Origin of the sequence: Actinophytocola sp. (genome assembly GCF_036378875.1) — a bacterium.
Lineage (GTDB): Bacteria > Actinomycetota > Actinomycetes > Mycobacteriales > Pseudonocardiaceae > Actinophytocola.
Genome location: NZ_DASUVO010000171.1, coordinates 1 through 56,089 on the forward strand (window position 1 = coordinate 1; position 56,089 = coordinate 56,089).

The 56,089-nt window shown below is 69.9% G+C and carries 55 protein-coding genes (1 of these 55 cut by a window edge); 27 read left to right on the forward strand and 28 right to left on the reverse strand.

The genetic code is table 11. The features are described 5' to 3' along the window. Window positions 1-89 precede the first annotated feature (89 nt). The 8 genes from VF106_RS47825 (at window position 90) to VF106_RS47860 (ending at window position 9,162) form a co-directional block, all read left to right on the forward strand. A complete protein-coding gene (locus VF106_RS47825) occupies window positions 90-1,046 on the forward strand; it encodes a hypothetical protein (RefSeq protein ID WP_330846775.1) in 957 nt (318 codons plus the stop codon). A 17-nt stretch (window positions 1,047-1,063) separates the two neighbouring features. Further along, window positions 1,064-2,194: a hypothetical protein gene (locus tag VF106_RS47830; RefSeq protein ID WP_330846776.1), complete on the forward strand. Its 1,131-nt coding sequence runs from the start codon at window positions 1,064-1,066 to the stop codon at window positions 2,192-2,194. Between the two features lie 4 nt (window positions 2,195-2,198). Further along, window positions 2,199-2,855: an ABC transporter ATP-binding protein gene (locus tag VF106_RS47835; protein ID WP_330846777.1), complete on the forward strand. Its 657-nt coding sequence runs from the start codon at window positions 2,199-2,201 to the stop codon at window positions 2,853-2,855. After that, window positions 2,845-4,023 carry an ABC transporter permease gene (locus tag VF106_RS47840; RefSeq protein WP_330846778.1) on the forward strand — a complete coding sequence of 393 codons (1,179 nt, stop codon included), beginning with the start codon at window positions 2,845-2,847 and terminating at the stop codon, window positions 4,021-4,023. Before VF106_RS47835 ends, VF106_RS47840 begins: the two co-directional genes overlap by 11 nt. Before the next feature lie 78 nt (window positions 4,024-4,101). Further along, window positions 4,102-4,257 (forward strand): hypothetical protein, encoded by a 156-nt coding sequence (locus VF106_RS47845; RefSeq protein WP_330846779.1) that lies wholly within the window; start codon window positions 4,102-4,104, stop codon window positions 4,255-4,257. 59 nt (window positions 4,258-4,316) lie between these two features. Next, window positions 4,317-7,508 carry an NACHT domain-containing protein gene (locus VF106_RS47850; RefSeq protein WP_330846780.1) on the forward strand — a complete coding sequence of 1,064 codons (3,192 nt, stop codon included), beginning with the start codon at window positions 4,317-4,319 and terminating at the stop codon, window positions 7,506-7,508. 16 nt (window positions 7,509-7,524) lie between these two features. Further along, the gene (locus VF106_RS47855; protein ID WP_330846781.1) at window positions 7,525-8,001 is read left to right on the forward strand and encodes a DinB family protein; all 477 of its coding nucleotides are present in this window, start codon (window positions 7,525-7,527) and stop codon (window positions 7,999-8,001) included. 9 nt (window positions 8,002-8,010) lie between these two features. Further along, a complete protein-coding gene (locus VF106_RS47860) occupies window positions 8,011-9,162 on the forward strand; it encodes an acyl-CoA dehydrogenase family protein (protein WP_330846782.1) in 1,152 nt (383 codons plus the stop codon). 346 nt (window positions 9,163-9,508) lie between these two features. Here VF106_RS47860 and VF106_RS47865 read toward each other — a convergent pair whose 3' ends face one another. Next, the gene (locus VF106_RS47865) at window positions 9,509-10,204 is read right to left on the reverse strand and encodes a Crp/Fnr family transcriptional regulator (RefSeq protein WP_330846783.1); all 696 of its coding nucleotides are present in this window, start codon (window positions 10,202-10,204) and stop codon (window positions 9,509-9,511) included. Then, window positions 10,201-11,133, reverse strand: a complete 933-nt coding sequence (locus VF106_RS47870; protein WP_330846784.1) for a hypothetical protein — start codon at window positions 11,131-11,133, stop codon at window positions 10,201-10,203. The genes VF106_RS47865 and VF106_RS47870 overlap by 4 nt, the downstream gene beginning before the upstream one ends. A 171-nt stretch (window positions 11,134-11,304) precedes the next feature. On the opposite strand from VF106_RS47870, the gene VF106_RS47875 reads away from it, so the two are divergent. Both VF106_RS47875 and VF106_RS47880 read left to right on the forward strand, forming a co-directional pair. Further along, window positions 11,305-12,870, forward strand: coding sequence for an AbeC-like domain-containing protein (locus VF106_RS47875; protein ID WP_330846785.1), 1,566 nt, complete (start codon window positions 11,305-11,307; stop codon window positions 12,868-12,870). Then, window positions 12,867-13,472, forward strand: coding sequence for a hypothetical protein (locus VF106_RS47880; protein WP_330846786.1), 606 nt, complete (start codon window positions 12,867-12,869; stop codon window positions 13,470-13,472). Before VF106_RS47875 ends, VF106_RS47880 begins: the two co-directional genes overlap by 4 nt. On the opposite strand, the gene VF106_RS47885 is transcribed toward VF106_RS47880, so the two are convergent. Both VF106_RS47885 and VF106_RS47890 read right to left on the reverse strand, forming a co-directional pair. Beyond that, complete coding sequence (locus VF106_RS47885) at window positions 13,460-13,843, reverse strand: VOC family protein (RefSeq protein ID WP_330846787.1); 384 nt, start codon at window positions 13,841-13,843, stop codon at window positions 13,460-13,462. The genes VF106_RS47880 and VF106_RS47885 overlap by 13 nt on opposite strands. A 10-nt stretch (window positions 13,844-13,853) precedes the next feature. Next, window positions 13,854-14,570: a helix-turn-helix domain-containing protein gene (locus tag VF106_RS47890; RefSeq protein ID WP_330846788.1), complete on the reverse strand. Its 717-nt coding sequence runs from the start codon at window positions 14,568-14,570 to the stop codon at window positions 13,854-13,856. Between the two features lie 73 nt (window positions 14,571-14,643). Between VF106_RS47890 and VF106_RS47895 the strand changes: the two genes are divergently transcribed. From VF106_RS47895 to VF106_RS47920, 6 genes are all read left to right on the forward strand, one after another. Next, window positions 14,644-15,333, forward strand: a complete 690-nt coding sequence (locus VF106_RS47895; RefSeq protein ID WP_330846789.1) for an energy-coupling factor ABC transporter permease — start codon at window positions 14,644-14,646, stop codon at window positions 15,331-15,333. After that, window positions 15,330-15,695 (forward strand): PDGLE domain-containing protein, encoded by a 366-nt coding sequence (locus tag VF106_RS47900; protein WP_330846790.1) that lies wholly within the window; start codon window positions 15,330-15,332, stop codon window positions 15,693-15,695. The genes VF106_RS47895 and VF106_RS47900 overlap by 4 nt, the downstream gene beginning before the upstream one ends. Then, window positions 15,692-16,420 carry a cobalt ECF transporter T component CbiQ gene (cbiQ, locus tag VF106_RS47905; RefSeq protein ID WP_330846791.1) on the forward strand — a complete coding sequence of 243 codons (729 nt, stop codon included), beginning with the start codon at window positions 15,692-15,694 and terminating at the stop codon, window positions 16,418-16,420. The genes VF106_RS47900 and cbiQ overlap by 4 nt, the downstream gene beginning before the upstream one ends. Continuing rightward, the gene (locus VF106_RS47910; RefSeq protein WP_330846792.1) at window positions 16,417-17,148 is read left to right on the forward strand and encodes an energy-coupling factor ABC transporter ATP-binding protein; all 732 of its coding nucleotides are present in this window, start codon (window positions 16,417-16,419) and stop codon (window positions 17,146-17,148) included. The genes cbiQ and VF106_RS47910 overlap by 4 nt, the downstream gene beginning before the upstream one ends. A 66-nt stretch (window positions 17,149-17,214) precedes the next feature. Next, window positions 17,215-17,703, forward strand: a complete 489-nt coding sequence (locus tag VF106_RS47915; RefSeq protein ID WP_330846793.1) for a SigE family RNA polymerase sigma factor — start codon at window positions 17,215-17,217, stop codon at window positions 17,701-17,703. A gap of 16 nt (window positions 17,704-17,719) precedes the next feature. Next, window positions 17,720-18,622: a hypothetical protein gene (locus tag VF106_RS47920; RefSeq protein WP_330846794.1), complete on the forward strand. Its 903-nt coding sequence runs from the start codon at window positions 17,720-17,722 to the stop codon at window positions 18,620-18,622. 1 nt (window position 18,623) lies between these two features. On the opposite strand, the gene VF106_RS47925 is transcribed toward VF106_RS47920, so the two are convergent. Beyond that, window positions 18,624-18,800, reverse strand: a complete 177-nt coding sequence (locus VF106_RS47925) for a DUF6186 family protein (RefSeq protein WP_330846795.1) — start codon at window positions 18,798-18,800, stop codon at window positions 18,624-18,626. Next, entirely contained in the window at window positions 18,797-19,168 is a 372-nt protein-coding gene (locus VF106_RS47930) for a hypothetical protein (protein ID WP_330846796.1), read from the reverse strand. The genes VF106_RS47925 and VF106_RS47930 overlap by 4 nt, the downstream gene beginning before the upstream one ends. Before the next feature lie 46 nt (window positions 19,169-19,214). Here VF106_RS47930 and gcvT point away from each other — a divergent pair, with 46 nt between their 5' ends. Further along, the gene (gcvT, locus tag VF106_RS47935) at window positions 19,215-20,309 is read left to right on the forward strand and encodes a glycine cleavage system aminomethyltransferase GcvT (RefSeq protein ID WP_330846797.1); all 1,095 of its coding nucleotides are present in this window, start codon (window positions 19,215-19,217) and stop codon (window positions 20,307-20,309) included. A gap of 40 nt (window positions 20,310-20,349) precedes the next feature. Here the strand turns inward: gcvT and ku are convergent, their stop codons facing one another. Next, the gene (gene ku, locus VF106_RS47940) at window positions 20,350-21,288 is read right to left on the reverse strand and encodes a non-homologous end joining protein Ku (protein ID WP_330846798.1); all 939 of its coding nucleotides are present in this window, start codon (window positions 21,286-21,288) and stop codon (window positions 20,350-20,352) included. Between the two features lie 154 nt (window positions 21,289-21,442). On the opposite strand from ku, the gene VF106_RS47945 reads away from it, so the two are divergent. Then, a complete protein-coding gene (locus tag VF106_RS47945; protein ID WP_330846799.1) occupies window positions 21,443-21,763 on the forward strand; it encodes a WhiB family transcriptional regulator in 321 nt (106 codons plus the stop codon). On the opposite strand, the gene VF106_RS47950 is transcribed toward VF106_RS47945, so the two are convergent. From VF106_RS47950 to VF106_RS47960, 3 genes are read right to left on the reverse strand one after another with little or no spacing between them, the layout of a single operon-like run. Then, window positions 21,756-22,562 carry an alpha/beta hydrolase gene (locus tag VF106_RS47950; RefSeq protein WP_330846800.1) on the reverse strand — a complete coding sequence of 269 codons (807 nt, stop codon included), beginning with the start codon at window positions 22,560-22,562 and terminating at the stop codon, window positions 21,756-21,758. The genes VF106_RS47945 and VF106_RS47950 overlap by 8 nt on opposite strands. Before the next feature lie 20 nt (window positions 22,563-22,582). Beyond that, window positions 22,583-23,776, reverse strand: a complete 1,194-nt coding sequence (locus VF106_RS47955) for a trypsin-like peptidase domain-containing protein (protein WP_330846801.1) — start codon at window positions 23,774-23,776, stop codon at window positions 22,583-22,585. Beyond that, window positions 23,773-24,405 carry a lipocalin-like domain-containing protein gene (locus VF106_RS47960; protein ID WP_330846802.1) on the reverse strand — a complete coding sequence of 211 codons (633 nt, stop codon included), beginning with the start codon at window positions 24,403-24,405 and terminating at the stop codon, window positions 23,773-23,775. Before VF106_RS47960 ends, VF106_RS47955 begins: the two co-directional genes overlap by 4 nt. A gap of 78 nt (window positions 24,406-24,483) precedes the next feature. On the opposite strand from VF106_RS47960, the gene VF106_RS47965 reads away from it, so the two are divergent. Beyond that, window positions 24,484-27,471 carry a glycine--tRNA ligase gene (locus tag VF106_RS47965; protein ID WP_330846910.1) on the forward strand — a complete coding sequence of 996 codons (2,988 nt, stop codon included), beginning with the start codon at window positions 24,484-24,486 and terminating at the stop codon, window positions 27,469-27,471. A gap of 55 nt (window positions 27,472-27,526) precedes the next feature. Here the strand turns inward: VF106_RS47965 and VF106_RS47970 are convergent, their stop codons facing one another. The 3 genes from VF106_RS47970 to VF106_RS47980 all read right to left on the reverse strand — a co-directional run bounded on the left by VF106_RS47970 (window position 27,527) and on the right by VF106_RS47980 (window position 29,943). Further along, window positions 27,527-28,216, reverse strand: a complete 690-nt coding sequence (locus VF106_RS47970) for a DUF4328 domain-containing protein (protein WP_330846803.1) — start codon at window positions 28,214-28,216, stop codon at window positions 27,527-27,529. A 1,170-nt stretch (window positions 28,217-29,386) separates the two neighbouring features. Next, window positions 29,387-29,791, reverse strand: coding sequence for a hypothetical protein (locus tag VF106_RS47975; RefSeq protein ID WP_330846804.1), 405 nt, complete (start codon window positions 29,789-29,791; stop codon window positions 29,387-29,389). Further along, window positions 29,788-29,943, reverse strand: a complete 156-nt coding sequence (locus tag VF106_RS47980) for a hypothetical protein (protein WP_330846805.1) — start codon at window positions 29,941-29,943, stop codon at window positions 29,788-29,790. Before VF106_RS47980 ends, VF106_RS47975 begins: the two co-directional genes overlap by 4 nt. Before the next feature lie 173 nt (window positions 29,944-30,116). On the opposite strand from VF106_RS47980, the gene VF106_RS47985 reads away from it, so the two are divergent. Further along, the gene (locus VF106_RS47985) at window positions 30,117-30,374 is read left to right on the forward strand and encodes a hypothetical protein (protein ID WP_330846806.1); all 258 of its coding nucleotides are present in this window, start codon (window positions 30,117-30,119) and stop codon (window positions 30,372-30,374) included. A 633-nt stretch (window positions 30,375-31,007) separates the two neighbouring features. Here VF106_RS47985 and VF106_RS47990 read toward each other — a convergent pair. From VF106_RS47990 to VF106_RS48005, 4 genes are all read right to left on the reverse strand, one after another. Further along, a complete protein-coding gene (locus VF106_RS47990) occupies window positions 31,008-33,371 on the reverse strand; it encodes a glycoside hydrolase family 65 protein (protein WP_330846807.1) in 2,364 nt (787 codons plus the stop codon). A 49-nt stretch (window positions 33,372-33,420) separates the two neighbouring features. Further along, window positions 33,421-34,134, reverse strand: coding sequence for an HAD family hydrolase (locus VF106_RS47995; RefSeq protein ID WP_330846808.1), 714 nt, complete (start codon window positions 34,132-34,134; stop codon window positions 33,421-33,423). Between the two features lie 26 nt (window positions 34,135-34,160). Further along, on the reverse strand, window positions 34,161-34,619 hold the full coding sequence (locus VF106_RS48000; protein WP_330846809.1) for a GNAT family N-acetyltransferase: 459 nt from the start codon (window positions 34,617-34,619) through the stop codon (window positions 34,161-34,163). Window positions 34,620-34,858: 239 nt separating this feature from the next. Next, window positions 34,859-35,590, reverse strand: coding sequence for a PaaX family transcriptional regulator C-terminal domain-containing protein (locus VF106_RS48005; protein ID WP_330846810.1), 732 nt, complete (start codon window positions 35,588-35,590; stop codon window positions 34,859-34,861). A gap of 53 nt (window positions 35,591-35,643) precedes the next feature. Here VF106_RS48005 and VF106_RS48010 point away from each other — a divergent pair, with 53 nt between their 5' ends. After that, window positions 35,644-37,263, forward strand: a complete 1,620-nt coding sequence (locus VF106_RS48010) for an acyl-CoA dehydrogenase family protein (RefSeq protein ID WP_330846811.1) — start codon at window positions 35,644-35,646, stop codon at window positions 37,261-37,263. Here VF106_RS48010 and VF106_RS48015 read toward each other — a convergent pair. Both VF106_RS48015 and VF106_RS48020 read right to left on the reverse strand, forming a co-directional pair. Then, window positions 37,256-37,639: a VOC family protein gene (locus tag VF106_RS48015; protein WP_330846812.1), complete on the reverse strand. Its 384-nt coding sequence runs from the start codon at window positions 37,637-37,639 to the stop codon at window positions 37,256-37,258. The two genes, VF106_RS48010 and VF106_RS48015, sit on opposite strands and share 8 nt — an antisense overlap. Further along, window positions 37,636-38,199: a hypothetical protein gene (locus VF106_RS48020; protein ID WP_330846813.1), complete on the reverse strand. Its 564-nt coding sequence runs from the start codon at window positions 38,197-38,199 to the stop codon at window positions 37,636-37,638. Before VF106_RS48020 ends, VF106_RS48015 begins: the two co-directional genes overlap by 4 nt. 54 nt (window positions 38,200-38,253) lie before the next feature. Between VF106_RS48020 and VF106_RS48025 the strand changes: the two genes are divergently transcribed. Beyond that, window positions 38,254-39,237, forward strand: a complete 984-nt coding sequence (locus VF106_RS48025) for a zinc-binding alcohol dehydrogenase family protein (RefSeq protein ID WP_330846814.1) — start codon at window positions 38,254-38,256, stop codon at window positions 39,235-39,237. Between the two features lie 101 nt (window positions 39,238-39,338). Continuing rightward, window positions 39,339-40,718 carry a dihydrolipoyl dehydrogenase family protein gene (locus VF106_RS48030; RefSeq protein WP_330846815.1) on the forward strand — a complete coding sequence of 460 codons (1,380 nt, stop codon included), beginning with the start codon at window positions 39,339-39,341 and terminating at the stop codon, window positions 40,716-40,718. A 57-nt stretch (window positions 40,719-40,775) separates the two neighbouring features. Here the strand turns inward: VF106_RS48030 and VF106_RS48035 are convergent, their stop codons facing one another. Beyond that, window positions 40,776-41,336, reverse strand: a complete 561-nt coding sequence (locus VF106_RS48035; protein ID WP_330846816.1) for a TetR/AcrR family transcriptional regulator — start codon at window positions 41,334-41,336, stop codon at window positions 40,776-40,778. A gap of 74 nt (window positions 41,337-41,410) precedes the next feature. Between VF106_RS48035 and VF106_RS48040 the strand changes: the two genes are divergently transcribed. Continuing rightward, window positions 41,411-43,144, forward strand: a complete 1,734-nt coding sequence (locus VF106_RS48040) for an ABC transporter ATP-binding protein (RefSeq protein ID WP_330846817.1) — start codon at window positions 41,411-41,413, stop codon at window positions 43,142-43,144. Between the two features lie 151 nt (window positions 43,145-43,295). Here VF106_RS48040 and VF106_RS48045 read toward each other — a convergent pair whose 3' ends face one another. From VF106_RS48045 to VF106_RS48055, 3 genes are all read right to left on the reverse strand, one after another. Next, entirely contained in the window at window positions 43,296-44,354 is a 1,059-nt protein-coding gene (locus VF106_RS48045; RefSeq protein WP_330846818.1) for a Gfo/Idh/MocA family protein, read from the reverse strand. Then, a complete protein-coding gene (locus tag VF106_RS48050; RefSeq protein ID WP_330846819.1) occupies window positions 44,339-44,992 on the reverse strand; it encodes a ThuA domain-containing protein in 654 nt (217 codons plus the stop codon). The genes VF106_RS48045 and VF106_RS48050 overlap by 16 nt, the downstream gene beginning before the upstream one ends. 173 nt (window positions 44,993-45,165) lie before the next feature. Further along, entirely contained in the window at window positions 45,166-45,948 is a 783-nt protein-coding gene (locus tag VF106_RS48055) for a metal-dependent hydrolase (RefSeq protein ID WP_330846820.1), read from the reverse strand. A 112-nt stretch (window positions 45,949-46,060) separates the two neighbouring features. Between VF106_RS48055 and VF106_RS48060 the strand changes: the two genes are divergently transcribed. Further along, window positions 46,061-47,308, forward strand: coding sequence for a pyroglutamyl-peptidase I (locus VF106_RS48060; RefSeq protein ID WP_330846821.1), 1,248 nt, complete (start codon window positions 46,061-46,063; stop codon window positions 47,306-47,308). Here the strand turns inward: VF106_RS48060 and VF106_RS48065 are convergent. The 5 genes from VF106_RS48065 to VF106_RS48085 all read right to left on the reverse strand — a co-directional run bounded on the left by VF106_RS48065 (window position 47,297) and on the right by VF106_RS48085 (window position 51,438). After that, window positions 47,297-47,824, reverse strand: coding sequence for a hypothetical protein (locus tag VF106_RS48065; RefSeq protein ID WP_330846822.1), 528 nt, complete (start codon window positions 47,822-47,824; stop codon window positions 47,297-47,299). The two genes, VF106_RS48060 and VF106_RS48065, sit on opposite strands and share 12 nt — an antisense overlap. Window positions 47,825-47,831: 7 nt before the next feature. Continuing rightward, entirely contained in the window at window positions 47,832-48,737 is a 906-nt protein-coding gene (locus VF106_RS48070; protein WP_330846823.1) for an LLM class F420-dependent oxidoreductase, read from the reverse strand. 16 nt (window positions 48,738-48,753) lie between these two features. Beyond that, the gene (locus tag VF106_RS48075) at window positions 48,754-49,014 is read right to left on the reverse strand and encodes a DUF3040 domain-containing protein (RefSeq protein ID WP_330846824.1); all 261 of its coding nucleotides are present in this window, start codon (window positions 49,012-49,014) and stop codon (window positions 48,754-48,756) included. Between the two features lie 81 nt (window positions 49,015-49,095). After that, window positions 49,096-49,440, reverse strand: coding sequence for an STAS domain-containing protein (locus VF106_RS48080; protein ID WP_330846825.1), 345 nt, complete (start codon window positions 49,438-49,440; stop codon window positions 49,096-49,098). A gap of 9 nt (window positions 49,441-49,449) precedes the next feature. After that, window positions 49,450-51,438 carry a SpoIIE family protein phosphatase gene (locus VF106_RS48085; protein WP_330846826.1) on the reverse strand — a complete coding sequence of 663 codons (1,989 nt, stop codon included), beginning with the start codon at window positions 51,436-51,438 and terminating at the stop codon, window positions 49,450-49,452. A 130-nt stretch (window positions 51,439-51,568) separates the two neighbouring features. Here VF106_RS48085 and VF106_RS48090 point away from each other — a divergent pair, with 130 nt between their 5' ends. Both VF106_RS48090 and VF106_RS48095 read left to right on the forward strand, forming a co-directional pair. Next, on the forward strand, window positions 51,569-55,894 hold the full coding sequence (locus VF106_RS48090; protein WP_330846827.1) for a HAMP domain-containing protein: 4,326 nt from the start codon (window positions 51,569-51,571) through the stop codon (window positions 55,892-55,894). Then, on the forward strand, window positions 55,891-56,089 hold the 5' end (the start) of the coding sequence (locus VF106_RS48095) for a response regulator (protein WP_330846828.1). The gene runs 332 nt beyond the window's last position; the window shows 199 of its 531 coding nt (coding positions 1-199); it begins with the start codon at window positions 55,891-55,893; its stop codon lies beyond the right edge, outside the window. The genes VF106_RS48090 and VF106_RS48095 overlap by 4 nt, the downstream gene beginning before the upstream one ends.

A 56,089-nucleotide genomic window follows, 5' to 3' on the forward strand; every position in this document is an offset into this window, starting at 1 on the left:
CCGCGTAGTTCCATGAGATCACGTTGTGGGCCGCCGATCCGCGCGGCCCACAACTCCTGGGGGGTTGAGTTGTTATGGGACGATTGTGTTTGGCGGTCACGGTTGTGCTCGCCCTGGTCGCTGGCTGCACCCCGGTTGCCGCCGACGATCCCGCGTCGACACCGGCGAACGACGAGTCGAGGGCCTCCCTGAACGCGGCGGCCGGGGTCTACGTGCGGCTGGTCGACGTGCTGAACCGGCTCTACGACAAGTGCATGGCGGGTAAGGGTTTCACGGTTCACCCCCGGCACGAGCCGGTGGACCCGGCGTCCTTCACCGCCAAGGAACCGCCGCTCGATCGGCCGGAGAACCTCGACGACGCGCGAAAGTACGGCTACCGCATCTCCGCCGCGCCGGAGGTGGCGCCCACCGAGAAGGTCGTCGAACCCGACCCGTTCGACGCCCAGCCCGAGGAGGTTCGGCGTCAGTACGCCGAAGGGCTGACCGGTCCTGGCAACCCCAACCGCGGCGAGCGGACCCGGCCGGGCGACAAGGAACGCGACGTGTTCGTGATGCCCGACGGTAACAAGCAGTTCGTCTACAAGCAGGGCTGCCAGCCCGAGACGGACCGTGCGGTGCTCGGTGACGTGAAGCGCTTCGTGGAGCTGCGTTACGCCGCCACGAGCGGGTTGGATCACGCGGTGCACAACGCGGCGGCCGCCGACCCGGGGGCGAGTGCGGCGCGGGCCGCGTGGATCTCGTGCATGTCCGGTCGCGGCTACCCCGGCGTCACCGATTCCGTCGACGCGGCGCGGAAAGCCGAGTCCTACTACGAGAACGTCGACCAGGCCAACGCCGACGCCGTGCGGCAGGCCAGGGACTCCGAGATCGAGCAGGCGGTGGCGCACGCCCAGTGCGCGGAACAGACCCGCGTCAACGAGGCACTCCAGGCCGCGTGGAACCGTGAGCTGGCCACGTATCTGGCCACGCACGAAGCGGATCTGGTGGCCTGGCAGGAGTTCAGCGAGGCATCGCTGACCAGGGCCCAGCAGATGCTTGCCAGCTGAGGGAATCGAGGACGGCAGTGCGTCGAAGGATCCTCACGGTGCTCGGTCTCGTCGTGGTCGTCGGCGGCACCGCGCTCGCGTGGTACGTGGCGGCCGGGGCACGCACCCCCGGCCAGCGCGCCGCCGCGGCCGCCCCGCCACCGCCGTCGGTGATCACCGCGGAGGTGACCGGCGGCGAGCTGGTCGACAGCCTCACGTTGCCGGGGGTGTTCGCCCGCGCCAACACGGTCCCGGTCCTCGGCCCGGCCGCGGTGGCCACCGGAAAGGCGGTGGTGACCGCGTTGCCGGTGGCCGCTGGGGCGCAGGTGGGCAACGGCACGCTGGTCGCCGAGGTGTCCGGCCGGCCGCTCATCCTGCTCACCGGCAGCTTCCCGGCCTACCGCGATCTCGCGGAGGGGGACGCGGGCCCGGACGTCACCCAGCTGCAGACCGCGCTGAAGGCCGAGTTCCGCACACCGGTCACCGGTGTCTTCGACAAGCGCACCGCCGCCGACGTCCGCAAGCTCTACGCACGGGTCAAGCACGCGCCGGTGGTCAACCCGGCCACGCCGCCGGACATCCCGGAAACGGTGCGACTGCCGGCCGCGGAGGTGGCGTTCGTGCCGGAGCTGCCCGCCACCGTCGGCACGCTCGGCGTGCGGGTCGGCGACGACGCCAACGCGGCACTGCTCACGCTCGTGTCGGGGCCGTGGCAGGTGGTCGCCGCCGTGCCGGCCGGACTCGAGCAGACCTTCACCGGCGCCGGCCTGGTGTGCGGAGCCGGTGCCGCGCAAGGGAAAGCGGTCACGTTGAAAGCCGTGCGGCCAGGGACGGAGGACCGGGCACCGGCCAGCGGCGCGGCGGCTCCCACCACCGCGCAGGACACCCAACCGGACCCGGAGGCGGTGTTCGAGCTGGAGGGCGACGTGCCGGGCGCGGCGGCAGGCCAGGCACAGGAGATCGTGGTGGAGCGCAGGCGAAGCCCGCCCGGCTCGCTGATCGTGCCGGCCTCGGCGCTGGTCACTCGTGCCGACGGGACGGTGGAGGTGACGGTGGTGTCGGGTGGTGCTCGGCGTGTGGTGCCGGTTGAGGTGGTGATGTCCCACCAGGGGCAGGTCGCGGTGACCGGTGGGCTCGCCGTGGGCGACAAGGTCGTGGTCGGGGGGTGACGCGGTGATCCGCCTGGTCGACGTGGTCCGGACCTACCCGGGCCCGCCCGAGGTGGCCGCGGTGCGCGGGGTCAGCTTCGAGATCGGCGCCGGCGAGCTGGTGGCGATCATGGGGCCGTCCGGGTCGGGCAAGTCAACGCTGCTCAACGTGCTCGGGCTGCTCGACATCGCCAGCTCCGGCACCTACGAGCTGTGCGGTGTCGACGTCGCGGGCCTCGCCGAGCGGGACCGCACGCGGCTGCGAGCCACCACGCTCGGCTTCGTTTTCCAGGCCTCGCACATGATCCCGTACCTGGACTGCGTGCAGAACGTGTGCGTGCCGCTGATCCACCGGCGGTTCGCCCGACGGGAGCGGCGGGAACTGGCCGAGGCCGCGCTGCGGTCCGTCGGGCTGGAGCACCGGTTGACCGCCAGGGCGACGACGCTGTCCGGCGGTGAGCGGCAGCGGGTGGCGATCGCACGTGCGGTCGTCGGCGAACCGGCCGTGCTGCTGTGTGACGAGCCGACCGGCAACCTCGACACGTCGAACAGCATGGGCGTGCTGGACATCCTGCGTGGGCTCGCGGGGGAGTCGCGTGCCGTGGTCGTCGTGACCCACGACCAGGACGTGGCCGCCCGCTGCGACCGGGTGATCAGGATCGTGGACGGCCATGTCGGATAGGCCGCGCACCGCGCTTCTGGACGTGATCGGCCAGGCACTGCACGCGGTCCGTGGCCGCAAGGCCCGCTCGGCGCTGACCGTGCTGGGCATCGCGTTGGGCATCGCGATGGCCGCCGCCACCGTGGGGATCAGCGGCAGCGCGGCGGAGGCCGTCTCCTCGCGGTTCGACGCGCTGGAGGCCACGCAGGTCGGTGTCCGTTACCCCACGGGCCAACCGGCACCCACGCTCGACGACGCCGCGCGGCTGCGCTCGCTGCACGGGGTGCTCGGGGCCGGCCTGCTCTGCTCGCGGCCCGGCGAGCTGCGGGTGGCGGCATCCCGTTACGCGACAGGGGTTCCGTTGGGCGTGCACGCCGCGGAGACCGACGCGTTGACCGCGTTGGGCGCCGAGTTGGTGTCCGGCCGGTGGTTCGACGCCGGCCATCTGGCCCGGGGTGACGCCGTCGTCGTCGTGGACACCGTCACCGCCCGCGTCCTCGGCATCGACGTGGGTCACGTGATCTTCGTCGACGGCCGTGGCTACCTCGTCACCGGCGTCTTCCAGGCGCCCGCCGGCGAGCCCCGCCTCACCCGCGCCGTCGTCGTGGGGTACTCGGAATGTCTTGCCGCGCCGGTCGAAGGCACCTACAACCCGCCAGAGGCCGCGATCCGCACCCAGTTCGGCGCCACCGACCAGGTCGGCGCGGAGGCGCCCTACGCGCTCAACCCGCGCAACCCCAAGGCCCTCGCCGTCGCCGTCCCACCCGACCTGGCCTCGTTCCGCGTCGGGGTGGAGGGCGAGACCCGCGTGCTGTTCCTGGGGCTCGCCGCCGTCTCCCTCCTCATCGGCGCCATCGGCATCGCCAACACCAGCTACATCGCGGTCATCGAACGTCGAGGCGAGATCGGCCTGCGCCGCTCGGTCGGAGCGAGTCGCCGCGCCATCGGCGGCCAGTTCCTCGTGGAGAGCGGCCTTCTCGGCTTCGTCGGCGGCGTACTCGGCACTGTTCTCGGCATCGACATCACCGCCGCCACCAGCCTGGTGAAGGACTGGGTGGTCGTGCTCGACCCACGTCTCGTGGCCGCCGGCCCCCTGCTGGGGCTCGTCACCGGCATGCTCGCCGGTCTCTACCCAGCCGTGGTCGCGGCACGCCTGCGCCCGGCCGAGGCGCTACACCTCGGCCAGTGAGCTTTCTCCAAGCCGCGCATAGGCGTCCCGCGACGGGGTAGGCCTTTTGGGGAATCAGACGACACGTTGGGAGCAGACATGCCTTGGGTTCAACGACATCGCCGCCGCGTGCCGTACGGGTGGTTCCGCACCACCACCGTGCGCAGCCATTACCGCAGGTCACCCGGCCATGTTTCACTTGCCGCCGTCATCGTGGCCGTCATCGTGATCCTGGTCCTCATCGCGCTGTTCTAGTCACGTTCGCGGCATCTGCGACGATTTCGTGCCGGGGACGGTACGAGAGGCGGGTGCCGATGAGTCTGGACGAGGCGGCGCTGAACATTGGCCGGCAGCTGGTCAGGCATGTGGTCACGGCGTGGCTGGACGTCCGTCAGGAACAGGCGCGGCGCGGCCGTGATCTGGTCGACCTGCTGGGGGTCGCGGTCGTGGACCGCTTTCACCGCAGGGATCTGGCGCGGCAGTTCGAGAAGATCGGCGACGACGCGGCCCGCCGGCTGCAACCGCTGTACTCGGTGGAGTTCGGTGAGCTGCCGGAGAACGAGCGCGCGGCGGCGCTTGCCGCGGTGCTGGACGCGTTGACCGAGGCCGATCTGTCCGACCGGAGCCTGTTCGCCGCCGACGTGGACGCGATGAAGTTGGCCGGGCGTGTGCGCGACCAGGTGCCGGACATGGCTCGCCGGGCCGGGTTGAGCGAAGGTGCCGCCGCGCTGTACCGGGAAGTGCTCGGCCAGAGCTGTATCGCGCTGGTCAGCGTCGTGCGCCGACTGCCTGAGTTCCAGTCCAGGGCGCTGAGCGAGTTGCTCAGCCGCACGACGTCTCTTGCCGACGACATCGGTCTGGTGCTGGAACGGTTGCCTCGCACGTCGCTGGACGCTCCGCAGGGCAGCCAGCACGACAACGAGTTCCGCCGCCGGTACCTGTCCCTGGTCAGCTCCGAGCTCGACAAGCTTGACCTGTTCGGCGTCGACACCCACCACTACCGGCCACGCACCAGGGTGAGCGTGGGCTACTTCAGCCTCACGGTCACCGGTAGCACCCGAGGCGCCCGACAGGACTGGCGTGACGAGGACTGGTTCGCGAACCGCCGGGACACCAGCGGAGTGCGGGTGGAGGACGCCCTCGCCACCGCGTCACGGACGTTGCTGCGTGGCGACGCCGGTTCCGGCAAGACGACGCTCCTCCAGTGGGTGGCGGTGAACTGTGCGCGTGGTGGTTTCACCGGGCAGCTCGCCGGGTGGAACGGCCGGGTCCCGTTCTTCGTGCGGCTGCGCAGCTACGGCGACCGGCAGCCGCCGCGCCCGGAGGAGTTCCCCTCGGGCGTCGCGGACCCCATCCTGGGCCTGATGCCGGACGGGTGGGTGCACCGCCAGCTGCCCAGGAACGCGGTGCTGCTCGTCGACGGCGTCGACGAGCTGGTGCCCGCGCAACGTGCTCGCGTTCGCGAGTGGTTGGGGCGCCTGGCCGTCGCCTATCCGGACCTGCCGGTCGTGGTGACCTCGCGTCCGGCCGCCGCGGGCCAGTCATGGCTGGTCGACCAGGGTTTCACGTCGTTGCTGCTGGAACCGATGAGCCCCGGCGACATCGCGGAGTTCTGCCGGCGTTGGCACGAGGCGATCCGCTCGACGAACGCACTGCCGTGCCCCGTCGAGGAGCTGGACGAGTACGAGTCGGCGCTGCTGCGAAACCTCGACGCCCGCCGGGCACTGCGGACGTTGGCGACAAACCCGTTGCTGTGCGCCATGTTGTGCGCGCTCAACCTCGACCGCCACCGACAGCTCCCGCCGGACCGGATGGCGTTGTACGGGGCGTCGCTGGATCTGCTGCTGGAGCGCCGGGACGCGGATCGCGGTGTCATGCAGGCGGTTCGGCTCGACAAGAGAGCCAAGCTGACCATCCTGCAGCACCTGGCGTGGCGGCTGACCGAGGCCGGCCGGGTCGAGCTGTCGTTCGACGACTGCGTGCACCACGTGGAACGCGCGCTCGTGCGGCTGCCCGAGGTGTCGGTGGACGCCGAGGAGACACTGCGGTACCTGCTGGAACGCAGTGGTGTCATTCGAGATCCGGTGATGGGTCGGGTGGACTTCGTGCACCGGACGTTCCAGGAGTACCTGGCCGCGAAGGAGGCGGCCGAGGACCACCTGATGGACGTGCTGATCCGCGAGGCCGCGTCGGACCGCTGGCGCGAGACCATCATCATGGCCGCCGGACACGCCACTGCCCGCAACCGCAAGGAGATCCTCACCGGCATCCTCGACCGCGCCGACCGGGAACCGACGTCGGCGCGGCGGTTGCGGCTCCTCGCCAGCGCATGTCTGGAGACGTCCACCACCGTCGAGCCGGACCTCATGGCGCGGATCGACGCGTCCCTGGACACGGTCATCCCACCGAGGGCGAGCCGCGAGAGCCGGACACTCTCGCTGGCCGGTGACCGGGTCCTGCGGCGGCTCCCAACCTCGTTGGACGAGGTCTCCGAGGCTGTCGGGGCCGCCTGCGTGCGGACTGCCGCCTTGGTGAACGGCCCAGCGGCACTGCGCCTGCTCGCCGGTTACGCCTCGGACCCTCGGGACCGCATCCAGAACGAACTTGCCGAGGTATGGCACTACTTCGACGCCGAAGAATATGCGAAGACAGTACTCGCTGACGCGCCCCTGCGAGCGGGGCGCATTGGTGTCGAGCGACGCGAACACATCCACCTGGCGAAACATCTGGCGAACCTGACAGCTCTCCGCGTGTTCGACAGCCGAAGCGCCAGAGACATCGAATGGATTCGCGGTGCGCCTCGTCTCGAACACTTCAACGTGGTTGCCGGCGATCCCATCGGTGACCTCACCCCACTCCTGGAACACCAGGGACTCGCCGATGTATATGTCCAGGGGCATGGGTTGGCGGACGGGTTCGAGGTGTTCAGCGAACTGCCGAACGTCAACAACCTCCTGCTTCGACTCCCGGCAGGTGTTTCGTCCATCGACTTCCTGAGGGCTTTGCCCGGGTTGACGACCCTCTGGTTGCCTGAAATGAAGTCGGTCGTCGACCTTGACGTGATCTTGGCGCTGCCCAACTTGGTGGATCTTGAAATTGGTGAGTGTGGTGTCGACCCTGCTCCGGTGATAACACAATGCGCGAGGTTGACCAGGCTGGGAGTCTGGTCGGAGTTTTTGCCAGCCGGACTGGATTCCATCGAGCCGGTCCTGCCGCAGCTGGAGTCGTTCAGACTGTTCGGTTTGCCGTTTGTCGACGACGCGACTCCGCTCGGCAAACTCGGTAAAGCTCGTTCGGTAGGGCTTCGTGGCGCCCGGGACCTCGATCTCGCCCCACTGGCGAGACTCCCGAAGCTGGAAAGCGTCAATCTCTGGTTCTCCGAGCCAGGGCTGGACATCAGCCCACTTGCCGCATCATCACAGCGGGTGAAGATCCGGCTTCAGCGTCAGCAAGTGGTGCGCGGTCTCGAAGCGGTCCGTGGCAGACACCGGATCGTCCGCGGCTGACCTATTGTTTTGCGGCGTGGACGAGAAGACGATGTTGCTCACGTTCCTCGATGCGCAGCGGGCCGCTGCGGTGGCGATCCTCGACGGCCTCGACGACGAGACCCTGACCAGGGCGGTTCTGCCGTCGAAGTGGACGCCGCTCGGCATGGTCGAGCACCTCGGGTACGCCGAGCGGCACTGGTTCCAGGAGGTCGTCACCGGCAGCGCCCCGCCGCTGGACTGGCTGGCCGACCACGCGCCGCTGACCACCCTGCGGCCACGGGAGACGGTCTTCGCGTTCTACCGGGATCAGTGCGAGCGGGCCAACGCGATCATCGCCGCGACCTCGCTGGACGCACCGCTGGTGGGCAGCCACACGGACCCGCCGATCGATGTGGGTGACGACCTGCGGTGGGTCATGCTGCACATGATCGAGGAGACGGCCCGTCACGCCGGGCACCTCGACGTCGTGCGTGAGCTTCTTGACGGTACGACCGGCCTCGCGCCCCGCTAGCCTGCTGGTATGGATCTGTCGCTCGACGAGGAGCAGGCCGCGCTGCGGGAGCTCGCGCGGGACTTCATCGACCGCGAGGTCGTGCCGCACGTGCGGGACTGGGACCGGGCCGAGCAGGTCGACCGGGGGATCGTCGGCAAGCTCGCCGAGGTCGGGTTCCTCGGGATGACGATCCCCGAGGAGTACGGGGGCTCCGGCGGCGACCACCTGTCCTACTGCCTCATGATGGAGGAGCTGGGCCGGGGCGACTCCGCGATCCGCGGCATCGTGTCCGTGTCGCTCGGGCTGGTCGGCAAGACGATCCTCAGCTACGGCACCGACGAGCAGAAGCAGCGCTGGCTCCCGCGCCTGTGCTCCGGTGAGTCGCTCGCCTGCTTCGGGCTCACCGAGCCGGACACCGGCTCCGACGCGGGCAACCTCGCCACGAAGGCCGTCCGCGACGGGGACGAGTGGGTCCTCAGTGGCTCGAAGATGTTCATCACCAACGGCACCTGGGCCGACCTCGCGCTCGTGTTCGCCCGCACCGGGGAGGCCGGGCCGCGCGGGGTGACCGCGTTCCTCGTGCCGACCGGCACGCCCGGGTTCACCCACCGGGAGATCAAGGGCAAGCTCGGCCTTCGCGGCCAGTCGACCGGTGAGCTGGTCCTGGAGGGCGTGCGGGTCGGCGACGACGCGGTGCTCGGCGCCATCGGCCAGGGGTTCAAGGTCGCGATGGCGGCGCTGGACAAGGGGCGCATGTCCGTCGCCGCGGGGTGTGTCGGGCTGGCGCGGGCGGCGCTCGAGGCCTCGGTGAAGTACGCGGGGGAGCGGCATCAGTTCGGCAGGCCGATCGCCGGTTTCCAGCTGGTGCAGCAGATGCTCGCCGACATGGCCGTCGGCACCGACGCGGCGCGGCTGCTGGTGTGGCGGGTCGCCGATCTCGTCGACCGCCGCCAGCCGTTCTCCACCGACGCATCGATGGCCAAGCTGTACGCGAGCGAGAACGCCGTCACCGCGGCCAACCTGGCGATCCAGGTCTTCGGCGGCTACGGCTACCTCGACGAGTACCCGGTGGCGAAGATCCTTCGCGACGCCCGGGTGATGACCTTGTACGAGGGCACCAGCCAGGTCCAGAAACTGCTCATCGGACGCAAGCTCACCGGGCTCAACGCGTTCACCTGACCGTGCGCGAACGGCGCCGCCGGATCCCCCAGAATCCGGCGGCGCCGCCTGTCCTCACCCTTAGTCGAGCAGCAGGACAAGCACCAGCAAATAGTGACTTTCCATGTCTCGCCTCCTCGGTCCGGTTTTGCAGGGCTGCCCGAAGTCCTCTTCGGAATCAGGCCTGGAGACCGAGAACGAGGCCGAGTACCATGCCGATCGCGAACAACCAGAATCCCACGCGTACGGCGGCGGAAACCGTAACGATGTACCTCATGTCCGTCCCCATCCCACTTCGAGGTTTCTCCCCGGGCACCATTAGCGTCGGGGAAATGGGAATTCGGGACGATGAACGGTGGCTCACCCGCTATGTGCCATCTGGCACAGTACGGGCCAGCCGGCGCAGCACGTCCGGCGCGGACACCACGACCGTCCGACGGCCGGTGACGAGCAACCCGCGGTCGCGGAACGTCTTGAGCGCCCGGGCCACGGCACGCCTCGACCCACCAATGCTGTCCGCGATGTCCTGTTGTGTCAACGGCATGTCCACTACCACGCCCTCCGGTGACGGGCTGCCGTGCGCCTCGGCGAGCCGCACCAGGAACGCCGCCACCCGCTGCGCGACGTCCATGGTCGCGTAGTCCAGCCGCGCCGCCTCCGAGTCCCGCAGCCGCACCGCCAGCTGGCGCAGCAGCGCGATGCTGACCGCCGCCCGGTCCCGCAGGCACGCGAGGAACCCCTCGTGGGTGAACTGGGCGAACTCGGTGTCCTGCAACGTGGCCACGGTGACCGTGCGTGGCCAGCCCTGCAGCGCGGCGAGATCACCGATGACGTCGCCGGGGCCACGCAACGCGAACAGCACCACCTGTCCGTCCCTTGTGTTCTTGTAGACCCGCACCCAGCCGGACAGCAGCACGAGCACGTGGTCGGTCGGGTCGCCCTCGTTCATGAGCGACGTCCCGGCCGGCAACCGGCGCAGCACCGCGCGGTCGAGCAGGAAGTCGCGGTCCGCCTGCGCCAGATAGCTCATCAGCGAGCCGGAGACGATCCCGTTGTCCGTCATGGTGTCGACCATCGCATGCCGTAGCTCAGTCCCTGGTGCAGTCGCAGGAACTCGAGCGACACCTCGCCGAGCCGGTCGGGTGTGAGCAGCTCGCCCTCCGGCTCGAAGTCGTCGATGGCACGCGGCGGGAGGCCGTCCAGCCGCCAGATCCGCTCGGGCACCTCCGGGCCGAACCGCACCCGCACGGTGAACCGCTCACACGGCTGCAGCGGGGTGAGCACGTAGTAGGGCGGCATGAGCTTGCGGGGGAACGCCGTGAAGCGCACGCCGAGCTCGTGCCGCTCGCCGGCGGCGAGGGGTTCCGGCAGCCGCACCGCGAACTTGCGGTGGCTCGGGGTGACGCGCTCGGCGTGCGTGATCTCCCCGCCGTACAGGACGGCCGCGGTGATCGGGCTGTCCGCCGACGGTTCGCTGGCCGGCGCCGACAGGCGCATCTCGATCTCGCTGAGGTTGTCGACCGACGCCACGATCGCCCGGTCCTCCACCAGTTGCGGCGGGTCGACATCCATCCGCAGCAACGCCCGCAGCGAGTACACGTGCCAGCCCTGCTGCATCGCCGGGTCGTCGACAAGGTCGTCGAGCTGCTCGGCCAGGATCCGGAAGCCGGTCTTCATCCGCCGCACCGCGGCACGCGGGTGGTCGCGGTTGATCTGCCGCGCCGCCCACCCCATCCGGTCCTGCATGAACTGGTGGTTGGCCAACGGGTGCAGCGCGAGCGCCGCCAGCACCGAAACCCGCAGGTCGGTGGGCAGCCGATCGCACAGCTCGATGAGGCGGTGGGCCACCTTGCGCCGCACGCTCGCCGGCGTGTCCGACGCCGTCACCCCGCACGCGATCCGCAGCCCGGGACCGATCCGGTCGGCGATGTCCCCCGCCAGCATGCCGCGCCCGCGCGGAATTTCCAGCAGTTCGTCGAACGTGCTCGCCATCCGAACATCGTTACAGACAATCGATTGTCAAGTCCACCGACGAACTGTCCAATAATTGTCGCTGGCCCGAACGTGGGACATATCAATGACAAATACGCACAACGGCCCCCGATAAAAACGCGGACGGCTACCGTCGAATACGACGGGTTCGGCCAAACGTGGGGCGTGGGCATGTCGACGGAGCGCGACGACACGACGCGGTACCTCTGTGCCGCGGCGCACCTCGACGATCGGTTCGCGGACCGGGTGATCGATGAGTTCCTCACCGAACCGACCCGTGCCGTGCCGCCCGTCGCAGGGGTGCGGGCCGGCGTCGTGCTTGCCGAAGCCGTCGCCGCCCGCGCCCGTCGCAAGATCCGCGACACAGTGCTGGTCGCCCTGTTCTGCTGCGTGCTCGTCACGCTGTCGATCAGCCTCGTGGCGGCGTGGCTGATCATCGGCGTGACCGTGCTCGTCAGCGCCGGCGTCGTCGTGGGAAACACGCTCGACCGGACGTATGTCCTGCGGTGGCTGGGCGGTGTTCTGGTGGCGGCCGCGCTGCTGGTCGTCCTGTTCGCCACCGGGGGCGCCTCGACCGGTCACGGCAGTCCGGCCGCGGCACTCGCGGTCCTGCTGCTCGTTCTGCTGCTTGCCGTGCTGCTCGTCGACGAGTTCGTGGTGTGGCGCCATGTCGTGGACCGGTTCCGGCGCGACTGCGTGCTCCCCGACCCGCACCCGGACATCCTGTCGCCACAGGCACGGCGTGTGTACCTGTTCGGGTCGCGGCACTTTCTCACCCAGCTCCGCCGCCACCTCAACCCGCGGCCCAGGATGCGTCCACCCACCAGCGGCGAACTGCTGGCGGCCAACGGCGAGAAGCCCGTCCCCGCCCCGGTGACCGTCGCGAGAGGACACCGCGTGTTCGTCGGCGCGGGCGAACCGTACGGGCAGTGGACGCTCGCCCTGCCGCTGCGCCAGTGCCCGGCGCTCAAGCGGGTGACACCGCTGAGCGCGGCCGGGTTGTACGCACGCGTCGAGCAGGAGATGGACGCGCTGCGAAACGCCGCGCACCTGAGTCCCGGCGGGCGGTTCGCCGAACTGCGCGTCACCGCGCAGGTCGTGGTCGCCGCGGACGAGCTGATCGACAACCTCGGGCAGGCGAAGGACTTCCTCGCCGAGCCGACGGTCGCCCCGTACCCGTTGCTAAGGGGGCAACGGGTACGGGAGCTCCGGGACAGGCCCCTCGAATGGGCCAGGTACTACCTGCGGGTCCAGGTCGAGACGTGGCACCGGGACTTCGTGGTGTCCGTGTTCCTGCACCTCGCGGTCAGCGACACCACGCTGTACGTCGAGTGGACGCCGTGCGTGCTCCTGCCGGTCCGCAAGGAGTACCGAGCCATCGACTCGATGCCCGACTCACCGCTGCTCCCCGTCGTGCGGGCGGTACTGCGGTTCTTCGCGCTGCCCTTGACCATGCCCGCCCGGCTGCGCACGGCCTGCTCGGTGATCCGGCCGAAGAGGCGGTCGCCCGGAGTGCTGACCCCCGACATGTACGGCGTGGCGCACAGCCTGCGTGAGCTGGCGGCCGACACCGACGTGCAGAACTACTTCCAGCTGGTCGACCGGGACCGCTACCTGAAGGTGCTGGAGAGCCGGCTCAGGCCCGCGCTCGTGACGGCACTGGCGGAGGCCGGCTACGAGGTCGCCGACCGGGGGACCGCGGCCGGCCTGGTCACCACCACAGGAGCCCTGTCGTGAGCTACGACGTCTACACGCACACCGCGCCCGCGCGGGCGAAGCGGTTGGGGTTCGTGGTCGACGTGGTGAGCTACGGGCAACGCACGGAGACGCAGCAGGAAGGCGTCGAGGTCCGGCTGCAGGCCCTGCTCCGCGCGGTGGTCGCCGACGTGGGGGACGACTTCGACCAGGTGGACCGCGACAGCGGGTGGGGTGACGGCATGGTGGTGTTCCTGCCGACCGGCCGGGACCCCGCCGAGCTGCTGCCACCGCTTCTGCGCTCGGTCGCGACCCGGCTGGCGGCCGACAACGCCGCCTGCCAGGACCGGATCCGGCTGCGGATGTCGGTCGGCACGGGGTTGGTCGCGCGGGGCGACAACGGGTTCGCCGGCCCGCTGGTCGTCAACATCAGCCGCCTGGTGGACAGCGAACCGCTGCGGCGCGCCGCGGCCGCCAACCCCGAGGCCGACCTGGTGGTGCTGGTGCTCGACGTGCCGCACCAGGAGGTCGTCGTGCCGGGTTACGTGCCGCTCGTGGCGGACCGCGTCGCGCTGGTCGACGCGGCGATGAAGGAGTTCGTCGACCGGGCCTGGCTCTGGGTCAGCGCACCTCAGGGCTGGTAGGTGCCGAATGACCACAGGTTGCCCGCGACGTCGCGGGCCGAGTACTCGTGCGAGCCGTAGTCCATGTGCTGGAGATCGAGGACGACCGTCGCGCCCTCGGCGACCGCCCGGTCGTGGTGGGCGACGGGGTCGTCCACCACGACGTAAAGGCTGATCGGCGATGCCAGGGGCGTGGCGGCCGCGCCGCCGAGCCAGCCGGCCTCGCGGGGGCCGCTGACCATGATCTTGCCGGTGCCGATGGAGAGCACGGCGTGCTGGACGACGCCGTCGTCGTCGTGGAAGACCTGGTCCGCGGTGAAGCCGAACGCCTTGCACAGCCAGTCGACGGCGGCGTTCGGGTCGTCGTAGCGGATGGCGGGGTAGATGCTCATGATGGCCAACCTAGGTCGCCGGGACCCATGGGTATTGGACGGATGGGAACCGCGCGAGGTACTCGCTGGGTGTGGTCCCGGCGAACTCGCGGAAGTCGCGGTTCATGTGGGCCTGGTCGTAGTAGCCGCAGGCCGCCGCCACCTCCGCGAACCGCTGTGCGCCGGTCAGGCGGCGCAGCAGCTCCTCGAACCGCATGATCCGCGCGACGGTCTTCGGGGGCAAGCCCACCTGTGCGTGGAACCGGTTCACCAGGTGCCGCCTGCTCCAGCCGACCTCGGCCGCCAGGTCGTTGACCAGCGCGTTGCCGTTGGTGGCGGCGAGCCGCTGCCACGCCCATGCCACCTCGCGAGCCGGCTCAGGGCCCTGGTCGGCGAGCTTGCGCAGGTCGTCGTCGAGGCTTTCCGGGCGTAGCCGCGCGACGTCGGCGAGGTCGACCACCCGGTTGGTCAGCTCGTTCATCGGCACCCCGAACAGCCGGTACGCGCCGAGCGGTGTCAGCTTCAGGTCGAGGCAGTCGATCTCCCCGCGCTGGTCGACGACGTCGCCGTGGTCGGTGAGCCCCGCGACGAACGCCCTCGGCAGGCCGCCGAACGCCGCACCCAGGTTGATGATCACGGTGACCGACGTCGACGGCATGGCGAGCCACGTCATACCCTCGTTCGCCGGCTGGCGGAACTGCACGTAGTCCCTGGTCAGGAGAGGACGCAGCGCGCCGGCGACGGGCATGTACACAGCCTAGGCGCAAATCGTTGTTGCAAGTGCCTGGTGATTGCCGATGTTTGGTATCTAGGCTGATGGCGTGTCCACCTACGTAGCCATGCACATGAGCGACGGGCTGATCAACGCGCGGACGTCGATCATCTTCGGCGGCATCGCCGTGGTCGGCATGGCGGCCGCCATGGTCGGGGCGCGCCGCGATCTCGACGACCGGACGGCGCCGATGGCGGGACTGGTCGCCGCGTTCGTGTTCGCCACGCAGATGCTGAACTTCCCGATCCTGCCGGGCGTGAGCGGTCACCTGCTGGGCGGCGCGCTGGCCGCGATCCTGGTCGGGCCGTGGGTGGGTGCGCTGTGCGTCGGCATCGTGCTTGCCGTGCAGGCCCTCGTGTTCGCCGACGGCGGGCTCACCGCGCTCGGCGCCAACATCACGAACATGGCGCTGATCGGGACCGCGGTCGGCTACCTCGTCGCGGTGGCCCTGCGCCCGCTGGCGGTGCGGAGCCGGGCCGGCCTGTTCACGACCGCGTTCGTCGCCGCGTTCTGCAACACGGTGCTCGCCTCGCTCGGCTTCGTGCTGGAGTTCGCGATCGGCGGCGACGCGGCGTTCTCACTCGCCGGCGTCACCGGGACGATCGTCGGCCTGCACGCGTTGATCGGCATCGGCGAGGGTGTGATCACCGCGCTGACCGTCACCGCGGTGGCGTCCGCTCGCCCGGACCTCGTGCACCTGCTGCGCGGGACGGCCAAGCCGCTGGAGGTGCGGACATGAAGCTGCCATGGAAGTTCTTCGCCGGATTCGCCCTCGTGGCGTTGGTGTGCGCTGGGGTGTTCTCGTACTTCGCCGACTCCGACCCGGACGGCCTGGACAGCGCGACGCTCGAGGGCTGCCAGGTGGTCAACGAGCAGCTGACGGGGAACTGCATAGCCCAGCTGGCCGGCGAGCACCACCTGTCGGACAGCCCGCTCGCGGACTACGCCGTGGACGGCGACGACCGCTTCACCGGCGTGGCGGGGGTACTGGGGGTGCTCGCCACGGCAGCGGTCGCCGGCGGACTGTTCTGGTTCCTCCGCAAGCGTCCTGCCACCGAGCGTCCTGACGGTGCCCCTCAGGACACCGGCAGAGCGCCATGAGCGGCGGCCACGGCCACCACCTCCTCCACCATCCCGGCACCTCGCCGGTGCACCGGATGCCCGCCCAGGTCAAGATCGTCGCGGCTCTGCTCAGCGTGCTCTGCGTGGTGGCCACCCCTCGGGAGGAGTTCTGGGCGTTCGGGCTCTACCTCGTGCTCATCAGCACCGTGTGGGCGATCGCCCGGGTGCCGGTGGGGCACTTCGCGAAGCGGGCCGTCATCGAGGTGCCGTTCGTGGTGGTCGCGCTGCTCATGCCGGTCTTCGGCGGCGCGGAGGGTGCGCTCGCCGGGTGGAACATCCTCGCCAAGGGCACCCTCGGCGTGCTCACCTCGCTCACCCTCGCCGCGACGACCACCCCGCGTGACCTGATCGTCGGCCTGCAGCGCCTCCACACCCCGGCGGTGCTCACCACGATCGCCACGCTGATGCTCCGGTATCTGGAGGTCATCGCGGCCGAGGCACGGCGGATGCGGCTCGCCAGGATCTCCCGCGGCCACGATCCCCGGTTCCTCTGGCAGGTCGGCGCGACCGCACGGGGTATCGGCGCACTGTTCATCCGCAGCTACGAACGTGGTGAACGGGTGCACCTCGCGATGCTCTCCCGAGGCTGGAGCGGCGCCCTGCCCGACCGCGGCGCCACCGCTCGCCCCGTCACGTGGCTCGCGGGGCTCACCCCCGTACTCGCCACCGGCCTGGTACTGGCCGTCGCGATACTGATCCCGTGACCCCGGCGCTCGAGGTGAAGGGCCTTGCCTTCGCCTACCCCGACGGACACCAGGCGCTGTACGGCATCGACCTGCTGGTCGAATCCGGTGAGCGGGTCGCGGTGCTGGGGCCCAACGGCGCCGGAAAGACCACGCTCGTCCTGCACCTCAACGGCGTGCACACCGCCGGGGCCGGGCATATCGAGGTCGCCGGGCTGCCCGTGACCAAGCCCAACCTGCGGGAGATCCGCCGCCGCGTTGGCATCGTCTTCCAGGATCCCGACGACCAGCTGTTCATGCAGACCGTCCGCGAGGACGTGGCGTTCGGGCCGGCCAACTTCGGGCTGCGCGGCGAGGAACTGGACCAGCGGGTCCACGAGGCACTCGCCGCGGTCGGCATGACCGAACACGCCGACCGGTCCCCACTGCACCTGTCCGGTGGGCAGCGCCGCCGCGTCGCGCTCGCCACGGTCCTCGCGTGCGACCCGGAGATCCTCGTGCTCGACGAGCCCTCGGCGAACCTGGAACCAGTCGCCCGCCGCGAGCTGGCAGAGGTGATGCTGTCGCTCGACCGCACCATGCTGATGGTCACCCACGACCTGCTCTACGCGTTGCAGCTGTGCCCACGCAGTGTCCTGATCGACGACGGAGTCGTGGTCGCCGACGGACCCACCAGGGAACTCCTCGCCGACACCGAGCTGCTCGCCGCGCACCGCCTCGAACTTCCTTGGGGATTTTTCTTGGACTGAGCAACCCCGCCTTTCGTTGGGTGCGTTCCAGCCCGTGTAAGAGGCACGACACACGGGAGGCCATGGGTGAAACGGTCCGAGGAAGACACGTACCGGGAGTACGTGACGGCACGGATGGAGGTCATGCGGCGTACCGCTTATCTCCTGTGCAGGGACTGGCACACCGCCGATGACCTGGTGTCGATCACTATCAGCAAGCTGTACCGGCACTGGCCGCGGGTCAGCCAGCAGACGAGCATCGACGCCTACGTCCGCAAGATCCTGCTGCGCACGTGGTTGGACGAGAAGCGCCGGCCGTGGCGCCGTGAGCAGCCGACCGAGGAACTGCCCGAGCTGCCGTCCCCGGCGGAGTTCGCCGTGGTCAGCCGCGCGCAGCTGCTCGACCTGCTGGACGGGCTCCCGCCACGGCGCCGGGCCGCGGTGGTGTTGCGCCTCTATCTCGATCTCTCGGTGGAGGAGACCGCCGAGATCCTCGGCTGCTCGGTGGGCACCGTGAAAAGCCAGACCGCGCGGGGGCTCGACACGTTGCGCGCTCGAGCAGCCGAGACCGACTGACGGAGAGGTGCGGGGAATGAACAAGAACATCTTCGACGACGCGATCGGGGAGGTGCCGCCGTCCTCGATCGACCTGGACGCGGTCATCACCCGCGGTCGCCGCGCGGCCCGGATTCGCCGGGTGGCGAACCCGGTGGTCGCGGCCGGCATCGCGGTCGTGGTGGCGAGCGGCGCCGTCGCGTTCACCATGACGCAGGGCGACGGCAGCGAGGCGACACGGGTGGGCGGCCAGCCCACCACGACGGCGACGACGACGGCACCGCCGGGGTCGTCGAAGACGATGCCGCCGAAGACGTCGCCGTCGCCGGAAGGGTCGGCCACGAATGTTCCGGAGGCGAAGGCCCCGGAGGGATGCGCAAGCCCCGACCTGGAGACGGCCGCCCAGGCGAGCAACCGGCTCACCCAGACAGCGACCGTGGTGGTCCAGGCGCAGCGGCCGGACCTGCGGCTCTCGACCAACTCGCAGAGCCTGGGGGGCGCGCCGCTCCAGTTCCACCAGGAGCAGACGAAGGACGGCGAGGACCGGCCTCTGTGTGACAGGTTCGGCGGCATGGTCGCGATGGCGACCACCGAAGGGCCCGAGGGCAAAGGCAACATCATCATCTCCATGGGGCCTGCCTTCTATCCCATGGCGGAGAACTGCCGGGACTTCGTGGAGGTGAGCAACGAGCCGTACTGCGAGGAGGTGACCGGCCCGAACGGCGAGGTCATCATCAAGCACACGGCGGTGCAGGAGAACGGCGTCACCACCAAGCTGGTGGACATGCTGCGCCCGGACGGCACCAAGCTCTACCTCAGGGCCGAGAACGTCGCCACCTCGGTCAAGACTGGCGACGACCCGACTTCGGCCCTCACCCCGCTGACCCACGAGCAGATGATCGCGATCGGCACCGACGCGGGAATGACGCTGTTCCCGTAGGTCATCGGGCGAGGAAGTGCCACCCGAGCCAGCCCCAGACGAGAACCGTCAGGATCCGGCCGGCTCGGGTGGCCACCAGCGTTTCCAGCAACTCCTTCGCTTTGGTCGGCGCTACGAGTTGCACAATGAGACCGATGACGCCGAGCGCCACGAACCCGATACCGAAGATCAGACTCATCGGCTCTCGCGCAAGCTCGCTCGCGGCCGAACGACCAGCCAGCCGGCCCAGAGCCACAGCACCCAGCCCGCCACCCGCAGCGGGTAGATCACGAGGACCGGGTCCATCAGGAGGCTGATCGTGAGATCGTTCCGGACGAACGCGACCAGCTCCCACACACCGAACGCGACCAGCCAGACCAGCCACGGCAGGTGTGTGCGATCGAGCCTGGTGACCGTGCCCCGAGGCCGCCTGAGCACGAGGACCGCGACCAGCGCCACCGTCGCTGGGACCAGCACCGCGACCAGCGCACCCGTGGTGTGGCTCGCGAAGCTCGCACCGAACGCGGCGTAGGCGAGACCGGCGGCGAGAAGCACGGCGCGTCGCATACCCCCGTTGTACCGGGCGGGCCTGTCAGCGGGCAGGATCGTGGCCATGTCAACACAGTCTCCGTTGCACGAGGTGCATTCCAAGCTTGGTGCGTCGTTCACCGACTTCGCGGGCTGGTCGATGCCGCTCCGTTACGGCAGCGAGTTGGCCGAGCACAAGGCGGTGCGGGAGGCCGCGGGCATCTTCGACCTGTCCCACATGGGGGAGATCGAGCTGACCGGCCCGGAGGCGGGGCGGGCGCTGGACTACGCACTGGTCGGCAAGCTGTCCGCGGTGAAGCCGGGCCGCGCCAGGTACACGATGATCTGCGACGTCGAGGGTGGGGTACTCGACGACCTCGTGGTCTACCGGATCGGCGAGGACCACTACATGGTGGTGGCGAACGCGGCCAACGCGGCGGTGGTGTCCGACGAGCTGCACGCACGCGCCGAGGGCTTCGCCGTCGAGGTGGCCGACCAGTCGACGGCCTGCGCACTGATCGCGGTGCAGGGCCCGCGCGCGGTGGACATCATCGGCGCGGTGTGCGACGCGGACCTGCCGTCGCTGCCCTACTACGGCTGCGTCCCGACCATCATCGGCGGCGACGACGTGCTGCTTGCCCGCACCGGCTACACCGGCGAGGACGGCTTCGAGGTCTACGCGGAGTCCCCCCACGCGACGGACGTGTGGACGACCCTGTCCACGGCCGGCGAACCGTTCCTGCTCCCAGCGGGCCTGGCCTGCCGCGACACGCTACGGCTGGAAGCCGGCATGCCCCTGTACGGCAACGAGCTGACCTCGGACATGACCCCGTTCGACGCAGGACTGGGCCGAGTGGTGAAGTTCGACAAGACCGCCGACTTCGTCGGCCGCGCGGCACTGGAACGCCGCCGCGACCAGGGCGACGCGGTGGAGCAGGTGCTGGTCGGCCTGATCGGCGAAGGCCGCCGCGCGGCCCGCCACGGCTACGCGGTCCTCGACGGTGACAAGCAGGTGGGCACGGTCACGAGCGGCGCCCTGTCCCCGACCCTGGGCCATCCGATCGCCATGGCGTACGTCCCACCGGCGCTGACCGAGCCAGGCACGAAGCTCACGGTCGACATCCGCGGCAAGTCCATGCCAGTGACGGTGGTGAAGCTCCCGTTCTACAAGCGGGCCTGACTCACGCGGCCTGGCGCACCCCGTGCCGGGCCACCGTGCCTTATGAGGCGGCCGCCGTCTTCTGGGCGTCGGCCACTGCCTTTGCCAGCTCGTCGCGGGTCATCTTCGAGCGGCCCTTGACGTGCAGTTCCTTGGCGAGCTTGTCCAGGTCGGCCTTGCTCAGGTCGTCCAGTGCCGGGGACGGTTCCGGTGTGCGGCCCTTCTTGCGGCTCTCCACGCTGCGCGACAGGGCCTCGAACAGGTCGACGACCTTCGTCGGCTCCGACGGTTCCGCCTCGGCGACGATCTCGCGACCCTCGCGCTTGGTGTCGATGAGCTTCTCGACCTCCTGCGTGTAGGTGTCGTGGTAGTCCTCCGGGCGCCACTCGTCGCTCATGGACTCGACCAGGCTCACCGCCATGTCGAGCTCCTTGCCTCGCGCGGTGGTGATCTCCGGGACCGACTTGAGCTCCTTCGCCGGGTCGCGGATGTCCTCCGGGAACAGCAGGGTGTTCAGCACGAGCATCCCGTCACCCGCGCGTACCGCGGTCAGGTACTCCTTGCCGCGCATCACGAACGACGCGATCCCGGCCCGGTTCGTCTTCTCCATGGCCTGTAACAGGAGGCTGTAGGACTTGCCGTACTCCTCCTTGGCCGGCGCCAGCCAGTACGTCTTCTGGAAGTGGATCGGGTCGATCTCGTCCAGCTCGACGAACGAGTTGATGTCGATGGTCCGGGACCTGCCGGGCGCGATGGCGTCCAGCTCCTCCGGCTCGATGATCACGTACTCGCCCCCGCCCAGGTCAGCGCCCTTGACGATGTCGGAGTACGCCACCTCCTTGCCCGTGCGTTCGTTGACCCTCTTGTACCGGATCCTGTCCGAGGTGCCCCGCTCGAACTGCCGGAAGCTGATCGTGTGATCCTCCGTCGCGCTGTACAGCTCGACGGGAATGGTCACCAGACCGAAGTTGATCGCTCCGCTCCAGATCGGTCGCGCCATCGCTACTGCCCTCCCCACGTGTCAGTGGTCATCATGGCCCCTTCCTGCGACAACGCACCACCCCGTCATTGCTCGGGCGAGGTGTTTGCATCCTGAACGACCCGGGTACCACCACGGCGAAGAGGCAAAGCGTGAGTGATGGAGGAGCCCTGCCATGGTGGACGTATCCCGGCTGCCCGGTCCGATCTCCGAGAGTTGGGACTGGCAGCGGCTGGCCTCGTGCCGAGGCCGCAACAGCGACATGTTCTTCCACCCTCGTGCCGAGCGCGGGCAGGCACGGGAGCAGCGGGTCGCGCGCGCCAAGGAGATCTGCCGCGGTTGCCCGGTGATCGTGGAGTGCCGTCACCACGCGCTCACCGTCTACGAGCCCTACGGCATCTGGGGCGGCCTGGACGAGGGCGAGCGCCGCGCCGCGTATGCCCACCGCAAGAAACTGGTCGACTCGAGCTTGCACAGCGAGCTCGAAGTCAGCTGACCAGGCTCACCACCGCGCCGACCACCCGCGACCCGGCCAACAGGACCGGGTCGTTGTGGTCGGCGCCCCGTACCTCCACGCGCGTGACCGGGCCGGCGACGGCGTCCGCGACGGCCCGGCTCTGCGTCGACGGCACGACCGAGTCGACCGTGCCGTACACGACCGCGGTCGGCACCCGGATCCGCCGCACGTGCTCGACCACCGGGAACCGGTCCTTCAGCAGCAGGCGGACCGGCAGGAACGGGTAGTGCTCTGCCGCGGTGTCGGCCAGCTCGGTGAACGGGGAGCGCAGCAGCAGCGCCGCCGGGGGACGTTCGACCGCCAGCTCGCTGAGCACCGCACCGCCGAGGCTGTCCCCGAAGTAGATCAGCTTGTCCTGGCGTATCCGCAGGTCGTCGACCAGGTACGTGTACGCGGCCCGCGCGTCCAGCGCCAGCCCTTCCTCGGTCGGGTCGCCCGGGTTGCCGCCGTACCCCCGGTAGTCGAACAACAGCACGTCGAAGCCCTCGGCACGCAGTGCCGCCGCCAGCTCGGCCCGATGCGTGCGGTTGCCGCCGTTGCCGTTGGCCACCAGGACCGTGTAGCCGAGGTCCCGGCCGACCGCCGGTGCGAACCAGGCACCGAGGGTGAGCCCGTCGGACGTGGTCAACCGCACGTCCCGAGCGCCGGGCAGCACCCGATCGGCGCTGGGCACGGGCCCGCCGGTCGGCAGGTAGATGAGCCGCCGCTGGAACACGTAGGCGAGCGTGATCACCAGGAGGACGGCCACGACCAGCCCGACGAGCACCTTCACCAGCACTCTGCGAGTGTGGCCCACAATCACACTCGCGGGATCGGGATGCCGTAGGGCGGGGTCGGCGCGGCCATGAACGCTCGCCGGCGCCGTGCCATGAGTGCGATGCCGCCGGCACCCGCGAGCAGGGCGACGGCCGCGCAGACCACGGCGAGCACGACCAGCACCCCGTTGCCGGAGGCCGCGCCGCCCTGTTCCACCGCGAGTGTCCGATAGCGGCTGGCCTGCGGGTGTCCTGGCGCGGCGTCGAGCACCGCGTCCAGGTACTCGACGGCCCTGTCGTAGTCGTCGGAGAAGTACGCCGACAGCCCGGTCCGGTAGTTGCGGTCGTTGGGGCCGAGCGCGTCGTCGACGTTCGCGTCCCGCAGCAGCCCGGCGAGCGTCTCGGCGGACGCGGCCAGGTTGAACGACTGCGTCTCACCAGGCGAGAGCTGACTGACCACGCCGATGATCCGGCCACGCATGTCGACCACCGGCCCGCCGCTCATCCCGTGGGTGACGGCCGCGCTGATCTCGTAGAACGGGTGGCCGTCCTGGCTGCGCTGGTTGGAGACCTGCCCGTTCTTGCTGCTCGGCTCCAGCGTCGGGTCGGTCGCCTCGCCGGTGGAACCCGGGTAGCCGATGGCGAGGACCGGGGTGCCGACCGCGACGTCCCCCGTCACCAGCTCGATCGCCGGCAGGCCACGCCTCGGCACCTTCAGCAGGGCGACATCGCCCTCGGTCGGTGGGGCCAGGTCGACGACACGCGCCGGCGCGACGTCCCGGTCCTTGTTCCCGGTGCCCCGCTGGACCTGGATGTCGCGGCCGATCGGGCTGCCCTCCGTCGCGCCCTCCAGCGTCGCGTTCTCGGCGAGCTGCTGGGCGGCGAGGGCCGGGTCCCGCACGCGCCCGACCGCGGCGAGCTCGGCCACGGCCATGTCGATCAGGCCACCACCGCCCCCGTCGACGCCGGGGTCCACGCAGTGACTGGCGGTCGACACGTAGCCGTCCCCGTTGATCACCGCACCACTGCACGAGGTCGTGAACCGATACCCCTCGGCCCCGCCGAACACCTCGCCGGTCCGCCGGTCCCGCACCCAGCCGTGCCACCGCGTCTCGACGAACACGATCGCGGGCCGCGCGATGGCGGCGGCCTGCTCCTCGGGGCTGGCGGGCTGCGCGGAAGCCGGCGGCGCGGCGAGGCAGAGCAGCAGGCCGGCGAGCACGATGGCGCGTTTCACCCGTACACCCCGTAGTCCGCCGTCCGGGTCCACATCGCGCTGTACCGGCTCTCCCGGGTGGTGCTCTCGATCGTCTGGGTGGGGGAGCATGCGATGTCGTCGGTCTCGTTGAAGTTCGGGTTCGGCAGCTCGGTCCCAGGGTCGAGCCGCCCGCGCTGGTCGTAGTAGTCCGAGACCAGCGAGGTGGCGGGGAGCGTGTGGTAGGTGATCGTCTTGTCGGTGGCGGACCAGGTGAACGTCCGCTCGCCGTTGCGCACGTACCGCAGCTCGTTGCCTCGGTAGCTGCCGACCATGGTGAAGTTGACGTTCCGCTCGATGGCCGTGCCGTCCGGGCGGAACTCGTAGTAGCGCAGACCCCCGGTGGACGTGAACGGCAGCGGGTCCACATCGGTGTAGAACTTGAACATCAGCTGCTCGGTGACCACCTGCCAGGAGCCGATCAGGCAGTGCTGCTGACCAGGCCCCTCACGGGTGCTCGGCGCGGTCGTCGTCGGGGAGGGCCGCGCACCGGCGGCGACTGGTTCGGCGCGTTCGGGACCGGTGTCGGCGAGGACCGGCACGAACAGGCCCGCGCAGGCCAGCACCGCTGCCGCGCTCACCACGAACAGCGCCGTGTGGACCTTGAACACCGGGTTGATCCTATTGGTCGGGGGAAGCCCGTTCGAAGCGGAACTTTCCTTGACATTAGGGTTGTCAAGGTGCTGACCATGCAGGACGCGTTGCTCGCCTTGACCAAGTACTGGACCGACCGGGGTTGCATGATCGTGCAACCGTTCAACACCGAGGTCGGCGCCGGCACACTCAACCCGGCGACCATCCTGCGCGTGCTCGGTCCGGAGCCGTGGCGGGTGGCCTACGTCGAGCCGAGCGTGCGGCCCGACGACGCCCGGTACGGCGAGAACCCCAACCGGCTCCAGACCCACACCCAGTTCCAGGTGATCCTCAAGCCGGACCCGGGCAACCCGCAGGAGCTGTACCTCGCGAGCCTGGAAGCCCTGGGCATCGACATCCACGCGCACGACATCCGCTTCGTCGAGGACAACTGGGCCTCGCCGGCACTCGGGGCGTGGGGGCTGGGCTGGGAGGTGTGGCTGGACGGGCTGGAGATCACCCAGTTCACCTACTTCCAGCAGGCCGGTGGCCAGAACCTCGACCCGGTGTCCGTGGAGATCACCTACGGCGTCGAGCGCATCCTGATGGCGCTGCAGAACGTCAGCCACTTCAAGGACATCGCCTACGCGCCGGGCATCTCCTACGGCGAGGCCTTCGGCCAGGCCGAGTACGAGATGAGCCGCTTCTACCTCGACGACGCCGACGTGGACACGCAGCGGCGGCTGTTCGAGGACTACGCCGCCGAGGCGCGGCGGATGCTGGACCTGCGGCTGCCGGTGCCGGCCCACGTGCATGTGTTGAAGTGCTCGCAGACGTTCAACGTGCTGGACTCCCGAGGCGCGGTGTCGACCACCGAGCGTGCGAAGGCGTTCGCCAGGATGCGTGGCCTCGCCCGTGAGGTGTCGGCGCTGTGGGCTGACCGCCGCGAGGAGCTGGGGCACCCGCTGGGCCTGTCGGAGCTGCCGCCGCTCGCGCCAGCCCCGGAGTCCTTCGCCACGGTGACCGAATCCGCGCCGCTGCTGTTTGAGATCGGCACGGAGGAACTGCCACCGCACGAGGTCACCCAGACCGCCTCGGCCGTCAAGGACGCGGTGACGACGAAGCTGGCGGCGACCCGCCTGGCCCACAGCGACATCACCGTGCACGCCACCCCGCGCCGCGTCGTCGTGCTCGTCGACGAGGTGGCCCCGGCGGAACCGGACGCGGAGCGCTTCGTGCGTGGCCCGCGCGCGTCGGCGGCCTTCGACGCGGCCGGCGAGCCGACCAAGGCCGCGGCCGGCTTCGCCCGCGGCCAGAAGGTCGACCCGGCGGCGCTGGAGCGCGTGGACGTCGACGGCGTCGAGTACGTCGGCGTGACGAAGACCGACCGCGGCCGTGGCGCGCTCGAGGTGCTGAGCGGCGTGCTGGGCGAGGTGGTCACGGAACTCCGGGCCGACAAGAACATGCGGTGGAACGACCGGAAGCTGTCGTTCACCCGCCCGGTCCGCTGGCTGGTCGCGCTGCTGGGCACCGAGGTGGTCCCGGTGACGGCGTCCACTTTGGCCGCGGGGCGCACCACCCGGGTCCACCGCACGGCCGAGAACCCGACGGTGGACGTCCCGACAGCGGCCGGCTACTTGGAATTCCTTGCCTCGCACGGCATCGTGGCTTCGATGATCGCCCGCCGCGAGGAGATCGTCCACGCGGCCGGAGAGCTGGCGGCCTCGGTGGGCGGCACGATCGACGTCGACGCCGAGGCGGGGTTGATCGACGAGATCGGCAACTTGGTGGAGCAGCCGAACGCGATCCTGGGCGGCTTCTCGGAGACGTACCTGGAGCTGCCGCAGGAGATCCTGACGACGGTGATGCGCAAGCACCAGCGCTATCTGCCGGTGCGCACGGCGACCGGTTCGTTGCTGCCCCACTTCGTGGCCGTGGCGAACGGCGCGTGCGACCAGGACGCCGTCCGGGCCGGCAACGAGGCGGTGCTACGAGCCCGCTACGAGGACGCGAGCTTCTTCTGGCGCGCGGACCTGAAGGTGGCCCCGGAAACCATGAAGGCGGGTCTGGGCCGCCTGGCCTTCGAGGAGAAGCTGGGCACGATGGCCGACCGCGCGACCCGCATCGCGGCGATCGCGGCGGACCTCGGCGCCGAACTGTCCACTCAGGATCACGCCACACTGGAACGCGCGGCGACGCTTGCGAAGTTCGACCTGGGGTCCCAGATGGTCATCGAGCTGACGAGCCTGGCGGGCGTGATGGCCCGTGAGTACGCGGCCCGAGCGGGCGAGCCGCAGGCGGTGGCGGAGGCACTGTTCGACATGGAACGTCCGCGCTCGGCGGGCGACCGTCCTCCCGCGACGATCCCGGGTGCGGTGCTGGCACTGGCGGACAGGTTCGACATGCTGGTGGGTCTGTTCGCGGTGGGCGCCGCCCCAACGGGAAGCTCGGACCCGTTCGGCCTCCGCCGCGCCGCCGCGGGTGTGATCACGATCCTGCGCGCACACCCGACCCTGTCGGACATCACGCTGACCCGAGGCCTGTCCACGGCGGCGAAACACGTTCGCGCGCAAGGCATCGACGTCCCGGACCAGACGCTGTCCGAAGTGGAGGACTTCGTCGTCCGGCGCTACGAAGGCCAACTGCTGGACGCCGGCCACGACCACCGTCACGTGGCGGCGGTCCTCCCACTGGCAACCGCCCCGGCGGCAGCGGAATCGACGCTGCGCGAGATCGAGCAGCGCGTGGGGGACAAGGACTTCGGCGCGCTGGTCGCGGCGCTGCAACGCGTCCGCCGGATCGTCCCGGCCGACACGGACGCCACGTACGACCCGGCAAAGCTGACCGAACCAGCGGAACAAGCACTGCACAAGACGCTGACGGACGTGCGAGGTGCACTGAGGACAACGTCACTGGCGGACTTCGTGCTGACGGCCACCCCACTGACCACACCGATCAACACGTTCTTCGACGACGTCCTGGTCATGGCGGAGGACCCGACCATCCGAGCGGCCCGCCTGGGTCTACTCGCGACAATCAGGGACCTGGCGGCACCGGTGCTGGACTGGCAGGCACTGGGCACCAGCTTCACCACGGAGAACTGACCCACACCACCGATCCCCGCTTCGCGCTCGCTCGCGAAGCGGGGACCGTGGCATATCAGGCGGTCCGCGCGATGCGCCCGTCCTGCCAACCACCGATTTGTCGCACGATCATCGCAAGGGCCACCGCCGCGCCAACCGTCAACACCGACTCGATGGCCTCGACGATTCCAGCCGTCCGCAACGACTCGACACCCTCGACGTAGTGCCAGACATAGAAGTCGATCCAGTCGAGAGCGAGGCCGCCGAGCCAGAGCGCCCACCAGAGCCCGAGCCAACGACTCCAAGGCACGGAACGCAGGTCGAACAGATCGGGCACATTGGTCGGCCGACTCGCCCGGTACACATCGTCCACAATCATGAACGGGAACCACAGGTTGACCACCGGACAGATCCACGACCCGGTGGCCCATCCCCGCCCCAACCGATGCGGCGCGCGGCAGAGTATCTCGGCGTTCAAACGCACCCGCCAGAGCCAAACGATGAAAACAACACCCGCGGCCACGAGGGCAAGCAGGTAGACCGCCGCCGTGGTCGAGACAAGATCGTCCGCGGCGGCCACGTCCGCGTCAGTCACGCCGGCACCACCAGCAACGTAGTCCGCGACGACCCAGTACGCGTTCCATGTGGCCCAGGTCGACACAACACCAAGGACCGCGACAACTCCAACAAGGACGATCGCGGCGAGACCTACCTCACCGGCCCGCCGGTAAGACACCGGTCTGGCAATCTGCTGCGGACCATGCATGACTGTTCCTCCCCCAGCACCACGGCGACGACTGCCGTGCCGGCACATCTTGCCGCATCCCAGAACCAAGAAGCCGCAGGGGGAGCCCGCTTTTCGCGGGGAGTGTCCTGAAAGACGCGTTCGGAGCATCGCCGATGTCTCGAAAGACGCGCTGATGACGCTCAACGACAGGAAGCGTCTTTCGGGACATCGGCGCGCTTCATCCGCACCGGCTTCCGCCTGAGAGAACAGAGGAGACCGAGGCCCCGCGAAGCGAGGCCGCCCGCGCAGCGCGCGCCCAACAACAAGGACCCAGAAACGGTCTGCCTAATCGGCCGTCTACCTGGCGTCGACCCCGGAGAGTCCGAGGATGGTCTGCCTAACCGACCATCTACTGGCCTCGACACCGGAGAGTCCGAAGACCGTCTGCCAAACCAGCCATCTACCCGACCCCAACACCACAGAGCCCAACGACCAACCTGCCCGATCAACCACCCGCCCGGCCCCGACCACACCTCAACCCCGGCCCACCCCCGAACCCGGCCAAACAGCGGAATCAGAGCAGCACAACCTCCCGAGACCCTTCAGACCCCTTCACAATCAACTGCTCACGATTCTCCCGAACAGCGCGATACACGAAATCCCCATACCCGATCAACCGCCGCAATGCCTCCGTAAGAGTGACGCCTTCCCGCTCGATGACGTTCTCTAGCGCACGCACAGTATCCGGCGACACGGCAACGTTGATCCTTTTCGGTTCTGCCTTCGCGGAGTTTGGCTGCCCAGCGGACTCGGTCCGTGCGCCCTTAGCCGACATGGTCACATCCAGTGCTTGAGGTTCGGGCAATCGGGTTAAGTGTATGTGTGGTGCTGGTGGGGATGCAACACGGGACATACACGTAATCGACACTTACCGAGTGTTGTCATGCCGTGTTCGGAAGGTTACCCTCAAGGCGGGACGGCCTTGCTGACCTGCACGGACGGCCCATGGCGGCACCCGGCGTGGCGAGGGAGCGCCGGGCGCCGGGGAAGGGCGAGAGATAATGCCTGACACCAGCTCCGCCCGCCGGCACGCGGAGCGACCGCCGCTGCCCGGGAGCGGAATCGAACCCGTGGATGGGACCTGGTTCGAGACCGGCGACGAACCACCCGCCGACCAGCCCCTGATCCTGCTCGTCCCGGTGACGGGCGTCACTGGTCCTTATCGAACTTGTTCGGATTGATGTTCGCGCCGGCGCCGAAGAAGGCGCCGACGATGGTGGCCGCGGCGCCGAGCAGGATCGGGAGCACGATGCGCGCCAGCTCGGTCGCGAACGTCGGTGAGATCGCGCCGGCCCACAGGCCGATCAGCAGTGCCAGCAGCGTCAGCAGGATCAACGCGCCGACTCCGAGCAGCACCCACTTCTGCATCCGCAAGTAGTGTCGCCGCGCGGCGCTCCTCGCCTCGAGCTCGGCCTGTCGCTCGCGCAGTTCCAGCTCCTTGCCGCGGGCGATCAGCTCCCGGTTGCCGGGCGTCGACCGGTCGACCCAGGTCCCGTCGTCGGTCACCTCGGCGCCGGACGGGGTGCGTGGCCGGCGCCGAGGCCGGCGCATCATTGCCCGTCCGGCAGCGGGATCGTCGCGATCAGCGGTTCGTCGACCGGCCGTCGCGCGCACTCCTCGTACCAGGTGTTCTCCGCCCGGGACTCGTCATCCCGGGCTCGGCCGCGCCGGGGCTCGTTCTCGCGGGGCGTCCTGGTGTCCCTCATGACTGACGCCGTCCTTCGTGGGGCGTTCGCATTGCGAACATCACTCTCTAGAGCAGGGTAACTCCAGTGTGCCACATAAACAACGTCAATTGCGTGGTCAATCGCTGTTGCTTAAGTGTATGCACCGTGGGAAACTGGACAGACCTGAGCGGACAAGGCAGGAAGTGATGGTCATGCCGGTCAACCGCGCGGACGTCGAGGAAGATCCCCAAAGCGGCCTCGCCGCTGAGCCGAGACGCATCAACGTCGCCATCTCGCCGGACACGGTCCGTGCACTGGAGCTCGTGATCGAGCTCGAGGGTGTGACGCTCACCGAGGCACTGCGCCGCCTGGTCGGTTATGGGGACTTCGTGTACCGCGCCGTACGGGAACGTGGCGAACAACTCCTCCTCACCGGCACGGACGGCACGAGAGAAGTGGTGGTTCTGTAGCTGCCGCACACATCGACTCGGGATCTCCCAAAACAGCCCTGGAAGACGTTTCGACCGACCCCCGGAACGCCTTCCAGGGCGCCCGAGCCAAGGCTGGCCGCCGCGTCTGGGTGCGAAGCGGCGGGCAGCCGCACCCGGAAGGCGCGTGCGGAAAGGCCGGACGCGCCTTCCAAGCAAGGCCAGCCTCAGGGCACAACGCGCGCTCGTTGATCAACGCCAACCCAGATGGTTGCGGAGGAATCCCCACGCGGGCAAGACGCCTTGCGTTGCGCCGCCCGCCGGTGGCTGATGTCTTTGAGGGTGCCCTTCGGGACATCCGGGAACCGGCCACGGGCTCCGAACCGCCCGCGACGACCGTGTCGTGCCGCGAGACCGGCCAAGCAACGTCCCCGAGACGCGTCCCGAACGGCACGCTCAGGACAGCCCTCGCCCCGAACGAGCCGTTCATGATCAACGCCAACACAGATGGTTGCGTAGGCATCCCCCACCCATACCCGGGGGGCCACCCCGAGGCCATCGTACCAACCGGCAGAGACAAAACCCCTGGTCGCGGCCCCTGTGGACAACTTTCGACGACGAGTCCGAGCGAAAGGGACACTCGTGCACCCATCGAGCCCGGGGCCGGGGCGGGTGTCAGTCCTGGCGGGTGGCGAACTTCGGTACTCGGCGGTGTGGTGCTCGGCCCGCCGGCTGGGTCGGCGCGTCGCGAGGGGTCAGGGTCGCGATGCGGCGCCACTCTGGGGTGCCCTTGGTCAGTGTCAGTTCCTCGCCGTGGTGGCGGACCGTCAGGTCCGGACCGTCGAGCAGTGTGTAGCTGGCGCCGTCCTGGTCGATTTCCACCGCGAAGCGGCTTTCCCGGTAGGTCAGGCGGAATGCCAGTCGCTTCAGGGCTTTTGGTAGGCGGGGTGTGAAGGCCAGTGACTGGTCGTGGTCGCGCATGCCGCCGAACCCCGCCACCGCCACCGTCCACGCGCCCGCCAGTGACGCGATGTGCAGGCCGTTGCGTACGTTCGTGTGTAGGTCGTGCAGGTCTGTCAACGCTGCCTCGGCGAAGTAGTCGTACGCCAGGTCGAGGTAGCCCACCTCCGCCGCCAGTACCGCCTGCACGCACGCCGACAGCGACGAGTCCCGCACGGTCAGCGGCTCGTAGTAGTCGACGTTGCGGATCTTCTGTTCTGGCGTGAACGCGTCGCCCCGCGTGTACATCGCCATCACCAGGTCCGCCTGCTTCACGACCTGCTTGCGATAGAGGTCGAAGTACGGATAGTGCAGCAGCAGCGGGTAGTTCTCCGCCGGTGTGTTCTCGAAGTCCCACACCGCGTGCTCTGTGAACCGTTCCGACTGCGGGTGTACGCCGAGGACCTCGTCGTACGGCACGACCATCTTCGCGGCCGCCTCGCGCCACGCCGCGATCTCCGCCGCGTCCACGCCGAGCGACGCCGCGGCGTCCGGCTGTCGTTCGCAGACGGCCGCTGCCTCGCGCAGGTTTCGTTGCGCCATCAGGTTTGTGTAGACGTTGTTGTCCACAACCGCCGAGTACTCGTCCGGGCCGGTGACGCCGTCGATGCGGAAGCCGCCGTGCAGGTCGTGGTGGCCGAGCGACGACCACAGGCGGGCGGTCTCCACCAGCAGCTCCGTGGCGTGGTCGCGTTCGAAGTCGACGTCGTCCGTCGCGGCCAGGTACCGCACGACCGCGTCGGACACGTCCGCGGACACGTGGAACGCCGCCGTGCCGGCCGGCCAGTACGCCGAGCACTCGGCGCCGTCGATGGACCGCCACGGGAACGCGGCGCCCTTGAGCCCCAACGCGTCCGCACGTTCCTTCGCCTTGTCCACAGTGGAATGACGCCAGCGCAGCGCGTCCCTCGCCGACTCGGGCACCGTGTACGTGAGGACCGGCAGCACGAAGGTTTCACTGTCCCAGAAGGAATGTCCGTCGTAGCCGGGGCCGGTGAGGCCCTTCGCGGGGATCGCCCTGCTCTCCCCGCGGGCACCGGCCTGCAGGATGTGGAACAACGCGAAGCGCACCGCCTGCTGCAGCTCGTCGTCACCCTCGATCTCGACGTCCGCCGTGGCCCAGAAGTCGTCAAGGTACGCGCGTTGTTCGGCGATCAGACCGTCCCAACCGGTCTGCATGGCGCCAGAGAGCGCGGCGTCGACCTGTGCGCGCAACGCAGGCGCGGACCGGCGGGCCGACCAGCCGTAGCCCATGTACTTCACGAGAGTCAGCTTCGAGCCGCCCGCCACGTCGACCGCGGCGGTGAGCCGGGCGAGGTCGTCCTCAGCGTGGATCTCGCAGCGCAGCCCGTCCTCGGTGTGGATCTCGTGGTCCATCGCGGCGGCGACACGCAGCTTCGACCTGCGGGTCTGGTGCACGAGGACCGCGTGGTAGCCCTGGGCCGCGGCGTGCTCGGCGGCCAGCGGCGCGTCCAGCGTGGCGGCCACGCGCGGGTCCTTGGACGCGGACTGGATCGGCTCGTTGGCGAGCAGGTCGGACTGCACGACGAGCTGCACGCCACCGTCGAGCGGCTCGACCTCGTAGCGGATCGCGGCGACCGCGCGTTGCGTGAACGACACCAGCCGCTCGGACCGCACCCGCACGCGGCGCCCGGTCGGCGACTCCCACACGGTGTCGCGACGCAGCGTTCCGGAGCGGAAGTCGAGGACACGGTGGTGCTCGAGCGCGCGGCCGTACCGCATGTCCAGCGGCTCGTCCTGCACCAACAACCGGATGACCTTGCCGTCGGTCACGTTGACGACCGTCTGGCCGTCCTCCGGGTAGCCGTAGCCGGCCTCGGCGTAGGGGAGCGGGTGCTGCTCGTAGAAGCCGTTGAGGTACGTGCCCGGCAGGCCGCGCGGCTCACCGTCCTCGAGCGTGCCGCGCATGCCGATGTGCCCGTTGGACAGTGCGAAGATCGACTCGGTGCGCTCCAGCGCCCCGAGGTCGAGCGAGATCCAGCGCAGTTCCCAAGGCGCTACCTGAAACCCGTGGCTCATGACGCCCCCTCATCCGCTCCGTGGCGCCGGAACGCTCCGCAAGCTGCGCTCACAGCAACTCCGCGAGATCGTCGACCACCACGTCCGCGCCGTGCGCGCGTAGTTCCTCGGCCTGGTCGGCCCGGTTCACCCCGACCACGTAGCCGAAATGTCCGGCCTTCCCGGCCTGCACACCGGACAGTGCGTCCTCGAACACGGCGGCGTTGCCGGGCGCGGTGTTCAGCGCCTTGGCGCCGGCGAGGAAGGAGTCGGGCGCCGGCTTGCCCTTGAGCTTGCGCTCGGCGATCACGACGCCGTCGATCCTGGCCTCGACGAACTTCGACAGGTCGGCGGCGTCGAGCACGGACTCACCGTTGGCGGAGGAGGTGACGACGCCGATCCGCAGCCCCGCCTTCTTCGCTTCCTCGAGGAAGCGCACCGAGCCGGGGTAGGGGTTCACACCCTGCTCCACGATGATCTGCTGGACCCGCTCGTTCTTGCGGTTGCCGACGGCCTGGATGGTGTCGTCGCCCGGTGGCGCGTCCGGCGGCCCCTCGGGCAGTTCGATGCCGCGGGAGGAGAGGAACGCACGCACTCCGTCGAACCGCGGCCGCCCGTCGACGTGGTTGAGGTAGTCCGCCTCCGTGAACGGCTCCTGCCCGTATTCGGCCAGCAACGGGTCGAACGTCTCTTTCCACGCGGCACGGTGCAGCGCGGCGGTGCCGGTGAGGACACCGTCGAGATCGAACAGACAGGCGGTGATGTGGTCAGGCAGCCCTATCACGCTCTGCACGCTACCGAAACCAGGGCTCAGCTGCTCGGCACAGTGAACGTAAGACGGGGCAGTTCCCGTCCCGGCCGCACCGCCGACGGGCTGGTGCCGACCCGGACGGCGCCCATCGTGAGGTAGAACGGCTCGGCGAACGGGTCGGAGTCGAGGCTGAACGAGGTGAGCCCGACGCCACGCGCGGTGTCCACGACGTGTGCCCACAGCCGCCGCCCGATCCCGCGACCAATGTGGTCGGGCTCGACGAACATCAGGTCGAGCACGCCGGCGGGCGGCTCCCCTTCGAGGGCGTAGAACCCGACGACCGCGCCGTCCTCTTCGGCCACGGTCACGCGGCGCTCGGCCACGTCCTCTGGCCGGACGGCCAGCTGTACCCGGCAGGCCCGGAGGAAGGCGGCGTCGTAACCCCAGTGCCCCTTCGCTCGGACAGCGAGGTCGCTGAGAAAGCCGGCCTCATCGGGGCGGGCAGCACGGATCAGCACACAGTCACTGTGACATGGCCTCGCTCCGCTCGGCGCTTCGCGGGCCTCAATCCGGCGTCTTCCCTCCTGCGCGCGCAGATCCCCTGGGCTCCTTCGTCGCGCAGGGAATCTCCGTGCTCGTCAGTCCAGACGCCGGCGGCCCGCTCAGGGACGTGGCCTCGCTCCGCTCGACGTCACGGCCTCGCTGTCGGTCGGCGTTTGTCGGCCTTGACCCGGCGGCCCGCTCAGGGGTTGTGCGACTAGATCGGGTCGATGTCCAGTTGGGTGGCGAGGGTCTTGCGGAAGCGGTCGTCGAACTCGTCGTAGCGGATGCGCAAGCGATTGCCCGGCCAGTTCTTGGGCAGCAGCTCCTCCGGCAGCAACGGGTCGGCCAGGAAGTGGCGCAGGACCGCCGCCGCCAGGATGAAGCTCGACGCCAGGTCCGCCGCCTCGTCCAGTGCGGCGTCCAGCTCCCGTGCTCGTCCCGCCCAGCCGGGCAGGTCCCACAGCGTCTCCGCGAGCCCTGCCGTCTCGGGGCGGCCGACCAGGAAGGTGCACTGCTCGGTCACCAGCGCCGGCCGCTCCCGGGACAGGTTCGCCGGGCGCAGCCAGGTGCCCTCGCGGAGTTCGGCCAGTCGCAGCTCGGTCATGGCCGTGCGGAATGCGGTGCGTTCGGTGGGGGAGCGGCGCGCGGCCGTCACCACCGCGATCTCCCACTCGCCGTCCCACGGCCGCACCGACGGGTAGCGGCTCTGGTCCTGACGGGCCTGACGCGCCCGCAACCGACGGGTCAGCTGGTAGTCGCCGTTCACCTGGGTCAGCTCGCCTGCCGCGACCATGCGGGACAGTGCCACCCGGATCGTGCCCTCCGCGATGCCGAAAAGCTCACCGACCCGGACCAGGCTTCGTGCGGGCAGGCGTGGCGGATGGGCGCCCAGCAACGTGCTGAGCACCGCCGAGCGTGCCGTCAGCGGTCGCAGTCCCGCAACCATCACCCTGCCTTACGGTCTAGCTTCGCGTGTCCAAGAAATGTAACATCAACGGCATGCCGGCTACCCATGTGGTCACCAACCAGGTCCCGCCGCTCGTCGGGCACGACGTGGCCGCGGACGCGGCCCTTCTCGACGGTCTGCACCGGTACGACGCGGGCTGGGGCGAGGCGGACCTTCACGAGCTGGGGCGGCTCGCGGGCGGCGAGCAGGCTCAGGAGTGGGGACGGCTCGCCAACGCCTACCCGCCGGTCCTGCGCACGCACGACCGCTACGGCAACCGGATCGACGAGGTCGAGTACCACCCCGCCTACCACGAGCTGATGACGGTCGCGGTCGGCCACGGCATGCACGCCGCGGCGTGGCGGGACTCCCGGCCAGGCGCGCACGTCGCCAGGACCGCCGCCTTCTACACGTGGTCGCAGGCCGAGGCCGGTCACGGCTGCCCGATCTCCATGACCTACGCGGTGGTCCCGGCGCTGCGGCACAACGCGGAACTGGCCGCGCGGTACGAGCCACTGCTCGCCACCCGCGTGTACGACCCGGGCCCGCGTCCGCCGGAGACCAAGCGCGGCCTGACCGCCGGCATGTCGATGACCGAGAAGCAGGGCGGCTCGGACGTCCGCGCCAACACCACCCGAGCCGTGCGGCAGGCGGACGGCACCTACCTGCTCACCGGGCACAAGTGGTTCACGTCCGCGCCGATGTGCGACCTCTTCCTGGTGCTCGCGCAGGCGCCGGGCGGGCTGTCGTGCTTCCTGCTGCCCCGGGTCCTGCCGGACGGCACCCGCAACCGCATGCACCTGCAGCGCCTGAAGGACAAGCTCGGCAACAGGTCCAACGCGTCGTCGGAGGTGGAGTACGACGAGGCGGTCGCGTGGCTGGTCGGCGAGGAGGGCCACGGCGTCCGCACGATAATCCAGATGGTCAACATGACCCGGCTCGACTGCGTGATCGGCGCGGCGGCCGGCATGCGGCTCGGCGTCGTGCAGGCCGTCCACCACACGACCCACCGGCAGGCGTTCGGCGGCTATCTCGTCGACGCGCCGCTGATGGCAAGCGTGCTCGCGGACCTGGCCATCGAGTCCGAGGCCGCCACGATGCTCATGATGCGGCTCGCCGGTGCGACTGACCGGGCGTTCGCCGGCGACGAGTCCGAGGCCGCGTTCCGCAGGCTGGGCCTCGCGGTCAGCAAGTACTGGGTGTGCAAGCGGGCGGCGACGCACGCGAACGAGGCGCTGGAATGCCTGGGCGGCAACGGGTACGTCGAGGACTCGGGCATGCCGCGGCTGTACCGGGACGCGCCGCTGAACTCCATCTGGGAGGGTTCGGGCAACGTGGCCGCGCTGGATGTGTTGCGTGCCATGGCATCCGGCGGCACGGAGGCGTTCATGGCCGAACTGGACGCGGCTGCCGGCGCGGACGCCCGGCTCGACGCGGCCGTCGCCGACCTGCGCAAGCGGTTGGCCGAAGGCCCCGACCAGGCCAGTGCGCGCCGGCTCGTGGAGCGGATGGCGTTGACACTCCAGGGATCCCTGCTGGTCCGGCATGGACACCCGGCGGTCGCGGACGCGTTCTGCGCCTCCCGCCTTGACGGCGACTGGGGCGTCGCGTTCGGCACTCTGCCGTCCGGAGTGGACACCGCGGCGATCATCGCCCGCGTCGGGGTCAAGTGAGCTGGAGCAGGTCCCACCGGTTGCCGTAGAGGTCCAGGAACACGGCCACCGTGCCGTAGATCTCGTTCCTCGGCTCCGCTTCGAACCGGACGCCGGCCCGCGTCATGTGGTCGTGCGCGGTCGTGAAGTCGTCGACGTTCAGGAAGAACCCGACGCGGCCGCCGTGCTGGTCGCCGACCCGTGCCTCCTGCTCCGGCCCCACCGCGCGGGCGAACAGCAGCCCGGTCTGGCCGCCGGGCGGGTCGACGACCACCCAGCGCTTGCCGCCGCCCTGGTCGGTGTCCTCGCGCAGGACGAACCCGAGCGCTCGCGTGAAGAACTCGATCGCCTCGTCGTAGTCGCGGACGAGGAGCGCGACCAGCCCCAGGTGTGTCATCGCGCGGTCTTGTTCGGTCGGGTGTTGCCGTTGTACGCACCAAGGTTCACCAGCGTCAGCTGTTCGTCCCAGCTGTCCCAGTAGGCCTGCTTGCTGCTGTACCAGTAGTAGTTGCGGTATCCCATCAGCTCACCGAGGTCGGTGTGCTCCTCGACCAGGTCGGGGCGCCCGAACAGCTCGAGAAAGTCGTTGTAGGACTTCAGGAAACCGAACTGGGACAGGTAGCCCTTCTCGGCGCCGTACAGTGCGAACCCGACGACCCGGCCATTGACGATCTTGTAGCTGGTCCGGTCGGCGAAGTGCACCATGCCCTCGCCGTCGAAGACGTCGTCGATCAGGTCGCCGAACGTCAGGCGCCTACCTTCCCGGTCGTAGAACTCGGGCTCGGCACCGCGACGGTTGGCGGTGCGGTGCACGATCGGCGAGATGACTTCGGTGATCTTGTGGCGATCGATGTTGTCGCTGGCTTTCGCGCCGAAGGGAACCCCGGCGAGACTCAGCGTGCGTGGATCGAGGTGAGGTCTTGTGAGTAGGCGGAGGTTGTCCAGGATCTCGATCATCCGCCAGAGGATAGCGAGCAGCGCGCCGCGCGGATTTTGGCCTACCGTGGGCGGATGCGTGCGTGGCGAGTCGAACGGCCGGGGCCCGCGGCGAGCGGTCCGTTGACACAGCGGGACATGCCGGTGCCGGAGCCCGCTCGGGGGGACCTGCTGGTCCGAATGGTCGCCTGCGGGGTCTGCCGAACGGATCTCCATGTGGCGGAAGGCGATCTGCCCGTCCACCGGCCGGGTGTCGTGCCGGGGCACGAGGTGGTCGGGATCGTCGAGCGGGCGGCCGGCGAGTTCGCCGCCGGTGACCTCGTCGGCATCGCGTGGCTGCGACACACGTGCGGAACCTGCCGTTTCTGTGTACGTGGCCGGGAGAACCTGTGCCCGTCGTCGCGGTACACCGGGTGGGACGACGACGGCGGGTACGCGGAGTACGCGGTCGTCCCAGCGGCGTACGCGTTGCCGCTGCCGGCCGGCTACTCGCACAGCGAGCTGGCGCCGCTGCTGTGCGCGGGGATCATCGGGTACCACGCACTGCTGCGCGCGGCGGTGCCGGAAGGTGGCCGGCTGGGGGTCTACGGGTTCGGCGCGAGCGCGCACCTGGCCGCACAGGTCGCGCTGGCACAGGGCGCGACGGTGCACGTGGTGACGCGGAGCCCGTCCGCGCGGACGCTCGCGCTGTCCCTCGGCGCCGCCTCGGCCTCGGCGGAGGAACCGCCGGAGCCACTGGACTCGGCGATCATCTTCGCGCCGGCCGGCACGTTGGTGCCACGTGCGCTGGCCGCCCTCGACCGGGGCGGCACGCTCGCGCTGGCAGGCATCCACCTGACGGACGTGCCGACGCTCAACTACCAGCGCCACCTGTTCCAGGACCGGCAGCTGCGCAGCGTCACGTCGAACACCCGCGCCCAGGCCAGGGAGTTCCTGGCGCTGGCCGGCCGCCACCGCCTCCGAGTGTCTACAACGGACTATCCGCTTGCGACGGCCGACCGCGCGTTGCTCGACCTGGCCGAAGGGCGGGTGACGGGCGCGGCGGTGCTGGTGCCGTGAGGCCGAGACCGACCGAAGGGCGTGCCGACTAGCCGGACCGGTGCCCGATACGGCATCGTCAACGCCGCGTCGCCAACTTTGTCCGCTGGGAGTGATCGTTGATGCCGGGTACCGAGGTCGATGTGGTCGTGGTCGGGTTGGGCCCCGGCGGAGAGGACATTGGTGCCCGGCTCGCCCGCGCTGGGCTGGAGGTCGTCGGTGTGGACGGACGGCTCGTCGGGGGTGAGTGCCCCTACTACGCGTGCATCCCCACCAAGGCGATGATCCGCGCCACCGACGCGCTCGGCGAGGCACGCCGCGTCCCCGCGCTGGCCGGCGCCGCCGACGTCACCCCCGACTGGGCGCTCGTCGCCAACCGGATCCGCGACGAGATCACCGACAACTGGGACGACCGCGTCGCCGTCGAGCGGCTGGAGAGCGCCGGCGGCCGGTTCGTCCGAGGGTGGGCCCGGCTCACCGCGCCGCGCGAGGTCACCGTCGCCCGGCCGGACGGCACGGAGCAGGTCATCACCGCGCGGCGTGGCGTCGTGCTCAACACCGGCACCGACCCGGCCGTGCCGCCGATCGACGGGCTCGCCGAGACGCCCTACTGGACCAACCGCGACGCGGTCGCCGTCGAGGAGGTGCCCGGCTCGCTGGTCGTGCTCGGCGGCGGGCCGGTCGGCTGTGAGCTCGCGCAGGTCTTCGCCAGGTTCGGCTCGACCGTCACGATCGTCCAGCACGCGAACCGGCTCCTGCCCGCCGACGAGCCCGAGGCCGGTGAGCTGCTCGCCGGTGCCTTCGAGGAGGAGGGCCTCACCGTCCGCACCGGGCTGTCCGCGGCCCGCGTCAGTTACGAGACCGGCCAGTTCCAGGTCAAGCTCGACAACGGCGAGGTCGTCACCGCCGACCGGATGCTCGTCGCCGCCGGCCGGCGCACGGACATGAAGGCACTCGGCGTCGGCGCCGTCGGGCTCGACGAGAGCGCCCGCGGTGTCACGGTCGACGAGCGCATGCGTGCCGCGGACGGCCTGTGGGCCATCGGCGACATCACCGGGCACGGCGCGTTCACGCACATGTCCATCTACCAGGCGCGGATCGCCGCCGCCGACATCCTGGGCGAGGAAGACGCGGAGACCGCCGACTACCGCGCCGTCCCGCGCGTGACGTTCACCGACCCGGAGGTCGGCTCGGTCGGCCTGTCCGAGGCGGCCGCCCGGCAGAAGGGGCTGAACGTCCGCACCGGGGTCGCCAAGGTCTCCGGCTCGTCGCGGGGCTTCATCCACAAGGTCGGCAACAGCGGGTTCGTCAAGCTCGTCGAGGACGCGGACCGCGGGGTGCTCGTCGGCGCCACGTCCGTCGGTCCCGCCGGCGGCGAGGTGCTCGGCGCGCTCGTCGTCGCCGTGCACGCCGAGGTGCCCACGAAGCTGCTCCGCCAGATGATCTACGCCTACCCGACGTTCCACCGCACGATCGAGGCAGCACTGGCGGACCTGGGTTAGAACCGTGACCGCGAAGGTTCGCCGGGGACCGCGCCGTTCGCGCCGTGGTCCCAGCACCTAGGGAGTGACGGCCTTCGCGACCGTGCGCAGGCACAGTGTGAGCGCCTCGTGTTTCGGCATGCGTGCCTCGCGGACCTGCTCCCACGCCGTGTACAGCACGCTCCACAGCAAACTCTGCACCCACGCGGCCGGCATGTCCGCGTCGATCGTGCCTTCCCCGTGCCCGCGCTCGATCAGGCGCAGCAGCCTCCGGTCGTCCTCGCTCTCCTCCTGCCACTCCTCGCGGGTGAGCAGGTCGGGCATGGTGAAGATCAGCATGAACAGGTCGCCGAACTCGAAGTACTCCTGACACAGCCGCGTCAGCGCCGCCGTTGCCGTGCCCTCGTCGGTTCGTGCCCTCGAGGTGGCGTGGGCGACCTTCTCGAGTGCGTCGGCGCTGATCGCGTCGATGAGGTCGGCGCGCTCGGGGAAGTAGCGGTGCACGGTGGTGCGGCCGACGTTCGCCGCGGCCGCGATGTCGGCGAGGGATGCGTTGGGCTGCTTGGTCAGCCTCTCGATCGCCGCGTCCAGGATCGCGCGCCGGGTCCGCGCCCGCACACCCGTCTCCACCGCCGTCATACGCGTACCGTACCGCGCCGACCAATACGGAACTAGATTGACAGTTTTGGAACATGTATGTTCCATTGAGAACCATGGATACTCCACGACTGAAGGTGCTGTGGTCGTTCGCGCGGCCACACAAGGGGGCGCTGGCCGGGGGACTCGTGCTGGCGCTGCTCGGTTCCTCGGCCGGGCTCGCGACTCCGATGGTGACCAAGTGGGTGCTCGACTCGCTCGGCTCGTCCGGATCACTGCTCGGCCCGGTTCTCGCCTTGCTGGCGCTCATGGTGGTGGGCGCGGTGATCTTCCTGACGCAGTGGATCCTGCTTGGCGCGGTCGGCGAGCGGGTGGTGCTGCGAGCGCGCGAGTCGCTGGTGCGGCGGTTCTTCCGTGCGACCGTGCCGGCCGTGACCGGGAGACCGGTGGGGGAGTTGGTCACCAGGGTCACCTCGGACACCGTGCTGCTGCGGGAGGCGGCGGCCTCGAGCGTGATCGGGCTGATCAACGGGATGGTGATGCTCGTCGGCACGCTCGTGCTGATGGGGGTGCTCGACACGGTGCTGCTGCTGACCACGGTCGGAGCGGTGGTCGTGGTGGTCCTCCTGTTCGCGCTGCTGATGCCGGGCATCGCGAAGGAGCAGGAGAAGGTGCAGGAACGGGTGGGAAAGCTCGGCGGTGTACTGGAGGGCGCGCTGCGGGCGATCCGCACGGTGAAGGCGAGCCGCGCGGAGGAGCGGCAGACCGAGCGGGTCATGGCCGACGCGCACACGGCGGCCGAACACGGCGTGCGCGCGGTGCGCCGGCAGGCGATCGCCTGGGTGCTGGCGTGGGGCGGCGTCCAGATGGCGATCGTGCTGGTCCTCGGCGTCGGGGCATGGCGGGTCAGCGAGGGAATGCTCGAGGTGTCGAGCCTGATCGCGTTCCTGCTGTACGCGTTCGGGCTGATGGAGCCGATCATGGAGCTGAGCCAGAACATGACCGCGCTGCAGTCCGGTATCGCGGCGGCCGGCCGGATCCGGGAGATCGAGGCACTCGAGGTGGAGACGGACGCGCCGGTGGCGTCGTCCGCTGGTGCCTCGTCCGGTGGGCCCGTGTTGGAGCTGCGTGGGGTGACGGCCGGGTACGGCGGAGAGCCGGCGCTGCGGGACGTGTCGCTCGCGATCCCGCGGCGTGGCCACATCGCGCTCGTCGGGCCGTCCGGCGCGGGCAAGACCACGTTGCTGTCGCTGGTCATGCGGTTCCTGGAGCCGTCGTCGGGCACGCTGATGGTGGACGGGCAGCCGTACGCGGAGCAGACGTACTCGGCGGTGCGGTCCCGGCTCGCGTACGTCGAGCAGGAGACGCCGATCGTGCCCGGGACGATCCGCGACAACCTGCTCTTCACCCACCCGGACGCCACGGAGGAGGAACTCCGCCGCGCACTGGCGGAGGTCCGGCTGACGGACAAGGTCGACTCGCTGGCCGAGGGCCTGGACACACCGCTGTCGTCGACCTCGGTGTCAGGAGGGGAGCGGCAGCGAATCGCGCTGGCCAGGGCGATCCTGCGCACGCCGGACGTGCTGCTGCTCGACGAGGCCACCGCACAGGTCGACGGCCTGACCGAGAACGCCGTCCACGACTGCATCCGCCGCCGCGCCGCCGAAGGCGCGGTGATCACGGTGGCGCACCGCCTGTCCACGGTCATCGACGCGGACACGATCGTGGTCATGGAGTCCGGCCAGATCCGAGCACAGGGCACCCACGCCCACCTACTGACCACCGACACCCTCTACCGAGACCTGGTAGAAGCCCTACGCATAGCCAACCCGGAACCAGCCCAGCTCTAACCCGCGCGTGTCCAACACGCCAGACCCGCGTGTCCAACAAAAAAGTGGACCGCTGAGTTCAACAAATCCGCTTACCGAGCGGTCAGCCGGTTTGTTGAACTCGCGGGTCCTGAGTGTTGGACACGCGGGTGCTGGGTGTTGGACACGCGAGTTACGGGACTGGGGTTGGGCGCGGGGTGGTGCTCGCTACCTGTTGTGTCTGGGCGGTTTCTGTGGCGCGCAGTAGGGATTCCATGATGTCCAGTACGTGGTAGGCCAGGGTGCCGTTCGCGCGGTGGTCCGTGTTGGTTCTCAGTGCTGCGGCCAGGTCCGCGACGCCCGTGCCCCGGCCCGCGTCGCGGTGGCCCGCTGACGGCGGGACTGGTTGCCACGTGGGGGATTCTGGGGTGTAGACGCGGACTTCGCCGTCGAAGTTGTTCGGGTCCGGGACCGACAGGGAGCCGGCCGTGCCGTACACCTCGATGCGGGGGAGGGTGGCCGCCCACACGTCGAAGCTCATCAGCAAGGTGGTGAGTGCGCCGTTCTCGTGTTCGAGCGTGCCGGTGATGTGGGTGGGGACGGTGACCGGGAACCGGGTGCCCGCGCGGGGGCCGCTGCCGATCACCCGGGACGCCTGGGGCGTCGAGGCAAGGCCTGTCACACGCCGCACCGGGCCCAGCAGCGTGACCAGCGCCGTCAGGTAGTACGGGCCCATGTCGAACAGTGGGCCGCCGCCGGGCTGGTAGTAGAACTCCGGTGCCGGGTGCCACAGCTCGTGGCCCGGGGTCACCATGAACGCCGTCGCCGCGACCGGTTCGCCGATCATGCCGGAGTCGACGCACTGGCGGGCGGTCTGCGTGCCGGTGCCCAGCACGGTGTCCGGCGCGCAGCCGACCCGCACCCCGGCCGCCGTGGCCGCGGACAGCACCTCTTGACCCTCTACAGTGGACAAGGCGAGTGGTTTCTCGCTGTACACGTGCTTTCCGGCCGCGATGGCCGACAAGGAGACCGTCGCGTGCGCCTGCGGCACGGTCAGGTTCAGCACCAGGTCGACGTCGGAGGACTCGTACAGCTCCGCCGGCGTCAGCATCCGCACACCCGGCACCTGCCGTGCGGGGTCCAGGTCCGCCGCCGCGACCAGCGCGACTCCCGGCAGCCGGGGCAGCGTGTCCACGTACTGCCCGCTGATGTTGCCGATGCCGACCATCCCGACCCTCAGCGCGTCGCCCACCGCAGCCCCCTCCTGATCATCTCGTCGACGGCCGGCAGTTCGAGGTCCGCCATCCGGTGCCCGATGGTCGTCACGAACACCCGCCCCGCGCCGTGTTCCCGCACCCACGTCACCGGCATCGTCGGTGTCCCGATCTCCGGGCGGTCCGGGTCCGGCAGGTACGCGGTCGTCGCCAGCACCTCGTTGCCGGGGTCGGCGTGCAGGTAGTACTGCTCGCTGTGCACCTCGAACGACCCGAGACCGGCCACGATCGGATGCGACCCGACCGGATCCACTGTGTACCGCACGAAGTCTGTGTGGTGGTGGACGAACTGGCCGCCGGTCAGCAGGTGGTAGCCCGGCTGGTCGCGGAACGCGTCCACGATGCCGCCGTGCCAGCCGCCGAACCCGGTGCCGGCCCGCACGGCCGCCGCCAGCCCGTCGAACTGCTCCCTGGAGATCTCGCCCATGGTCCAGCACTGGACGATCAGGTCCACGTCGGACAGATCGTCGAGATAGGCGTCCAGCGAGTCCGCCGTGGACACCTCGTAACTTTCGGTGGACAGGAACTTCGCATACCGGTCAGTCGTCGCGATCGGGTCGTGGCCCTCCCAGCCGCCACGCACCACCAACGCACGCTTCTTCGCGAATGTCGTCACCAGACCAGAGTTGCACAGTGACCATGACCTACAGGAGCTGAGCGGGCCGCCGGCGTCTGGACTGACGAGCACGGAGATCCTCTGCGCGACGAAGGAGCCCAGGGGATCTCCGCGCGCAGGAGGGAAGACGCCGGGTCAAAGGCCCGCGAACGCCGAGCGGAGGCGAGGCCATGTCACTGCGCCGCCGCCGCTGGGGGCTCGAACATCTGCGTCACGAGGTCCGCGCCGAACTGCCACGCGCCGGGGATCAGCAGGATTCCCACGACGACGAACAGCGGGAACACCACCAGTCGCTCGACCTTCTTCCCGGTGCGCAGGCGCAACGGCTTCGGCGGACGCAGCTCGTACCACGTCTCACCGGCGATGGGGATAGGGAACAGGAACGGGCAGCCCGACTCGGTGATCGCGTCGCCGAGGCAGTGGGTGAAGCACCCGACCGCGACCGCGATGCCGAGCATTCCGGACATGTGCCCGAGGTCGGCCAACGGGTCGGGGCCTGCCTGGTTGAGCCACCACACCACCCCCGCCGCGGACACGATCAGCATCCAGTCGCCGAGCGCGTCCTCCGCGAGCAGCAGCCCCAGCACCGCGACCGCGGCGACCGCGTACGGGCCGCCCGCCTCGGTGCCGGCACTCGCGGCCAAACCGAGCCCGACCGCGAACAGCACAGTGTGGGACAGGTGTCGGTGGGTGCCCTTGCGTTTCTCGTCGCGTGGCCCCTTGGTGATCTGGTAGATCGCGGCGGAGGCATGCCGCAGCAGCCACGAGAGCGCACGGGAGAACGGGCCGAGCAGCTTCGACGCACGGGCGTGCGGGTGGTCGAGGTCGGGGAGCAGCGCGAACCCCGCGGTCGTGACCGCGAACAACACCGCCTGGTGGATCGCCGTCGCGCCGACGAACTGTGAAACACCAAGCCCCGCGCACCACCCGGTCAGCGCGTGCGTGCGGCCCATCATCGGCGCGTCCCCTCCCTTGAGTTGTCGATCAAGTATGGGGTGTGAACGGCTGGGAAACGTGGCGGCGCGCCGAAACCTTGCCGGGTGCGTCCCGCTCTCGCAGGATGGCCGGATGAGAGCCCGCACCCTGCTCGCGGCCGCCCTGCTCGGCTTGGCCGGCACGCTCGTTCCCACCGTCACCGCGTCCGCGCAGACGCCCACCTGCGCGGACCCCACCGCGCCACTCACCGTCGAAGAACAACGGCTCGCACTGCCCAAACCCGCGGAAGTCCTGTCCCGCAGCGGTTTCGACCGCTTCGAGCGCGTGTTCACGCCGTCGCTGTGCCTGCTGCCGAACACCCGCGTCGCGACGGCGGCGATCCGGGCGCAGGGCCGCGTGCTGTGGGAGACCGCGGTGGCGCGGGCCCAGGGCCGCCTGCCGGCGGGCACACTCCCGGTGACCGACGACCGGCCGCTCTACTGGGCCCGTCTGCAGCTGACCAGGGCGTTGCGGCAGTGGACGCCGTCGTTCCCGCTGAGCCCGGCCGACCGCGCGGCGCTGGTTGACGCCCTGGAGCGGTCGTCCCGCGGCCAGGACTCGATCAGCTATCAGCCCGGCGTCAAGCGGATCCTCGTGAGCGGCTTCGACCCGTTCCAGCTGGACCTGGACATCCGCCGCAGCAACCCGTCCGGCGTGACCGCGCTGGCCCTGGACGGCACGGTGGTCGACACCGCGGCCGGCCCGGCGCGGATCGAGACCGCGATGTTCCCGGTGATGTGGGACCCGTTCGCGGCCGGGGTCGTGGAGCGGACGTTCCAGCCGTGGCTCGGCCGGATCGACATGTTCACCACGGTCAGCCAGGGCCGCGTCGGGCGCTTCGACGTGGAGCGCTACAACGGCCGGTGGCGGGGCGGCTTCCCGGACAACAACAACCTGTCGAGCACGGGCGTGATCCCGATCCCCGCCGGCGTGCCGACCGTGACCCCGGCGCCCGAGTTCGTCCCGACGACGCTGCCGTTCGCGGCGATCGTGGCCGCGCCGACGGGCCGGTTCCCGGTGCTCGACAACACGTCCGTGACGGAGATCCCGGCGGGCCAGACCATCCCGGTCGTGTCGCCGACGGGCCCGACCCCCGGCTCGCTCGCCCGCGCCGGCGGTGGCGGCAACTACCTGTCCAACGAGATCGCCTACCGGACCACGCTGCTGCGGGACGCGCTCGGGTTGACCATCCCCGGCGGCCACCTGCACACACCGGTGCTCCAGTTCGACCCGGCCAACACGACGGAGCTGACCGACCCGGTGTTCGAGACCAACCAGCTGGACATCATCAACCAGGTCCGCGCGGTGCTCGTGGTCGCGGCGGGGACGCTACAGCCGTAGGTAGGGGATCAGGTACCGCAGTGTCTGGGCGGCGTCCCCGACGACGCCATGGATCTCCACCCACGCAAGGGGTGTGCCGCGCCGGGTGGTGGCGTTCGCGCAGAACCGCGCCACGTCACCACCTCCGCCACGCCGGACCAGGAACGGTGCGCCCCCGCGGAACCCGGGCAGCGTGGCCGGTTCTCCGGCGGCCCGGAAGAAAGCGGTCACTGCCCGGTCGGCGGGGTCGCGCCCACCGGCGAGCAGCACATCGGGCGGGTCGGCACCGCCCACCAGCGCCACGACAGGTGGGTCGTACCGTTCGCAGAGCCGTACGAGCGCCGCGGTCACCCCGTCGGGTCCGGCCGGCGGGGCGGCGACCAGGTACGTGACCCCGCCTGGCACCGCCATCCGGCCAGTGTGGAAGTGGCGTCCGGCCGCGATGCCGAGCACGCTGAGGACCGTCGTCGTCTCCGCCGCCAGCAGAGTGACGATGCCGACGTGCCACCCGTCGCCGACCGCCGCGCGCGTCCTCACAACGAAATCATGGCAGGTGCGGGCGGACCTCCGAGGCGATGAGCTCCAGGTGGTCCAGGTCGCTCATGTCGAGGATCTGCAGGTAGATCCTCGTGGCGCCGGCCTTGGCGTACAGGGCGAGTTTCTCCACCGCCTCCTCGGGGGTGCCGGCGACGCCGTTGGCTTTCAGCTCCTCGACGTCGCGGCCGATGGCGGCGGCGCGGCGGGCGACCTCCGCGTCGTCCTTGCCGATGCACGTGGCAACCGCGGCCGAGAACACCAGCTCACGGTCGCCTGCGGCGGCACGGACGCGGTCGAACTGGGCGCCGGTGTCCGCGACCGGCGCGAACGGCACGTTGAACTCGTGCGCGTACCTGCCGGCGAGCGCGGGGGTGCGGGTGTGGCCGAGGCCGCCGACGATGATCGGGACCGGGGACTGCGCGGGCTTCGGCAGCGCGGGCGAGTCGGTCAGCTGGTAGTACTTGCCGTCGAAGCTGTACGTCGCGCCGTGCGGCGTGTTCAGCAGGCCCGTCACGATCTCCAGCTGCTCCTCCAGCCGAGCGAGGCGGGCGGACGGGAACGGGATGCCGTACGCGCGGTGCTCGGCCTCGAACCAGCCGGCGCCAAGGCCCAGCTCGACCCTGCCGCCCGACATCTGGTCGACCTGGGCGACCTGGATGGCGAGCACGCCGGGCAGCCGGAACGTCCCCGCGGTCAGCATGGTGCCGAGCCGGATCGTGGACGTCTCACGGGCCAGGGCACCGAGGGTCACCCACGCGTCGGTCGGGCCGGGCATGCCGTCCCCCGACATGTGCAGGTAGTGGTCGGAGCGGAAGTAGCCGTCGAAGCCGAGTGACTCGGCCGCCTTGGCCAGCGTGAGCTGTGTGTCGTACGTGGCGCCCTGCTGTGGCTCGGTCATGATGCGAAGATCCATGACCGCCATTCTGGTCCTATCTGCGCGCGGCCATGTGCACGCAGGCTCCCGCCGCCAGCACCAGGATGCCGAAGACCATCATGACCGCGGTCGCCGCGAGCGCGCCGATGACGAACAGCAGCCCACCGGTCAGGTAGATGGCGACCCGCACGGCCTTGCGCTGCCGCCTGCGTTCCGGGGCCTCGTGATTGCGCAGCATCCGGGTGAACTCGGGGTCCGACTGCTCGAACCACTGCTCGATCGCCCTGAGGTGCCGGTCTTCGTCGTGGCTGAGCATCGCGGACTCCCACGCATCGCGGCCGTCAATTACGCGCTGGATACCCCATCGTCGGCCGGAAAACACCTGTGCGACAAGCTTTTACGTGTTGGAGCGCAAAGCTTCGTCAACACTGTCGTAGACGCTGAACAGTTCAGCGGTCTTGGTGAGGTCCATCGTCCGGAGCACCCGCTGCCCGGCGACCAGCAGCAGGCGGGTGCCGCGTTCCTCGGCCTGGTTCATCGCGCGCATCAGCGCGGCGAGACCGAGGGAACCGAAGAACGTAACCTCGGACAGGTCGATCACCAGGTACGGCGCGACGGCGACGTGCTCGGCGATCGCCGTCTCGAGGCCTGGCGCGGTGACCAGGTCGATCTCGCCGACGACCGACAGCACGACGCAGTTCGGCGCCGGTCGGTCGGTCCGCAGCTGGACAGGGTCGGACACGCGCGAAGCCTATTCCAGCGAACGCGCACCGTCACCAGGGGGGACCTGCACCGCCACCATCGCGATGTCATCGCGGTGTGCTTCGGCCGAAAAGTCCTCCACCGCCTGCCGGACCGCCGTGATCAGGCCGTCCGCCGTGCGGTTGCCGGCCCGTCGCAGCGCCTTGGCCAGCCGTTCCGGCCCGAACAGCTCGGCGCCGCGCCGGTGCTCGGTCACCCCGTCGGTGTAGAACACGAGCGTGTCGCCGGCCAGCAGGACGTGCCGGGTCGGGTGTACCGCGAACTTCCGCACCAGGCCCACCGCGCTGCCGTGCGTGCCGAGGTAGGACACGTTGCCGTCGGCGTACACGAGCGCAGGCTGCTCGTGCCCGGCCAGCACCAGCTCCACCGCCACCGACGCCGGCTCGGTGTGCTGCCGGGTGATCAGCGCGAGCGCGACCGTGGCGAACTGCGACGGGTCGCCCGCCTCCAGCATCATCTCGTTGAGCAGCTCGAACGTCCTGGCGAGCGGTTGGCCGTCGCGCAGCAGCACACGCAGCACGTCCCGCACGAGCCCCGTGCGTGCCGCGGCTCTCGGGCCCTTCCCGCACACGTCGCCGACCACCGCGAACCACCGGTCCGGCCCGAGGGTCAGCACGTCGTAGAAGTCGCCGCCGACGTCCGCGCCCGAACTGACCGGCAGGTACGCGGCCGAGAACCGCACCCCCTCGGCCTGCGGCAGCGCGCGTGGCAGCAGTGCCTGCTGCAGTGCCTGGGAGGTCGCCACGTGCGCGCTGTCGCGTTGCGCGTTGTCGACCGCCTGCGCCGCCCGCCGGGTGAGCTCGGTGATGATCATCAACTCTTCCGGGCGGTGCGCGCGGTGGCCCGGCCTGCCGACGCTGATCGTGCCGATCGCCCGGCCACCGACCCGCAGCGGCATCACCACGCCGTCGAGCGGCGAGCCGAGTGCCGCGGCGTCCGCGCCGTCGTCGAGCAGCACGGACAGCGCGCCGTCGCGCTCGGCCAGCGGTCCCAGCTCGTCCCGCAGCGCCGCCAGCGCGTTCTCGTCCTCGTGCGTCAGTGCGGCCAGCTCCAGCCTGCCGCGCTGGTCGTGCAGGTGCAGCGCACACCAGCGGCCCAGCCTCGGCACCAGCACCTGCGGCACGATCGCGGCGGTGAGCCGCACGTCGAGGGAGTTGGAGAACATCTCGGTGGCTTCGGCCAGGTACGTCATCCACAGCCAGCGCTCGCGGTCGGCGCTGTGCTGCTGGTCGGCCTCGACGGCCAGCGTGATCCGCTGGGCGGTGAGCCGGGCCAGCTCGGTGGTGGACTCGGGGACCGACTCGCCGTGGACGACCAGGCGGCCCGCCCGCGGCGGGGTGAGCGGCAGCGGCACGACGACGGCCGAAGGGCGGGTGCGGTCGCCGAACCCGGCCAGTTCCACGGTGCCGGTCTCACCGTCCAGCAGCACGGCCGCGCCGGGCACGCCCAGCACGTCGCCGAGCCGCCGGGTCAGCTCGGCCACGACCACGGGCAGCGGCAGGTCCTCGGTCACCGGCATGTACAGCAGCCAGCGCGCGGTGTCCGGATCCGGCCACTCCGGCGGCATGTCGGCGGGCGGAGCCGGCCTGACCGGGACACGGCCGCCGATCGTGAACCACACCTGGTGACCGTTGCGGTCGTGGCGGCTGCCCCAGGCGGTCGCGAGCGTGTGGACGAGCGCGAGCCCTCGGCCGCCGTACTCCGGGTTGGCGGGCTGCTCGGCCCTGCGCAGCTCCATCGGTGCCGGGCCGTGGTCGGTCACCGCCACCGTGAGGTCACCGACGTCGGCCAGGGACAGCTCGATGGTGAACCCGGTTCCGGCGTGCAGCACGGCGTTCTCACAGAGCTCGCTCGCGAGCAGCACCACGTCGTCGGCCAGGTCGTCACGTCTCATCTTGGCGAGCACCGCCCGGACGAACCGGCGGGCCGCACTGGGCGCGCCGGCGTCTCCTGGGAACTGGGCTCGACGTGAGAACACGCCCGTAGTGTGCCTGGTTGCCAAACGCGCACAACCGGGCACGCTTCTATAAGCACGCCACGCTCGTAGACTCTCCTGAGCGGAGCTTGCGGAGCGAAACGGCTTCTGAGCACACTCCTGGAGGCGACCCATGGCAGCACCAGAAGTCACGGCCTCCGAGCAGGAACGTCGTGACGATCTCGACGGCCTGCTCACCGAGCTCGTCACCGCGATGGCCACGGTGCGGCAGGGCTCGTTCGACGTGCGTCTCACGCGGAGAGGCGGGCTGGCCGGTCAGGTGGTGGACGGCTTCAACGCACTCGTCGAGCTGACCGAGCACCGCAACCGCGAGCTGTTGCGGATCAGCCGGGTCGTCGGCCGCGAGGGCCGGATGCTCGAGCGGATGAACGAGGACGAGTTCGACGGAGCGTGGCGCTCCGGCGCGGCCGCGGTCAACTCGCTGATCGACGAGCTCGCCCGGCCGACGTCGGAGATCGCCCGCGTGATCGCGGCGGTCGCGGACGGCGACCTGTCCCAGCACATGGCGCTGGAGATCGAGGGCCGCCCGCTGCGTGGCGAGTTCAACCGCATCGGCCGCACGGTGAACACGATGGTGGACCAGCTGTCGTCGTTCGCGGACGAGGTCACGCGTGTGGCCCGCGAGGTGGGCACCGAGGGCAAGCTGGGCGGCCAGGCCGACGTGCACGGCGTGTCCGGCACCTGGCGGGCGCTGACCGACTCCGTGAACACGATGGCGTCCAACCTGACCAACCAGGTGCGGTCGATCTCCTCCGCCGCGACGGCCATCGCGCAGGGCGACCTGTCCCGCAAGATCACCGTGAGCGCGCGAGGCGAGATCGCGGAGCTGGCCGAGACGATCAACTCGCTGACCGACACGCTGCGGGTCTTCGCCCACGAGGTCACCCGCGTGGCCCGCGAGGTGGGCACCGAGGGCCGGCTCGGCGGCCAGGCGACCGTGCCGAACGTGGCCGGCACCTGGAAGGACCTGACCGACGCGGTGAACCAGCTCGCCGCCAACCTCACCGAACAGGTCCGCAACATCGCCCAGGTGACGACGGCGGTGGCGAAGGGTGACCTGAGTCAGAAGATCACGGTGGACGCCCGCGGCGAGATGGTGGCCCTCAAGGACACCGTCAACACGATGGTGGACCAGCTGTCGTCGTTCGCCGACGAGGTCACCCGTGTGGCCCGCGAAGTTGGTACGGAAGGAAAGCTGGGCGGTCAGGCGCAGGTTGAAGGAGTCTCGGGAACCTGGCGCAACCTCACCGAGAGCGTGAACCGGCTGGCCGGCAACCTGACCGCCCAGGTCCGCAACATCGCCCAGGTGACGACGGCGGTGGCGAAGGGCGACCTGTCGCAGAAGATCACGGTCGACGCGCAGGGTGAGATCCTCGAGCTGAAGTCGACCGTGAACATCATGGTGGACCAGCTGTCGTCGTTCGCGGACGAGGTCACGCGTGTGGCCCGTGAGGTGGGCACCGAGGGCAAGCTGGGTGGTCAGGCGCAGGTGAAGGGTGTCGCGGGCACGTGGCGGGACCTGACCGACAACGTGAACTACATGGCGTCGAACCTGACCAACCAGGTGCGCAACATCGCCCAGGTCTCGACCGCGGTGGCCGAGGGCGACCTGTCGCAGAAGATCACGGTGGACGCGCAGGGTGAGATCCTGGCGTTGAAGTCGACCGTGAACACGATGGTGGACCAGCTTTCCTCGTTCGCGGACGAGGTCACCCGTGTGGCTCGCGAGGTGGGTACGGAAGGCAAGCTCGGGGGCCAGGCCCAGGTCCGTGGCATCGCCGGCACCTGGCGGGACCTCACCGACACCGTGAACTACATGGCGTCCAACCTCACCGGCCAGGTCCGCAACATCGCCCAGGTGACGACGGCGGTGGCGAAGGGCGACCTGTCGCAGAAGATCACGGTCGACGCGCAGGGTGAGATCCTGGCGCTGAAGAACACCGTGAACATCATGGTGGACCAGCTGTCGTCGTTCGCGGACGAGGTCACGCGTGTGGCTCGCGAGGTGGGTACGGAAGGCAAGCTGGGTGGTCAGGCGCAGGTGAAGGGTGTCGCCGGTACGTGGCGGGACCTGACGGACAACGTGAACTACATGGCGTCGAACCTGACCAACCAGGTGCGCAACATCGCCCAGGTCTCGACCGCGGTGGCGGAAGGCGACCTGTCGCAGAAGATCACGGTGGACGCGCAGGGTGAGATCCTGGCGTTGAAGTCGACCGTGAACACGATGGTGGACCAGCTTTCCTCGTTCGCCGACGAGGTCACCCGTGTGGCTCGCGAGGTGGGTACGGAAGGCAAGCTCGGTGGTCAGGCGCAGGTGAGGGGTGTCGCGGGCACCTGGCGTGACCTCACCGAGAACGTCAACCAGCTCGCGACCACGCTGACCATCCAGCTGCGCGCGATCGCCGGTGTCTCCACGGCCGTGACCCGCGGCGACCTGACCCAGCGGATCGGTGTGCAGGCCAGCGGCGAGGTCGCGGACCTCAAGGACAACATCAACCAGATGATCGTCACGCTGGGCGAGACCACCACCGAGAACGCGAACCAGAGCTGGCTGGACTCCAACCTCGCGCGGATCAGCGGTCTGCTGCAGGGCGAGCGGGACCTCACCGCCGTCTGCCAGATGATCATGAACGAGGTCGTGCCGCTGGTGAACGGGCAGGCCGGCGCGTTCTTCCTCAACCCCGGCAGCGGCGACCCGGACAGCGAGCAGGACTGGCGGCTGTTCGGCTCGTACGGGCTCGGCGCGGACGACCTGCCGGTCCGCTTCGGCCGCGGTGAAGGGCTCGTCGGCCAGGCCGCCGAGACCAAGCAGGTCATCGCCGTCCGGGACGCGCGGGCCAACTTCGCGCCCATCCGGTCGGGCATCGGCACGTTCACGCCGACCGCGCTGGTCGTCGCGCCGGTCCTGTTCGAGGGCGAGACCGTCGGCGTACTGGAGGTCGGGTCGGTCACCGAGTTCTCCGAACTGCACCTGACCTTCCTGGAGCGCCTCGCGCTGACGATCGGCATCGCGATCAACACGATCCGCGCGAACGTGCGTACCGAGGAGCTGCTGGCGCAGTCCCAACGGCTCGCCGAGGAGCTGCGGAACCAGTCCGCCGAGCTGCAGCGCACCAACGCCGAGCTGGAGGACAAGGCGGCGCTGCTGTCCGAGCAGAACCGCAACATCGAGATCAAGAACCTGGAGATCGAGGCGGCCAGGCGCCGGGTCGAGGAGAACGCGCAGCAGCTCGCGGTCGCGAGCCAGTACAAGTCCGAGTTCTTCGCGAACATGAGCCACGAGCTCCGCACCCCGCTGAACTCGCTGCTGTTGCTGGCGCGGCTGCTCGCGGACAACCCGGAGAAGAACCTGTCGCCGAAGCAGATCGAGTTCGCCAACACCATCCACAACGCCGGTTCCGACCTGCTCGCGCTGATCGACGACATCCTCGACCTGTCGAAGATCGAGGCGGGCCGTGTCACCATCCACCCCGGCCCGGTGGACGTGGCGGAGGTGGCGGCCGACGCGCGGCGCGCGCTCGTGGCGCAGGCTGAGGAGAAGGGCCTCGAACTGGCGGTGCTGGTCGCGGACGGCACGCCCGTCACCCTGGTCACGGACATCCAGCGCCTGCAACAGATCCTGCGCAACCTGCTGTCCAACGCGGTGAAGTTCACCGAGCGCGGCACGGTCACGCTGACGATCTCACCGGGCCGCACCGCCGACGAGGTCGGGTTCTCGGTGAAGGACACCGGGATCGGCATCGCCGACGAGAAGTTCGAGATGATCTTCGAGGCGTTCCAGCAGGCCGACGGCACCACAAGCCGGCGCTTCGGCGGCACCGGCCTCGGGCTGTCCATCTCCAAGGAGCTGGCGCGGCTCTTGGGCGGCGCGATCTCCGTGGAGTCCGAGCTGGGCGTCGGGTCGACGTTCACGTTGTACATCCCCGTGGCCGCACCGGGTGCGGAACGGAAACGGAGCACACCACTCGTCGAGACGGAGGACGGCCTGCCGCCGATCGGCACACCGATACTGCGCCCGTCCGTGGGCGCCCCGGCCGTCGCCAGGGAGCTGACGGGGGTGACCGTCCTGATCGTCGACGACGACGTGCGCAACGCGTTCGCGCTGACGTCCGCACTGGAACTGCACGGGATGACGGTGCTGTACGCGGACAACGGCGTGGACGGCGTCCGGCTGCTGAGCGAGCACCCGGAAATTGACATCGTGTTGATGGACGCGATGATGCCCAACATGGACGGTAACGAGACGACCCGTCAGATCAGGCAGCTGCCGGCCGGCGCGCACACGCCGGTGGTGTTCCTGACCGCGAAGGCCATGCCGGAGGACCGCGAGGCGAGCTTCGCCGCGGGTGCCGACGACTACGTCACCAAACCCGTCGACCTCGACCAGTTGCTGGACGTCGTGTCGTCGTGGGTCATGCGAGGTGCGCAGCGGTGACGGCGAAGGCACTGCTCGTCGACGACCGCAGGGAGAACCTCGTTGCCCTGGAGGCGATCCTGCAAGGCCTGGCGGTCGAGACCGTCGCGGTCACGAGCGGCGAGGAGGCGTTGAAGAGCCTCCTGGTGGACGACTTCGCGGTGATCCTCCTGGACGCGTCGATGCCCACCATGGACGGCTTCGAGACCGCGACGC

Bases quoted from the DNA above. Each gene is read 5' to 3' on its own strand.
- VF106_RS47840 (WP_330846778.1), top strand. From the start codon at position 2,845: ATGTCGGATAGGCCGCGCACCGCGCTTCTGGACGTGATCGGCCAGGCA.
- VF106_RS47845 (WP_330846779.1), top strand. From the start codon at position 4,102: ATGCCTTGGGTTCAACGACATCGCCGCCGCGTGCCGTACGGGTGGTTC.
- VF106_RS47850 (WP_330846780.1), top strand. From the start codon at position 4,317: ATGAGTCTGGACGAGGCGGCGCTGAACATTGGCCGGCAGCTGGTCAGG.
- VF106_RS47860 (WP_330846782.1), top strand. From the start codon at position 8,011: ATGGATCTGTCGCTCGACGAGGAGCAGGCCGCGCTGCGGGAGCTCGCG.
- VF106_RS47865 (WP_330846783.1), bottom strand. From the start codon at position 10,204: ATGACGGACAACGGGATCGTCTCCGGCTCGCTGATGAGCTATCTGGCG.
- VF106_RS47870 (WP_330846784.1), bottom strand. From the start codon at position 11,133: ATGGCGAGCACGTTCGACGAACTGCTGGAAATTCCGCGCGGGCGCGGC.
- VF106_RS47875 (WP_330846785.1), top strand. From the start codon at position 11,305: ATGTCGACGGAGCGCGACGACACGACGCGGTACCTCTGTGCCGCGGCG.
- VF106_RS47885 (WP_330846787.1), bottom strand. From the start codon at position 13,843: ATGAGCATCTACCCCGCCATCCGCTACGACGACCCGAACGCCGCCGTC.
- VF106_RS47890 (WP_330846788.1), bottom strand. From the start codon at position 14,570: ATGCCCGTCGCCGGCGCGCTGCGTCCTCTCCTGACCAGGGACTACGTG.
- VF106_RS47900 (WP_330846790.1), top strand. From the start codon at position 15,330: ATGAAGCTGCCATGGAAGTTCTTCGCCGGATTCGCCCTCGTGGCGTTG.
- cbiQ (WP_330846791.1), top strand. From the start codon at position 15,692: ATGAGCGGCGGCCACGGCCACCACCTCCTCCACCATCCCGGCACCTCG.
- VF106_RS47920 (WP_330846794.1), top strand. From the start codon at position 17,720: ATGAACAAGAACATCTTCGACGACGCGATCGGGGAGGTGCCGCCGTCC.
- VF106_RS47925 (WP_330846795.1), bottom strand. From the start codon at position 18,800: ATGAGTCTGATCTTCGGTATCGGGTTCGTGGCGCTCGGCGTCATCGGT.
- VF106_RS47930 (WP_330846796.1), bottom strand. From the start codon at position 19,168: ATGCGACGCGCCGTGCTTCTCGCCGCCGGTCTCGCCTACGCCGCGTTC.
- gcvT (WP_330846797.1), top strand. From the start codon at position 19,215: ATGTCAACACAGTCTCCGTTGCACGAGGTGCATTCCAAGCTTGGTGCG.
- ku (WP_330846798.1), bottom strand. From the start codon at position 21,288: ATGGCGCGACCGATCTGGAGCGGAGCGATCAACTTCGGTCTGGTGACC.
- VF106_RS47945 (WP_330846799.1), top strand. From the start codon at position 21,443: ATGGTGGACGTATCCCGGCTGCCCGGTCCGATCTCCGAGAGTTGGGAC.
- VF106_RS47965 (WP_330846910.1), top strand. From the start codon at position 24,484: ATGCAGGACGCGTTGCTCGCCTTGACCAAGTACTGGACCGACCGGGGT.
- VF106_RS47970 (WP_330846803.1), bottom strand. From the start codon at position 28,216: ATGCATGGTCCGCAGCAGATTGCCAGACCGGTGTCTTACCGGCGGGCC.
- VF106_RS47975 (WP_330846804.1), bottom strand. From the start codon at position 29,791: ATGATGCGCCGGCCTCGGCGCCGGCCACGCACCCCGTCCGGCGCCGAG.
- VF106_RS47980 (WP_330846805.1), bottom strand. From the start codon at position 29,943: ATGAGGGACACCAGGACGCCCCGCGAGAACGAGCCCCGGCGCGGCCGA.
- VF106_RS47985 (WP_330846806.1), top strand. From the start codon at position 30,117: ATGCCGGTCAACCGCGCGGACGTCGAGGAAGATCCCCAAAGCGGCCTC.
- VF106_RS47990 (WP_330846807.1), bottom strand. From the start codon at position 33,371: ATGAGCCACGGGTTTCAGGTAGCGCCTTGGGAACTGCGCTGGATCTCG.
- VF106_RS48005 (WP_330846810.1), bottom strand. From the start codon at position 35,590: ATGGTTGCGGGACTGCGACCGCTGACGGCACGCTCGGCGGTGCTCAGC.
- VF106_RS48010 (WP_330846811.1), top strand. From the start codon at position 35,644: ATGCCGGCTACCCATGTGGTCACCAACCAGGTCCCGCCGCTCGTCGGG.
- VF106_RS48015 (WP_330846812.1), bottom strand. From the start codon at position 37,639: ATGACACACCTGGGGCTGGTCGCGCTCCTCGTCCGCGACTACGACGAG.
- VF106_RS48020 (WP_330846813.1), bottom strand. From the start codon at position 38,199: ATGATCGAGATCCTGGACAACCTCCGCCTACTCACAAGACCTCACCTC.
- VF106_RS48025 (WP_330846814.1), top strand. From the start codon at position 38,254: ATGCGTGCGTGGCGAGTCGAACGGCCGGGGCCCGCGGCGAGCGGTCCG.
- VF106_RS48030 (WP_330846815.1), top strand. From the start codon at position 39,339: ATGCCGGGTACCGAGGTCGATGTGGTCGTGGTCGGGTTGGGCCCCGGC.
- VF106_RS48035 (WP_330846816.1), bottom strand. From the start codon at position 41,336: ATGACGGCGGTGGAGACGGGTGTGCGGGCGCGGACCCGGCGCGCGATC.
- VF106_RS48040 (WP_330846817.1), top strand. From the start codon at position 41,411: ATGGATACTCCACGACTGAAGGTGCTGTGGTCGTTCGCGCGGCCACAC.
- VF106_RS48055 (WP_330846820.1), bottom strand. From the start codon at position 45,948: ATGATGGGCCGCACGCACGCGCTGACCGGGTGGTGCGCGGGGCTTGGT.
- VF106_RS48060 (WP_330846821.1), top strand. From the start codon at position 46,061: ATGAGAGCCCGCACCCTGCTCGCGGCCGCCCTGCTCGGCTTGGCCGGC.
- VF106_RS48070 (WP_330846823.1), bottom strand. From the start codon at position 48,737: ATGGATCTTCGCATCATGACCGAGCCACAGCAGGGCGCCACGTACGAC.
- VF106_RS48075 (WP_330846824.1), bottom strand. From the start codon at position 49,014: ATGCTCAGCCACGACGAAGACCGGCACCTCAGGGCGATCGAGCAGTGG.
- VF106_RS48090 (WP_330846827.1), top strand. From the start codon at position 51,569: ATGGCAGCACCAGAAGTCACGGCCTCCGAGCAGGAACGTCGTGACGAT.